General features: G+C 72.7%; 51 protein-coding genes and 1 riboswitch (2 of these 52 running past the window's edge). Of the genes, 25 read left to right on the forward strand and 26 right to left on the reverse strand.

Annotation, left to right across the window (positions count from 1 at the left end; all coding sequences use genetic code 11):
• From ACZ67Q_RS12150 to ACZ67Q_RS12175, 6 genes are all read right to left on the reverse strand, one after another.
• Positions 1–544, reverse strand: the 5' end (the start) of a protein-coding gene (locus tag ACZ67Q_RS12150) for a putative cobaltochelatase (protein WP_471179949.1). It extends 1469 nt beyond the left edge of the window; only the first 544 of its 2013 coding nucleotides appear in the window; the start codon lies at positions 542–544; the stop codon falls past the left edge of the window.
• On the reverse strand, positions 541–4194 hold the full coding sequence (gene cobN, locus ACZ67Q_RS12155) for a cobaltochelatase subunit CobN (protein ID WP_471179952.1): 3654 nt from the start codon (positions 4192–4194) through the stop codon (positions 541–543). Before cobN ends, ACZ67Q_RS12150 begins: the two co-directional genes overlap by 4 nt.
• The gene (locus ACZ67Q_RS12160; protein ID WP_471179954.1) at positions 4191–5699 is read right to left on the reverse strand and encodes a cobyric acid synthase; all 1509 of its coding nucleotides are present in this window, start codon (positions 5697–5699) and stop codon (positions 4191–4193) included. Before ACZ67Q_RS12160 ends, cobN begins: the two co-directional genes overlap by 4 nt.
• Positions 5696–6637, reverse strand: coding sequence for a cobalamin biosynthesis protein (locus ACZ67Q_RS12165; RefSeq protein ID WP_471179956.1), 942 nt, complete (start codon positions 6635–6637; stop codon positions 5696–5698). The genes ACZ67Q_RS12160 and ACZ67Q_RS12165 overlap by 4 nt, the downstream gene beginning before the upstream one ends.
• Before the next feature lie 109 nt (positions 6638–6746).
• A riboswitch (cobalamin riboswitch) is annotated at positions 6747–6888 on the reverse strand.
• Between the two features lie 124 nt (positions 6889–7012).
• A complete protein-coding gene (locus tag ACZ67Q_RS12170; RefSeq protein WP_361636471.1) occupies positions 7013–7234 on the reverse strand; it encodes a hypothetical protein in 222 nt (73 codons plus the stop codon).
• Positions 7235–7268: 34 nt separating this feature from the next.
• Positions 7269–8528: an inorganic phosphate transporter gene (locus ACZ67Q_RS12175; protein ID WP_471179959.1), complete on the reverse strand. Its 1260-nt coding sequence runs from the start codon at positions 8526–8528 to the stop codon at positions 7269–7271.
• Between the two features lie 228 nt (positions 8529–8756).
• Here ACZ67Q_RS12175 and ACZ67Q_RS12180 point away from each other — a divergent pair, with 228 nt between their 5' ends.
• The 6 genes from ACZ67Q_RS12180 (at position 8757) to ACZ67Q_RS12205 (ending at position 16724) form a co-directional block, all read left to right on the forward strand.
• Positions 8757–9518, forward strand: coding sequence for a class II aldolase/adducin family protein (locus ACZ67Q_RS12180; protein WP_471179961.1), 762 nt, complete (start codon positions 8757–8759; stop codon positions 9516–9518).
• A gap of 92 nt (positions 9519–9610) precedes the next feature.
• Positions 9611–10744, forward strand: coding sequence for an alpha/beta hydrolase (locus ACZ67Q_RS12185; protein WP_471179964.1), 1134 nt, complete (start codon positions 9611–9613; stop codon positions 10742–10744).
• Positions 10745–12016: 1272 nt separating this feature from the next.
• A complete protein-coding gene (locus ACZ67Q_RS12190) occupies positions 12017–13324 on the forward strand; it encodes a hypothetical protein (RefSeq protein ID WP_471179966.1) in 1308 nt (435 codons plus the stop codon).
• Positions 13325–13606: 282 nt separating this feature from the next.
• Positions 13607–15205: an ABC-F family ATP-binding cassette domain-containing protein gene (locus tag ACZ67Q_RS12195; RefSeq protein ID WP_471179969.1), complete on the forward strand. Its 1599-nt coding sequence runs from the start codon at positions 13607–13609 to the stop codon at positions 15203–15205.
• Positions 15206–15539: 334 nt separating this feature from the next.
• Entirely contained in the window at positions 15540–15761 is a 222-nt protein-coding gene (locus ACZ67Q_RS12200; RefSeq protein WP_190220789.1) for a helix-turn-helix domain-containing protein, read from the forward strand.
• A 159-nt stretch (positions 15762–15920) separates the two neighbouring features.
• A complete protein-coding gene (locus ACZ67Q_RS12205) occupies positions 15921–16724 on the forward strand; it encodes an enoyl-CoA hydratase/isomerase family protein (RefSeq protein WP_471179972.1) in 804 nt (267 codons plus the stop codon).
• Between the two features lie 81 nt (positions 16725–16805).
• Here the strand turns inward: ACZ67Q_RS12205 and ACZ67Q_RS12210 are convergent, their stop codons facing one another.
• On the reverse strand, positions 16806–17555 hold the full coding sequence (locus tag ACZ67Q_RS12210; RefSeq protein WP_471179974.1) for a nucleopolyhedrovirus P10 family protein: 750 nt from the start codon (positions 17553–17555) through the stop codon (positions 16806–16808).
• A gap of 85 nt (positions 17556–17640) precedes the next feature.
• Between ACZ67Q_RS12210 and ACZ67Q_RS12215 the strand changes: the two genes are divergently transcribed.
• From ACZ67Q_RS12215 to amaP, 5 genes are read left to right on the forward strand one after another with little or no spacing between them, the layout of a single operon-like run.
• Complete coding sequence (locus ACZ67Q_RS12215) at positions 17641–18114, forward strand: Asp23/Gls24 family envelope stress response protein (RefSeq protein WP_471179977.1); 474 nt, start codon at positions 17641–17643, stop codon at positions 18112–18114.
• 49 nt (positions 18115–18163) lie between these two features.
• Positions 18164–18349, forward strand: a complete 186-nt coding sequence (locus ACZ67Q_RS12220; protein WP_471179979.1) for a hypothetical protein — start codon at positions 18164–18166, stop codon at positions 18347–18349.
• Positions 18346–18729, forward strand: a complete 384-nt coding sequence (locus ACZ67Q_RS12225) for an Asp23/Gls24 family envelope stress response protein (protein ID WP_471179982.1) — start codon at positions 18346–18348, stop codon at positions 18727–18729. Before ACZ67Q_RS12220 ends, ACZ67Q_RS12225 begins: the two co-directional genes overlap by 4 nt.
• Positions 18726–19349 carry a DUF6286 domain-containing protein gene (locus ACZ67Q_RS12230; RefSeq protein WP_471179984.1) on the forward strand — a complete coding sequence of 208 codons (624 nt, stop codon included), beginning with the start codon at positions 18726–18728 and terminating at the stop codon, positions 19347–19349. Before ACZ67Q_RS12225 ends, ACZ67Q_RS12230 begins: the two co-directional genes overlap by 4 nt.
• 6 nt (positions 19350–19355) lie before the next feature.
• Complete coding sequence (amaP, locus tag ACZ67Q_RS12235; RefSeq protein WP_471179986.1) at positions 19356–19934, forward strand: alkaline shock response membrane anchor protein AmaP; 579 nt, start codon at positions 19356–19358, stop codon at positions 19932–19934.
• An 18-nt stretch (positions 19935–19952) separates the two neighbouring features.
• Here the strand turns inward: amaP and ACZ67Q_RS12240 are convergent, their stop codons facing one another.
• From ACZ67Q_RS12240 to ACZ67Q_RS12260, 5 genes are all read right to left on the reverse strand, one after another.
• Complete coding sequence (locus ACZ67Q_RS12240) at positions 19953–20708, reverse strand: SDR family oxidoreductase (RefSeq protein WP_471179989.1); 756 nt, start codon at positions 20706–20708, stop codon at positions 19953–19955.
• A gap of 4 nt (positions 20709–20712) precedes the next feature.
• Positions 20713–22500: a glycoside hydrolase family 15 protein gene (locus tag ACZ67Q_RS12245; RefSeq protein ID WP_471179991.1), complete on the reverse strand. Its 1788-nt coding sequence runs from the start codon at positions 22498–22500 to the stop codon at positions 20713–20715.
• 69 nt (positions 22501–22569) lie between these two features.
• The gene (locus ACZ67Q_RS12250) at positions 22570–23367 is read right to left on the reverse strand and encodes an SURF1 family cytochrome oxidase biogenesis protein (protein ID WP_471179993.1); all 798 of its coding nucleotides are present in this window, start codon (positions 23365–23367) and stop codon (positions 22570–22572) included.
• Between the two features lie 127 nt (positions 23368–23494).
• Entirely contained in the window at positions 23495–23728 is a 234-nt protein-coding gene (locus ACZ67Q_RS12255; RefSeq protein WP_361637674.1) for a hypothetical protein, read from the reverse strand.
• Between the two features lie 80 nt (positions 23729–23808).
• The gene (locus ACZ67Q_RS12260; protein ID WP_471179996.1) at positions 23809–24807 is read right to left on the reverse strand and encodes a DEDDh family exonuclease; all 999 of its coding nucleotides are present in this window, start codon (positions 24805–24807) and stop codon (positions 23809–23811) included.
• A gap of 210 nt (positions 24808–25017) precedes the next feature.
• On the opposite strand from ACZ67Q_RS12260, the gene ACZ67Q_RS12265 reads away from it, so the two are divergent.
• Together ACZ67Q_RS12265 and ACZ67Q_RS12270 are read left to right on the forward strand one after the other, a co-directional pair.
• On the forward strand, positions 25018–25728 hold the full coding sequence (locus ACZ67Q_RS12265) for a VIT1/CCC1 transporter family protein (protein WP_471179999.1): 711 nt from the start codon (positions 25018–25020) through the stop codon (positions 25726–25728).
• Between the two features lie 192 nt (positions 25729–25920).
• On the forward strand, positions 25921–26970 hold the full coding sequence (locus ACZ67Q_RS12270) for a zinc-dependent alcohol dehydrogenase family protein (protein ID WP_471180001.1): 1050 nt from the start codon (positions 25921–25923) through the stop codon (positions 26968–26970).
• A gap of 87 nt (positions 26971–27057) precedes the next feature.
• Here the strand turns inward: ACZ67Q_RS12270 and ACZ67Q_RS12275 are convergent, their stop codons facing one another.
• From ACZ67Q_RS12275 to ACZ67Q_RS12290, 4 genes are all read right to left on the reverse strand, one after another.
• The gene (locus ACZ67Q_RS12275; protein ID WP_471180003.1) at positions 27058–28068 is read right to left on the reverse strand and encodes a CopD family protein; all 1011 of its coding nucleotides are present in this window, start codon (positions 28066–28068) and stop codon (positions 27058–27060) included.
• Between the two features lie 99 nt (positions 28069–28167).
• A complete protein-coding gene (locus ACZ67Q_RS12280; RefSeq protein ID WP_471180006.1) occupies positions 28168–29538 on the reverse strand; it encodes a CoA transferase in 1371 nt (456 codons plus the stop codon).
• Positions 29539–29610: 72 nt separating this feature from the next.
• Entirely contained in the window at positions 29611–31131 is a 1521-nt protein-coding gene (locus ACZ67Q_RS12285; RefSeq protein WP_471180008.1) for a S8 family serine peptidase, read from the reverse strand.
• 65 nt (positions 31132–31196) lie between these two features.
• Positions 31197–32723: a S8 family serine peptidase gene (locus tag ACZ67Q_RS12290; protein ID WP_471180010.1), complete on the reverse strand. Its 1527-nt coding sequence runs from the start codon at positions 32721–32723 to the stop codon at positions 31197–31199.
• Between the two features lie 247 nt (positions 32724–32970).
• On the opposite strand from ACZ67Q_RS12290, the gene ACZ67Q_RS12295 reads away from it, so the two are divergent.
• The 3 genes from ACZ67Q_RS12295 (at position 32971) to moaA (ending at position 36129) form a co-directional block, all read left to right on the forward strand.
• Positions 32971–33327: a DUF485 domain-containing protein gene (locus ACZ67Q_RS12295; protein WP_471180012.1), complete on the forward strand. Its 357-nt coding sequence runs from the start codon at positions 32971–32973 to the stop codon at positions 33325–33327.
• Positions 33324–34946 carry a solute symporter family protein gene (locus ACZ67Q_RS12300; protein ID WP_471180015.1) on the forward strand — a complete coding sequence of 541 codons (1623 nt, stop codon included), beginning with the start codon at positions 33324–33326 and terminating at the stop codon, positions 34944–34946. Before ACZ67Q_RS12295 ends, ACZ67Q_RS12300 begins: the two co-directional genes overlap by 4 nt.
• A 193-nt stretch (positions 34947–35139) precedes the next feature.
• Entirely contained in the window at positions 35140–36129 is a 990-nt protein-coding gene (moaA, locus tag ACZ67Q_RS12305) for a GTP 3',8-cyclase MoaA (protein ID WP_471180116.1), read from the forward strand.
• A gap of 25 nt (positions 36130–36154) precedes the next feature.
• Here moaA and ACZ67Q_RS12310 read toward each other — a convergent pair whose 3' ends face one another.
• Together ACZ67Q_RS12310 and ACZ67Q_RS12315 are read right to left on the reverse strand one after the other, a co-directional pair.
• Entirely contained in the window at positions 36155–36373 is a 219-nt protein-coding gene (locus ACZ67Q_RS12310) for a hypothetical protein (protein WP_471180017.1), read from the reverse strand.
• Positions 36374–36585: 212 nt separating this feature from the next.
• Entirely contained in the window at positions 36586–36987 is a 402-nt protein-coding gene (locus tag ACZ67Q_RS12315; protein ID WP_471180018.1) for a DUF3099 domain-containing protein, read from the reverse strand.
• Between the two features lie 213 nt (positions 36988–37200).
• On the opposite strand from ACZ67Q_RS12315, the gene ACZ67Q_RS12320 reads away from it, so the two are divergent.
• Positions 37201–37485, forward strand: coding sequence for a GlsB/YeaQ/YmgE family stress response membrane protein (locus ACZ67Q_RS12320; RefSeq protein ID WP_471180020.1), 285 nt, complete (start codon positions 37201–37203; stop codon positions 37483–37485).
• Positions 37486–37533: 48 nt separating this feature from the next.
• Here ACZ67Q_RS12320 and tyrS read toward each other — a convergent pair whose 3' ends face one another.
• The 3 genes from tyrS to ACZ67Q_RS12335 all read right to left on the reverse strand — a co-directional run bounded on the left by tyrS (position 37534) and on the right by ACZ67Q_RS12335 (position 41814).
• Positions 37534–38802, reverse strand: a complete 1269-nt coding sequence (gene tyrS / locus ACZ67Q_RS12325) for a tyrosine--tRNA ligase (protein ID WP_471180022.1) — start codon at positions 38800–38802, stop codon at positions 37534–37536.
• Positions 38803–38899: 97 nt separating this feature from the next.
• A complete protein-coding gene (locus tag ACZ67Q_RS12330; RefSeq protein WP_471180025.1) occupies positions 38900–40294 on the reverse strand; it encodes a metallopeptidase TldD-related protein in 1395 nt (464 codons plus the stop codon).
• A complete protein-coding gene (locus ACZ67Q_RS12335) occupies positions 40291–41814 on the reverse strand; it encodes a TldD/PmbA family protein (protein ID WP_471180027.1) in 1524 nt (507 codons plus the stop codon). The genes ACZ67Q_RS12330 and ACZ67Q_RS12335 overlap by 4 nt, the downstream gene beginning before the upstream one ends.
• Before the next feature lie 257 nt (positions 41815–42071).
• Between ACZ67Q_RS12335 and fabG the strand changes: the two genes are divergently transcribed.
• From fabG to ACZ67Q_RS12350, 3 genes are all read left to right on the forward strand, one after another.
• Positions 42072–42776, forward strand: coding sequence for a 3-oxoacyl-[acyl-carrier-protein] reductase (gene fabG / locus ACZ67Q_RS12340; RefSeq protein WP_361637643.1), 705 nt, complete (start codon positions 42072–42074; stop codon positions 42774–42776).
• Between the two features lie 5 nt (positions 42777–42781).
• Complete coding sequence (gene fabI, locus ACZ67Q_RS12345; protein WP_471180030.1) at positions 42782–43549, forward strand: enoyl-ACP reductase FabI; 768 nt, start codon at positions 42782–42784, stop codon at positions 43547–43549.
• Positions 43550–43712: 163 nt separating this feature from the next.
• Entirely contained in the window at positions 43713–44054 is a 342-nt protein-coding gene (locus ACZ67Q_RS12350) for a hypothetical protein (protein ID WP_471180032.1), read from the forward strand.
• A 135-nt stretch (positions 44055–44189) separates the two neighbouring features.
• Here the strand turns inward: ACZ67Q_RS12350 and ACZ67Q_RS12355 are convergent, their stop codons facing one another.
• Positions 44190–44879, reverse strand: coding sequence for a FadR/GntR family transcriptional regulator (locus tag ACZ67Q_RS12355; protein WP_471180035.1), 690 nt, complete (start codon positions 44877–44879; stop codon positions 44190–44192).
• An 82-nt stretch (positions 44880–44961) separates the two neighbouring features.
• Between ACZ67Q_RS12355 and ACZ67Q_RS12360 the strand changes: the two genes are divergently transcribed.
• The 4 genes from ACZ67Q_RS12360 (at position 44962) to ACZ67Q_RS12375 (ending at position 47567) form a co-directional block, all read left to right on the forward strand.
• Positions 44962–46272 carry a CynX/NimT family MFS transporter gene (locus ACZ67Q_RS12360; RefSeq protein ID WP_471180037.1) on the forward strand — a complete coding sequence of 437 codons (1311 nt, stop codon included), beginning with the start codon at positions 44962–44964 and terminating at the stop codon, positions 46270–46272.
• A 194-nt stretch (positions 46273–46466) separates the two neighbouring features.
• Positions 46467–46583 carry an SGM_5486 family transporter-associated protein gene (locus ACZ67Q_RS12365; RefSeq protein WP_363267678.1) on the forward strand — a complete coding sequence of 39 codons (117 nt, stop codon included), beginning with the start codon at positions 46467–46469 and terminating at the stop codon, positions 46581–46583.
• Positions 46584–46771: 188 nt separating this feature from the next.
• A complete protein-coding gene (locus ACZ67Q_RS12370; protein ID WP_471180041.1) occupies positions 46772–46978 on the forward strand; it encodes a hypothetical protein in 207 nt (68 codons plus the stop codon).
• Positions 46979–47048: 70 nt separating this feature from the next.
• Positions 47049–47567, forward strand: a complete 519-nt coding sequence (locus ACZ67Q_RS12375) for a SixA phosphatase family protein (RefSeq protein WP_471180042.1) — start codon at positions 47049–47051, stop codon at positions 47565–47567.
• A gap of 229 nt (positions 47568–47796) precedes the next feature.
• Here the strand turns inward: ACZ67Q_RS12375 and serB are convergent, their stop codons facing one another.
• Both serB and ACZ67Q_RS12385 read right to left on the reverse strand, forming a co-directional pair.
• Positions 47797–49038 carry a phosphoserine phosphatase SerB gene (gene serB, locus ACZ67Q_RS12380; protein WP_471180045.1) on the reverse strand — a complete coding sequence of 414 codons (1242 nt, stop codon included), beginning with the start codon at positions 49036–49038 and terminating at the stop codon, positions 47797–47799.
• Between the two features lie 222 nt (positions 49039–49260).
• Positions 49261–51375, reverse strand: coding sequence for a streptophobe family protein (locus tag ACZ67Q_RS12385; RefSeq protein WP_471180047.1), 2115 nt, complete (start codon positions 51373–51375; stop codon positions 49261–49263).
• Positions 51376–51614: 239 nt separating this feature from the next.
• Here ACZ67Q_RS12385 and ACZ67Q_RS12390 point away from each other — a divergent pair, with 239 nt between their 5' ends.
• Positions 51615–54161, forward strand: coding sequence for an ABC transporter ATP-binding protein/permease (locus ACZ67Q_RS12390; protein ID WP_471180050.1), 2547 nt, complete (start codon positions 51615–51617; stop codon positions 54159–54161).
• 123 nt (positions 54162–54284) lie between these two features.
• Here ACZ67Q_RS12390 and ACZ67Q_RS12395 read toward each other — a convergent pair whose 3' ends face one another.
• Both ACZ67Q_RS12395 and ACZ67Q_RS12400 read right to left on the reverse strand, forming a co-directional pair.
• A complete protein-coding gene (locus ACZ67Q_RS12395; RefSeq protein WP_471180053.1) occupies positions 54285–55049 on the reverse strand; it encodes a transglycosylase SLT domain-containing protein in 765 nt (254 codons plus the stop codon).
• 314 nt (positions 55050–55363) lie between these two features.
• Positions 55364–56183, reverse strand: the 3' portion of a protein-coding gene (locus tag ACZ67Q_RS12400; RefSeq protein WP_471180056.1) for an S-adenosylmethionine:tRNA ribosyltransferase-isomerase. It continues 251 nt past the right edge of the window; only the last 820 of its 1071 coding nucleotides appear in the window; the start codon falls outside the window, past its right edge; it ends in the stop codon at positions 55364–55366.

Below are 56183 nucleotides of genomic sequence, written 5' to 3' on the forward strand. Positions count from 1 at the left end.
GGTTCATGGTGCCGACCAGCAGGAACTTCGAGGCGTGGCGCACGGAGACGCCCTCGCGCTCCACGTAGGAGGCGCCCATCGCCGCCGCGTCGAGCAGCAGGTCGACCAGGTGGTCGTGGAGCAGGTTGACCTCGTCGACGTACAGGATGCCGCGGTGCGCGTCGGCGAGCAGGCCCGGCTCGAACGCCTTGACGCCCTCGGCGAGCGCACGCTCGATGTCGAGCGCGCCGACGAGCCGGTCCTCGGAGGCGCCGACGGGCAGTTCGACCATGCGGGCGGGCCGTGCGACGCCCGCCCCCGGCTCGTGCGGGCCGTCGGGGCAGGACGGGTCCGGGGCCACCGGGTCGCAGGAGAAGCGGCAGCCGGCGACGACGTCGACCTCCGGCAGCAGCGCCGACAGCGCGCGCACGGCGGTCGACTTCGCGGTGCCCTTCTCGCCGCGCACCAGCACCCCGCCGACCGCCGGCGAGACGGCGTTCAGCAGCAGCGCGAGCCGCAGGTCGTCCTGGCCGACCACGGCCGTGAAGGGAAAGGGGGTGGTCACTTCTCGTCGCCCTCCAAGTCGCCTTCCAGCTCCAGATAGGTGGCGCGCAGCCGCTCCAGGGTGTCCGCGTCCGGCTCCGCCCACAGGCCGCGCTCGGCGGCCTCCAGCAGTCGTTCCGTGATGCCCCGCAGCGCCCACGGGTTGGACTTCTTCATGAAGTCCCGGTTCTCCGGGTCGAAGACGTACTCGGCGCTGAGCTTCTCGTACATCCAGTCGTCGACCACGCCCGCCGTGGCGTCGTAGCCGAACAGGTAGTCCACCGTCGCCGCCATCTCGAAGGCGCCCTTGTAGCCGTGCCGGCGCATGGCCGCCATCCAGCGCGGATTGACCACCCGCGCGCGGAAGACGCGGTGGGTCTCCTCGCCCAGCGTGCGGGTCTTCACCTGGTCAGGCGTGGCCGAATCGCCCACGTACGCCTCGGGGTTGGCGCCGGTGAGGTGCCGGACCATGGCGACCATGCCGCCGTGGTACTGGAAGTAGTCGTCGGCGTCGACCAGGTCGTGCTCACGGGTGTCGACGTTCTTCGCGGCGACCGCGATCCTCTTGAACGCGGTCTCCATGTCCCCGCGCGCCGCCCGCCCGTCGAGCCCGCGCCCGTAGGCGTAGCCGCCCCACACCGCGTACACCTCGGCGAGGTCGGCGTCCGAGCGCCAGTTGCGGGCGTCGATCAGCGGCAGCAGACCCGCGCCGTACGCGCCCGGCTTGGAACCGAAGATGCGGGCCGTGGCCCGGCGCCGGTCGCCGTGCTCGGCGGTGTCGGCGTCGGCGTGCGCCTTGACGTAGTTGCGCTCGGCGGGCTCGTCCAGCTCCGCCACCGTGCGGACCGCGTCGTCGATCAGTCCCACGACGTGCGGGAACGCGTCCCGGAAGAAGCCGGAGATACGGACCGTGACGTCGATGCGCGGCCGGCCCAGTTCCTCCAGGGGCACCACTTCGAAGCCGGTCACGCGGCGCGAGGCGTCGTCCCAGACGGGACGGCAGCCCAGCAGCGCCAGGATCTCGGCGATGTCGTCGCCCTGCGTGCGCATCGCCGACGTGCCCCACACCGTGAGGCCGACCGACTTCGGGTACTCGCCCGTGTCCTGGAGATAGCGGGCCACGAGCGAGTCGGCGAGCGACTGCCCGACCTCCCAGCTCAGCCGCGACGGGATCGCCTTGGGGTCGACCGAGTAGAAGTTCCGGCCGGTCGGCAGGACGTTGACCAGACCGCGGGTCGGCGAGCCGGACGGCCCCGCGGGGACGTAACCGCCGTCGAGCGCCTTGAGGATGTGCCCGATCTCGTCGGTCGTACGGGCGAGGCGCGGCACGACTTCCGTGCACGCGAACTCCAGCACGGCGACCGCGTCGGACAGTTCGGCGCCGAGGACGTCCCTGAGGAGACCACGGCTCTGCGAGGCGTCCCAGCCGCGCTCCTCCATGCCCTCCGCGATCCGCCGGCACAACTGCTCCAGCAGGTCGATCGCGTCGGATGCGGTGCGCGCCGGACCCTCCACCAGGTCCGTCAGCTCCACCGGCACCTTCACCGGGGCACCCGGCTCGCCCAGCAGCTCCTTCTCGGCCAGCCCGAAGTGCGCCGCCAGCGAGGCCCGCAGACCCGGCAGGGCGTTCGCCTGCCCGCCCCACACCTGCGAGGCGCGCAGCACGGCCAGCACCAGGTTGACGCGCGGCTCGGCGACCGGCCCGCCGCCCAGGATGTGCAGACCGTCGCGGATCTGCACGTCCTTGATCTCGCACAGATAGCCGTCGATGTGCATGACGAACTCGTCGAACGTCTCGTCGTCCGGCTGCTCGTCCACATGCAGGTCGTGGTGCAGCTCGGCCGCCTTCACCAGCGTCCAGATCTGGGCGCGGACGGCCGGCGCCTTCGCCGGGTCCAGGTCGGACACCAGCGCGTACTCGTCGAGCAGCTGCTCCAGCTTCGCCAGGTCGCCGTACGTGTCGGCGCGGGCCATCGGCGGTACGAGGTGGTCGACGACCGTGGCGTGCCCGCGCCGCTTGGCCTGGGTGCCCTCGCCGGGGTCGTTGACGATGAACGGGTAGATCAGCGGCAGGTCACCGAGGACGGCGTCGGGTGCGCACCCGCCGGACAGGCCGAGGCCCTTGCCCGGCAGCCACTCCATCGTGCCGTGCTTGCCCATGTGCACGATCGCGTCCGCGCCGAAGCTGTTGTCCAGCCAGCGGTAGGCCGCCATGTAGTGGTGGGACGGCGGCATGTCGGGGTCGTGGTAGATCGCGACCGGGTTCTCGCCGAAGCCGCGCGGCGGCTGGATCATCACGACGACGTTCCCGAACTGCAGGGACGCCAGCACGATGTCGTCGCCGTCGACGTACAGGGAGCCCGGCGGCTCGCCCCACGCCTGAAGCATGGCGTTCCTGAGCTCCGGGTCCAGCTTGTCGAACCACGCCCGGTAGTCCGCCAGCGGCACCCGCGCGGGCGCGGAGGCCAGCTGTTCCTCGGTCAGCCACTCGACGTCGTGGCCGCCGGCCTCGATCAGCCGGTGGATCAGCTCGTCACCGCCGGAGGGGTACTCGGTCAGCGCGTACCCGGCGTCCCTGAGCGCGTCCAGCACCCGCACCGCCGACGCGGGCGTGTCCAGGCCGACGGCGTTGCCGACGCGGGAGTGCTTGGTCGGGTAGGCGGTGAAGACCAGCGCGATCTTCTTCTCGGCGTTCGGCTTGTGCTTCAGCCGGGCGTGCCGCACGGCGATCCCGGCGACGCGCGCGGCCCGCTCCGGGTCGGCGACGTAGACCGGGACCTCGTCCGGGCCCTGCTCCTTGAAGGAGAACGGCACGGTGATCAGCCGGCCGTCGAACTCCGGGATCGCGACCTGCATCGCCGCGTCCATGGGGGACAGGGCCGCGTCCGACTCCTCCCAGGCGCTCTTCGACGAGGTCAGGCAGAGCCCTTGCAGCACCGGGACGTTCAGCTCGGCGAGCGCGCCGATGTCCCAGGCCTCCTCGTCGCCGCCCGCGGACGCCTGCGAGGCGTGCGTGCCGCCGGCCGCGAGCACGGTGGCGACCAGCGCGTCGGCCCGCGTGAGGAGTTCGTACAGCCCGGCGTCCGCGCCGCGCAGGGAACCGCAGTACACGGGCAGCGCGTTGGCGCCCTGCGCCTCGATCGCCTCGCACAGGGTGTCGACGAAGGCGGTGTTGCCGCTCAGTTCGTGGGCGCGGTAGAAGAGCACGCCCACGGTCGGACGCCCGTCCTCCAGCGGGTACGAGCCGTGGACACCGTACTCCGGCATCTTGCGCGGCTCCTCGAAGCCCTCACCGGTCAGCAGCACGGTGTCCGACAGGAACCGCGACAGCTCCAGCAGGTTCTCGGGGCCGCCCTCGACCAGGTACCGCAGCGCCTCGGCGACCACGCCGGCCGGCACGCTCGACTCGGCCATCAGCTCGGCGTCGGGGACGGCCTCGCCGCCCAGCAGCACCGTCGGGACGCCGGACGCCTTCAGCGCGGCGAGCCCGTCCTCCCAGGCCCGTTTGCCGCCCAGCAGCCGTACGACGGCCAGGTCCGCGCCGTCGAGCAGGCCCGGCAGTTCGGCGGCGACGTCGACGCGGGTGGGGTTGCCGATCCGGTAGTCCGCGCCGGAGGCCCGGGCCGCCAGCAGATCCGTGTCGGCGGTCGACAACAACAACACTGTGCTCATGCGGGCGCTCCCGGTGGAATGAAAGGCAGTCCTTGCGGCGCGCCGGACTCGATGAGCCGCCACAGCGCGTCCGTGTCCGCGTGCTGTTCGATGAGGTCGCCGAGCCGGTCGAGCTGCTCCTCGCGCAGCGCGGCGAAGGAGGTGTCCGGCGCGGGCACGAAGCGGCGGCCCGCGGCGGCGGCCACCTCGCGCAGGAAGGCGCGGCGGAAGCCGTCCGACTCCAGCGAGCCGTGCCAGTGGGTGCCCCACGTCTCGCCGACGCGGCAGCCGTCGAGGAAGGGCTCCCCGCCCGTCACGGAGGCGACCCCGTGGTGGATCTCGTACCCCTCGACCCGTTCGCCGAGGGCTTCCCCGACCGGCCGGGTGAGGGTCTTCTCGCGGGCGAACCGCACCCGCACGGGCAGGATGCCGAGCCCGTCGACCTGTCCCGCACGCGACTCGACCTCGTCCTCGATGTGCTCGCCGAGCACCTGGAAGCCGCCGCAGATGCCGAGGACCGGGCGGCCTTCGGCGGTCCTGCGCACGAGGGCGTCGGCAAGTCCCCGCTCCCGCAGCCACTGAAGAGCCCGCACGGTCCCGCGCGTGCCCGGGATCACCACGAGGTCCGCGTCGGCCAGCTCCTCCGGACGGTCCACGAACCGCACGACCACGCCCGGTTCGGCGGCCAGCGCGTCCACGTCGGTGAAGTTGGACATCAGCGGGATCGCGCAGACGGCGACCCGCAGCACGTCCTCGCCGACGGGCGGGGAGACGGCCGACTCGCGGACGGTGCCGCGCAGGGACACCCGCAGGCCGTCCTCCTCGTCGATGCCGAGCCCGTGCCGGAAGGGCAGGACGCCGTAGGCGGGCCGCCCGGTCAGGCCGTGCAGCATGTCCAGGCCCGGCTCCAGCAGGGAGACGTCACCGCGGAACTTGTTCACCAGGAACCCGGCGACCAGTTCCTGGTCCTCGGGCGAGAGCAGGGCGACGGTGCCGAAGAAGGACGCGAAGACACCCCCGCGGTCGATGTCGCCGACGACGAGCACGGGCAGCCGCGCACCCCGCGCGATGCCCATGTTCACGATGTCGGTCCGGCGCAGATTGATCTCGGCCGGCGAGCCCGCCCCCTCGCAGATCACCGCGTCATACGTGCCCCGCAACTCGGCCAGGCACTCCAGGACCGTGCCGAGCAGCTGCTGCTGGCGTCCGCCGTGGTAGCCGCGGGCGCTCAGCTCACCCACCGGCTTGCCCAGCAGCACCACCTGGCTGCTCTGCTCGCCACCGGGCTTGAGCAGCACCGGGTTCATCAGCGCGGTCGGCTCGATCCGGCAGGCCTGGGCCTGCATGGCCTGCGCCCGCCCGATCTCGGCGCCCTCGCGGGTGACGAAAGAGTTGAGGGACATGTTCTGCGCCTTGAAGGGCGCCACCTTCACGCCCTGCCGCACCAGCCACCGGCAGATCCCTGCGGTCACGACGCTTTTTCCGGCGTCGGAGGTGGTGCCGGCGACGAGGAGACCGCCGTTCATCGATCACGCCCTTTCCCGATGAGGCGTGCGCCCGCGCACACGCCGAGCGCAAGCCAGCTCACGCGCCGGGACAGCCGTACCGCCCGGCGGATGTCGGGGGTGGTGACGGCGCGGCCCCGCGTGTTCAGCACGGGCCGGTGCTCCACCCGTCCGCCGTACGACAGGGTGCCGCCCAGCCGCACGCCGAGCGCGCCCGCGAAGGAGGCCTCCACAGGGCCCGCGTTGGGGCTCGGGTGCTTCGCCGCGTCCGTCCGCCAGGCCCGCACGGCACCGCGCCGGTCCGGGCCGGTGAGCACGGTGAGGACGGCGGTCAGCCGGGCCCCCGGCCAGCCGGCCACGTCGTCGAGGCGGGCGGAGGCCCAGCCGAAGCGCCGCAGCCGCGGTGACTTGTGACCGACCATCGCGTCCAGGGTGTTGACCGCCCGGAACCCGAGCAGCCCGGCCACCCCGCCCACGGCGCCCCACACCAGGGCGCCCACGACGGCGTCGGAGGTGTTCTCGGCGACCGACTCGACCACGGCCCGGGCGATCCCGTCGGCGTCCAGCGCCTGCGGGTCCCGGCCGCACAGATGGGGCAGCCGGGCCCGCGCCGCCTCGACATCCCCGGCTTCCAGTGCGCGCCCGATGGCGCGGGCCTCGCGCGCGAGCGAAGTCCCCCCGACCACGGACCAGGTGGCGGCGGCGGTCAGGGCGACGGAGGCGGCGGGGGAGCGGCGTACGGAGCGGGCGGCGACGGCCCCGAGGGCGACGGCGCCGCCGGCGCAGACGGCGGTGTGCAGGGCGCCCCAGCCGCGGTGGTCGCGCCACAGGGTGCGCTCGACGGCGCCCGCGGCCCGTCCGAACACGGCGACCGGGTGCCCGCGGCGCGGATCACCGAGGATGAGGTCGCCGAGGAGGCCGGCGGCGGCGCCGTACGCGAAGACGCGCTCGGCTCGCACGGGGCTCAGCCCGCCGTGGGGTCGGGCTGGGCGTCGCTGATGGGCCTGGTCCTCAACCGGCAGCCGCACATGGCGTCATGTCCTCACTCAGGGTGTCCGCGCCCTGGTTCGAAGGAGATCGGCGGTGAGAGTTCCTGGCTCCCGGGGTCGTTCAACCCCGGTGACAGTGGCGGGACCGCGCCGGACTTCCACCGGCTTCCTCTCCTGCCGCCGCAACTTGGCTCCGGCAGTCCACCACGGCTGTTCGAGGGCCGTCAACTTGCCCTTGACCTGGGGCGGAGGAGTGTGGGCAGGCCCACACGGAGGCGACCTGCCAGGTCACAGCGGAACGCGGGGTGCCGCTCGGGCACCCCGCGTCCTGTGTGGTGAAGCCGGTCAGGCGACGATCAGGCTGATGCCGTACGCCACCGCCGCCGCGCACGCCGCGAAGCAGGCGTACGCGCCGGTGACCGCGAGGGCGGCCGAGCCGCCCTGGGCCTGAGCCCGCTCGCGGCGGGACAGGCCCATGATGCCGAGGGTGAACAGGGCCACCAGACCCACGGTGACCACGAGGCTGACACCGAAGACGGAGCCGAGGGCCGACCAGTCGATCTTCATGCTGCTTCTCTTCCTTCGTACCCGGGAGCGGCGGTCAGACGGCCGGGGCCGGGTTCGCGGTGGCCGGCTGCTCCGCCGTCGCGGCGGCGGGGGCCGGGATGGTGGCCGTCAGGCCGTCCGTGACGGCGGGGCCGGCGGCCGGGGGCGGGGTCACGGCGGCGATCGCGGTGGTGACCACGCCGGCCGGCTCCTCCTCCACGGCGTTGACGTTGGTGTGGTCGACGACCTCGCGGCGGGAGATCTTCCAGATGCCGAAGCTGGCGGCCACAAGGAAGACGGCGACAGCCGCGGTGCCCCAGGCGCCGAAGCCGGTGACGTACTCGGCGAGCGCGCCGACCAGCGCGGCGGCCGGCAGGGTCAGGCCCCAGGCGATGAACATGCGGGTCGCGGTCGACCAGCGCACCACACCGCCCTTGCGGCCCAGGCCCGCGCCCATCACGGAGCCGGAGACGACGTGCGTGGTGGACAGCGAGAAGCCGAGGTGGGAGGAGGCCAGGATGGCGGTGGCCGCGCTGGTCTGGGCGGCGAAGCCCTGCTGCGGCTGCATGTCCGTCAGGCCCTTGCCCATGGTGCGGATGATGCGCCAGCCGCCGATGTAGGTGCCGAGCGCGATGGCCAGGCCGGCGGAGAGGATCACCCACGTGGGCGGGTCGGAGTCGGGCGCGATGGCGCCGCCGGCGACCAGGGCGAGGGTGATGATGCCCATCGTCTTCTGCGCGTCGTTGGTGCCGTGGGCGAGGGAGACCAGGCCCGCGGAGGCGATCTGGCCGGCCCGGAAGCCCTTCTCGGCCGCCTTGCCGTCGGCCTTCTTGCCGAGCGTGTACGACAGACGCGTCGCGACCATCGCGGCGACGCCGGCGACGACCGGGGCGGCGACCGCGGGCAGCAGCACCTTGGTGACGAGGACGTCGCCGTGGACCGCGCCGAAGCCGGCGGAGGCGACGGTGGCGCCGATCAGACCGCCCATGAGGGCGTGGGAGGAGCTGGAGGGCAGGCCCACGAGCCAGGTCAGCAGGTTCCAGAGGATCGCGCCGACCAGGGCGGCGAAGATGACCTCGGGACGGATGCCGCTCTCGTCGACGAGACCCTTGGAGATCGTGTTGGCGACCTCCACGGAGAGGAAGGCGCCCACGAGGTTGAGGGCGGCGGACATGGCCACGGCGATCTTGGGCCGCAGCGCGCCGGTCGAGATGGTGGTGGCCATCGCGTTGGCGGTGTCGTGGAAACCGTTCGTGAAATCGAACGCAAGCGCGGTTACCACCACGATCGCGAGGATCAGCGAGAAGCTTTCCATTTACCCAGGCATTCGTTCGAAGTCATTGGCGGGTTGAACGTAGGCAACCTGAGTGAACGGAAGGTGAACTGAGCCGGGCGTCCCGATGTCGGAAAGAGGGGGGCGCTGCTCCGTTCCGCCGTGCCGGCCCGGGCGGCACACGGGCCGGGGGCCCGGCACAGGGTCTTTGGGCCGTTCGCGGGCACCGGGAAAGAGATTTCGGTCACCCGGGACTGGCAGGATCGCGGCATGACGGAGCAGCGGCGGGAGCGGCAGGACGGACGGGTGGCCGGCGAGGGGACGGACGGCGAGGGGGAGGCCCGCGCGGAGGAGAGCCGCGCGGGAGAGACCCGCGAGCGGGAGGCCGGTGAGCGGGAGGCCCGCGCCTGGGAGGAACTGGTCGCCACGGCGCGCCGGACCGTCGCGGACGGGCTGGTGGTCGGGACGTCGGGCAATGTCTCGGTACGCGTCGGTGACCTGGTCCTGGTCACTCCGTCGGGCGTGGCCTACGACCGGCTGCGCCCACAGGACCTGACGGCGGTCGACCTCGACGGCCGGCACCTGCGCGGCACCCTGGTGCCGACCAGCGAGCTGCCGATGCACCTCGCCGTCTACCGCACGACGGACGCCCGGGCCGTCGTGCACACGCACGCCGTCCACGCCACGGCGGTCTCGACTCTCGTGCCGCAGCTCCCGCTCGTCCACTACATGGCCGCGGCCCTCGGCGGCCCGGTCCGGGTCGCCCCTTACGCCACCTACGGCACGCAGCAGCTGGCCGAGAACATGCTGCGGGCCCTGACCGGCCGCACGGGCTGCCTCCTGCAGAACCACGGCACGATCACCTACGGCGCCACGCTCGACCAGGCCTACGACCGCACCGCCCAACTGGAGTGGATGTGCCGCCTGTGGCTCACGGCGTCCTCGGTGCCCGGCCTCGCCCCGAACCTGCTGACCGAGGAGCAGCTGGCGGAGGTGGGGGAGCGGCTGCGGGGTTATGGGCAGCGGGGGTGAGGGGGGCCGGGTGAGCGCCGTGCGGTGGGAGTGATCACCCCGCATGTCGCTTCCGGTGGCTTGGGACGGAGCACGCCGGGAAACTGGTTCCCGTGCGCACTGTCAAAGCGACGGCCGCTGCCGTCACCGCCGTGATGGGTGCCGGGGCCGCAGCCGTGGTCGCCGGCCGACTCGCCAGCGACGCCGCGCTCAAGGCGCCCCCGGGCCGGCCGCTGCCGACCGAGCCCCGGCTCACCGTCCACGCCACGGCCGCCGGCCGGATCGCGCTCACCCGCGATCTGGCCGCCCTGCGCCCCGGCACCTACGGACTCGCCGGCGACGGCAGCCACGCGGTCGTCGGCCAGGTCCTGGACTCCGCCGAGCACACCGCCGACACCGTCGTACGCCGCCTGGAGCGCGTCACGCACGGCACGCTGGAACCGGGCGACAAGGTGTGGCTCACCGCGAACCTCCACGTCGGCGACCCTCAGGCCGCCCTCGGTCTGGAAGTTGCCGACGTCGACGTGCCCGGGGAGCTCGGGTCCCTGCCCGCCTGGTTCGTACCCGCCGCCCGGGACACCTGGGTGATCGCCGTGCACGGCCTCGGCACCACCCGCGAGCTGCCCATGAACGTCATGGGCATGCTGAACCGGCAGCGCTTCCCGGTGCTGGCCCTCGCCTACCGCGGCGACCTGGGCGCGCCCCGTCCCCCGGACGGCCTGAACCACTTCGGCGAGACCGAGTGGCGCGACGTGGACGCCGCGATCCGCTACGCCGTCCGCTACGGCGCCCGCCGGGTCGTCCTCTACGGCTGGTCCACCGGCGCCACCATGGCGCTGCGCGCGGCTCAGCTCTCCGGGATGCGGGAGCACGTCTCCGGGCTGGTCCTCGACTCACCGGTGCTCAGCTGGCCGACCACGCTGCGCGCTCTCGCCGTGGCCCGGCGTACGCCGGGCGCGCTGCTGCCGCTCGCGGTGCGCGCGGCGCAGGGCCGGACCGGGCTGCAGGACGGCCCCGCCGACGGCACCATCGCGGCGGACGCCGACGGCCTCGCGGTGCCCACGCTGATCGTCCACGGCCCCGGCGACACGGTGGCCCCCTGGCGCTTCTCCCGCCGCTTCGCCGCCCGCCGCCCCGACCTCGTCGCCTTGCACACGGTGGCCCAGGCCCCGCACGGAGCGATGTGGAACGCCGACCCGGACTCCTACGAGGAAGCCCTCCGCCGCTTCCTGACCCCCCTGATGTGACCCCACCCCGCAGAAACTGAACGCGCACCGTCGCAGAGCGGCGTCCGACGGCGGGCCCTACGCCGCGCAGTCGCGCTGCACCCGCCACCGCGCTGCGCAGGGCCCGCCGCCGGACGCTGCCCTGCTGCGCAGGGCCCGCCGCCGGAGGCCGCCGCAGGGCCGCCCGGGTGCCGCCATCGTCAGCCTCGGTCGACGCTGCCCGGGCGTCGCGGCCGACGGTCTTGCGGTCGACGGAGGCGCGCACGCAGGGACCCGGCCGACCGCCGGACCGGGCACTGTGCGAGCGGGTCAGCCGGCTCCCCGGCGAGGCCGAGGCGGGCGGCCACGGGCGTGGGGGCGGTGCGGCGCTGACGCGACCGGACGAGGCGCGGGCGCGGTGCACGCCGCCGCGCTCCGCAGGGACTGCCGGCCGGGCCGCCGGACGCCACCGACGGCCGGCCCGGTGCTGCGGACAACCCTCCGGGCCTGTCGGCCGGGCCTCCGCCGGACGCCGCCGACTGCCGGCCCGGCGCTGCCGAGAGTCCTCCGGCCCTGTCGGCCGGGTCTCCGCCGGACGCCCCCGGTGCCACGTTCGTGCGCCGCCGCCGACAGCCTCGGTGCGAAGCCCCCAGGCGGCACCGCCTACGGCCTTCCGGTCGACGGAGTCGCCGCACGGCAGCGGGTCCGCCGCCGCACCGGCGCCGCACAGGCGGTCGGCCACCGGCGTCGGAGCGGTGCGCCGCCTGGGTGGGCGTCGTCGGGAGGGCGGTACCCGCCCCGGCGTTCGACTCGCAGGCGTCGTGCGGGCCGCCGCGCCGAAGGGGGCCGCGGCGGGGTTGCCGGAGCAGGCGCGCCGTGCCGTCGTTGCCGGCGCCGGGACGGTGGGTCGCCGGGACGCCGGGACGCCGGGACGCCGGGACGGGTGGGTCGTCGGGGTCGAGCGGTGCCGCGGGGACGCGCCTCACGGTGTCGCTCCGGTCGCGGGGCGGTCGGGCCTGTTCCGTTTCAGGGGTCCGTTCAAGGGCGTACGACTGGCCTGATCACGTCTGCTTTCGCTGTCCTGAGCGGGTCCGTCGTGCCGCCCCGTCGCCCGCCGTGGCATTCCGTTTGGGTTTTCGGACCGTCAACCGGAAGACTGCACCCGTGACGTCCCGTATCCCGCGCGACTCCAGGCTTCGACTCGTCCGACCCCGACCCCTGGCCGCCGCCCCCAGAGCCGTGAACCAGCGGCGCCCGCGCCGTCGGGCGCCCCGCCCGCCCGAGGGCACCCCGGCGCCCGCGGAGCTGGCCGGAATGGCTCGTTCCGGCCTGGCCGCCGCCGCCCGCGTCGCCCGCTGGGCCGACGCCGCGCTCGGCCCCGGCCGGGCCGGCGCCACCGCCGACGGCAAGGCCACCCTCTCCGACACGACCGCCGAACGTGCCGCACACGAACTGGGCCTGACCGTGGACCAGGTCCGGGCCGACTGGGACATCGCCCGCCTCGCCGGCCTCGTCGAGGTCCACGGCGACAGCGCCCGCCCCGGCTGGCGGCTGCGCGCCTGGGACCGCGACGACAGCGCCGTCCTGCGGGGCTGGGTCGCCCTGTTCGACGCCTGGTCGCTCGCCCACCCCGAACCCGGGGACCTCGAGCCCGCGGCCGTCGCCGAGGTCGTTTCGGCCATGCCGCAGGTCCTCTCCTTCCTCCAGCTCTCCGCCGGCCCCGTCCCCGTGGAACAGCTCCTCGACCTGCTCCGCCAGCGGGTCACCGAACTGCGCACCGAGCGCTGCGAGGTCCCCTACGCCCCCACCTCGGGCGCGCCGGAGGTGCCGCGCATCGGCGCGTCCGCCGCGGCCGCGGGTGCCGCCGCGTCCGCCGACGCCGCCGTACCGGTCGCCGAGGCCGAGCTCGCACCGCTGCTCGACTGGGCGCTGCGCGCCCTCGCCGCGGTCGGCGCCCTCACCTACGGCGACGGGCAGGCCACGCTCACCCCGCTCGGCAGCTGGGCGGTCTGGGTCAAGCTGGAGCAGATCTGCGTCGCCGCGCAGAGCCCCGCGGGCAACATCGAGCAGGCGGCCGAGGACATGCTGCGCGGCTGCGCCCAGCTGCGGCCGAACGCCGCCCGCGCCGAGTACCGCGCCTGGCTCGCCGCCCGCCCCGTCGGCAACGCCGTCGGCGAGCTGCTCGCCGCCGCCCGCGGCGACGACGCCCTGCTGCGCGGCCTGGCCTTCGAGGCGCTGCGCGTCGTCGGGGCTCCCGCCGAGCCCGACGTCCGCGCCGTGGTCGAGGAGCCGACGCTGCGGCCGTACGCACTGCTGTGGCTGGCCGAGCACGACGGTGTGGACCCCGAGGACGCCCACGAGGTGCTCACCCGCGAGGAGGCCACCTGGCTGTGGGTCGACACGGCCGCCGCCGTCGCCGACCACGGCGAGGCCCCGATGCTGGTCCGGCACCTGGAGTCGGCCCTGCAGCCCACGGTGCCGGCCCTGCTCGACGAGGTCCGCGCCGTCGGCCACCCGCGCACCGTGCAGGTCCTGGTCGCCCTGGCCGCCGCCCACCCCGACCCGGCCCTGGCCAAGGCCGTGCGCCGCGCGGCCTTCCAGGTGCACACCGGGGGCAGCTGACCGCACCGGGGGCGCACGAACCGCAACGGACGTACGCCCCCACCACGGCCCCGCCCCCACCGTGCGTCGTCTCCACCACCGGGCCCCGACCCGGGGGCGTCCCCACCCCGGCCCGCCCCGCCTCGGGTCGTTCTCCTCGCGCCCCGCCCGCTCCGTGGGCCGGAAAACCAGTTGCATGGGGCCGTTAGACTGGTCCCCATGGCCATTCTCCTCGCGCATTAGACGGCGGGACCGTCCACCAGCCTTCCACCGTCAATCCCCACCGCCCAGGAGTCTGACCCCGTGATCTCCGCCTCCGGTATCGAGCTGCGCGCCGGTGCCCGCATCCTCCTCGAGAACGCCACCTTCCGCGTCACGAAGGGCGACCGCATCGGGCTCGTCGGCCGCAACGGCGCCGGCAAGACCACGCTCACCAAGGTCCTCGCCGGCGAGGGCATGCCCGCCTCCGGCACCGTCGCCCGCTCCGGTGAGGTCGGCTACCTCCCGCAGGACCCGCGCACCGGCGACCTCGACGTCCTCGCCCGTGACCGCATCCTCTCCGCGCGCGGCCTCGACGTGCTGATCCGCAAGATGCGCGACAACGAACAGCGGATCGCGAACGGGCAGGGCGCCACCCGCGAGAAGGCCCTCAAGCAGTACGAGCGGCAGGAGACGGAGTTCCTCACCAAGGGCGGTTATGCCGCCGAGGCCGAGGCCGCGACCATCGCCGCCGCGCTGAACCTGCCCGACCGGGTGCTCGGCCAGCCGCTGCACACCCTCTCCGGCGGTCAGCGCCGCCGTATCGAGCTGGCCCGGATCCTGTTCTCGGACGCGGACACGCTGCTCCTGGACGAGCCCACGAACCACCTCGACGCGGACTCGATCATCTGGCTCCGGGACTACCTGAAGACCTACCGCGGCGGCTTCATCGTCATCAGCCACGACGTGGACCTGGTCGAGACGGTCGTGAACAAGGTGTTCTACCTGGACGCCAACCGCTCCACGATCGACGTCTACAACATGGGCTGGAAGCTCTACCAGCAGCAGCGCGAGGCCGACGAGAAGCGCCGCAAGCGCGAGCGGGCCAACGCCGAGAAGAAGGCCGCCGCCCTGCATTCCCAGGCCGACAAGATGCGCGCCAAGGCCACCAAGACGGTCGCCGCGCAGAACATGGCCCGCCGCGCCGACAAGCTGCTCTCCGGACTGGAGGCGGTCCGCCAGTCCGACAAGGTCGCCAAGCTCCGTTTCCCGGAGCCCGCGCCCTGCGGCAAGACCCCGCTGATGGCCGAGGGCCTGTCGAAGTCGTACGGCTCCCTGGAGATCTTCACCGACGTCGACCTCGCCATCGACAAGGGCTCCCGGGTCGTCATCCTCGGGCTCAACGGTGCCGGCAAGACCACCCTGCTGCGTCTGCTGGGCGGCGTGGAGCAGCCCGACACCGGCAAGGTCGTCCCCGGCCACGGCCTCAAGCTCGGCTACTACGCGCAGGAGCACGAGACGCTCGACCCGGACCGCACGGTCCTGGAGAACATGCGCTCCGCCGCCCCCGACATGGACCTCGTCGAGGTCCGCAAGGTGCTCGGCTCGTTCCTGTTCTCCGGCGACGACGTCGACAAGCCGGCCGGCGTGCTCTCCGGCGGTGAGAAGACCCGTCTGGCCCTGGCCACCCTGGTGGTCTCCTCGGCGAACGTCCTTCTGCTGGACGAGCCCACCAACAACCTCGACCCCGCCAGCCGCGAGGAGATCCTCGGGGCGCTGCGCACCTACAAGGGTGCCGTCGTCCTGGTCACCCACGACGAGGGAGCGGTGGAGGCGCTGCAGCCGGAGCGGATCATCCTGCTCCCCGACGGTGTCGAGGACCTGTGGGGCGCGGACTACGCGGATCTCGTCGCCCTGGCTTGATCGAATGAATGATCCACCGGTATGGATCATTCGGCCGAGCCGTGATCCATCATCTGTGTGAGATCTCCTCGTATCGAGGTGTGCCATACACGTATCTGACGGCCGGTTCCTCCCTGTGCGGAGGGCCGGCCGTTCTGCATGTCTGACCTGCGGATTCGCCGACGGGCCGGTTCGATCCTGCGAACGGCGAGGCGCGGAATTAAGGCTTCCGATTGTGTGGACGCGCTCCTGTCGTCACAACGGTGTCGCACGGACCTTGCCGAATGGGTGGCCAACCCGCGCCGGAGGGGTGATCATGAGGAGACCAGAGCGCACTTCCCATGAGGAGGCACGGGTGGCCGAGACTCTGAAGAAGGGCAGCCGGGTGACCGGCGCCGCGCGCGACAAGCTCGCGGCAGACCTGAAGAAGAAGTACGACGCCGGTGCGAGCATCCGGGCGTTGGCCGAGGAGACCGGCCGCTCGTATGGCTTTGTGCACCGCATGCTCAGTGAGTCGGGCGTCACGCTCCGCGGACGCGGCGGGGCTACCCGGGGCAAGAAGGCCCAGACGGCCTGATCCCCGGGCGGCCCCAGGACTCCGATGGTGGCCACCCGGTCGGTCGACCGGCCGGGCGGGTGGTTACTGTGCAGTCACTTACGGATGGCCCGCACGGGCATCCGGCCGACGGATGCCCACGTGGGCATCCCCAGTGACCGCACGCATCGGAGGCGCCCCATGGCCACGCCCGGCCCGGAACTCGTTCCCCTGCTCGACCAGGACGGCGTACGGCTCACCGTCGACGGCGCGATCGCGACGGTGACGCTGACCAATCCGGCCAAGCGCAATGCGCAGAGCCCCGCCATGTGGCGGACGCTCGCCCAGGCCGGCCGGCGGCTGCCGGGCGCGGTTCGGGTGGTCGTGCTGCGCGGTGAGGGGCAGTCCTTCTCCGCGGGGCTCGACCGGCAGATGTTCACGCCCGAGGGGATCGAGGGCGAGCCGTCGTTCATCGACCTGGCCCGCAGCAGCGACGCCGACCTGGACGCGTCCATCGCCGCGTTCCAGGAGGCGTTCACCTGGTGGCGGCGCAACGACATCGTGTCGATCGCCGCCGTGCAGGGCCATGCCATCGGGGCGGGCTTCCAGCTCGCACTCGCCTGCGACCTGCGGGTCGTCGCGGACGACGTGCAGTTCGCCATGCGCGAGACCAGCCTCGGGCTGGTCCCCGACCTGACGGGCACGCATCCGCTCGTCGGACTGGTCGGCTACGCCCGGGCGCTGGAGATCTGCGCGACCGGGCGCTTCGTCCTGGCCGAGGAAGCGGTGGCCTCCGGCCTGGCCAGCCTCGCCGTGCCCGCCGACCAGCTCGAGGGCGCGGTCAAGGACCTGGCCGCCGCCCTGCTCGCCGCGCCGCGTGACGCCGTCATCGAGACCAAGGCCCTGCTGCGCGGCGCCGCCGACCGCACCTACGACGAACAGCGCGCGGCCGAACGCCAGGCCCAGGCACGCCGCCTGCGCGACCTGGCCGGCCTGGGCGAGTGACCACGAAAGGCCACTCACCCGATCAGCCGACCGTACGGGAAATCACCCCGGTCGGCTGAACCGGCGCCGTCGCGGGGTGCCTCAGATGATCGCCGTGACCAGTACCGCCACCGTCGGACGGTCCGGCAGCGCCTGGGACACTGCCGCGCGGACGGCCCGGGCCACGTCCACGGGCCGGTGACCGGTGTGTACGGCGATCTCCACGCGCGCGTGGCGGTGCGGCAGCGCCGCGCCGTCCTGCGCGCGTTCCTCCAGACGCACCGGACGGCCCAGCCCGCCCAGCGAACCGGTGAGCCCCGCCACGCCCGGCACCGCGAGGGCCGCCGCAGCCACGAGCGCCACATCGGCGCCCTCCGTGTCGCTGCCCGCGCCGCCTCCGTAGCCGCCGGACGTGTCCACGGGCGCCGGGCCCGTGTCCTGCCCGGGCTCCATGGTCTCGTCCAGCAGGGCGATCACCCGCAGGTCCACCTCCGCGACGGTGAGCCCCAGCCCCTCCCGCGCGGCCGTCGCCAGCGCCGTCCGCAGTCGCTGCGCGGTCTCCGGCAGTGGTTCCGCCGCCGTCGCCGAGAACTCCGCCGTCACCCGCAGGGGCCCCGGCGGCAACGCACTCGGCGGCGGGGGTACGACGGGCTCGGCCACGTCCGCCGGATCGGCGAGCCCGACGCGCACCGCGCCCAGCAGCACATCCGGCAGGCTCACCACGGCCCCCGCCAGAAACGCCCGCGCGGCGGACTCCGCCAGCCACGCCCCATCACGCGCCTCGCCGAGCGGCAGCAGTCTGCCGAGGCCCAGCCGCCGCCGTACGTCCCGCGTCCAGTGCTCCGCTGTCATTCCTCCAGCCTGCCGCATCACGGGCGCGCGATCGCGTAACCGCACTTACGGTGGTCGAAGGACGACGATGTGGAAGGAAACGGCGATGAGCGACATGACGGCCGGAAGCCGGACGAGCACGTCCGAAATCCACAAGGATCCGCAGACCACCCGTCGCGGTGGCGGCGACCCGGGCAGCCGCGGCAAGACGACGATCGCCGACGGTGTGGTCGAGAAGATCGCAGGTCTCGCGGCCCGCGACGTCCCGGGCGTGCACGCGATGGGCAGCGGTCTGTCCCGCACCCTCGGCGCCGTGCGCGATCGCGTACCCGGCGGCACCAAGTCCGTGACCCGGGGTGTGAAGTCCGAGGTCGGAGAGGTGCAGACCGCGCTGGATCTGGAGATCGTCGTCGAGTACGGCGTGTCGATCTCGGAGGTCTCGCGTGATGTGCGGGAAAACGTCATCACGGCTGTGGAGCGGATGACGGGCCTGGAGGTGGTCGAGGTCAACGTCGCCGTCAGCGATGTGAAGCTCCCCGAGGAGGAGGACGAGGAGCCGGAGCAGCCCCGTATCCAGTGACGGCACTCGAGCGGGCCGTCGAGCAGGCTGACGAGCTGAGGAGCACAGCATGAGCATGGCCGTGGCCGGCATGATCGCCGGCATGGCACTGGGCTTCGCCGGATACTTCGGCGGCTTCGGCGCCTTCGTGCTGGTGGCGGCACTGGGCGCCATTGGTTTCGTGGTCGGCCGGTTGGCGGAGGGAGACCTCGACATCGGCGACTTCTCCCGCGCGCGCAGTGACCGGCGGCGGTGACGCCCGTGACCAGTGGGGCCGGTGAGCTCCGCAGACCCCGGGGCGCCGTGCTGCCCCGCGAGCGCGGCGCGACACGGATCGCCGACCGGGTGGTGGCGAAGGTCGCCGCACAGGCGGCGCGCGAGGCGATCGGGACGCTGCCCGAGGACGCCGCGACTCCGCACGCCACGGTGGTCGTCCACCACAACACCGCGCGTCTGCGCGTCCACCTCGAACTCGACTACCCCACCGACATCGGTGCCCGCTGCCGAGAGGTGCGTCGCCATGTCGCCGAGCGGGTGGGCGCGTTGGTGGGCATGGAGGTTCCGGAGGTCGCCGTGCACGTCGAACGGCTGCACCTGACGCCGGCGCACGGCGCGCCGCAGGGGAGGACGTCATGAGTGAACCCGAGGGGGCCACCCAGCGGCTGCCCGTGCTGGAGAAGGCCGAGCCCGCCCCCGAGGAGGGCGGTCACCCTCCCGCGCGGCGCTTCTGGTCGGCCCGCCGCATCCCGGCCGGCATCGTCGCCGCGCTGCTCCTGGGCGGCTTCGGTCTCCTGCTGTACGACATCAGCGCCGTCCGGGCCGGCCATCCGGCGATGCGCTGGCGCCGGGTCCTCGCCCGGCAGCTCGCCACCCGGCCGTTGGACGACATCTGGGTGCGGGTCGGCGCGGGCGTCGCCGCCGCCCTCGGGCTGTGGCTGATCGTGCTGGCCCTCACCCCCGGACTGCGGGCCCTGCTGCCGATGCGCCGCACGCACGCCGACGTGCGGGCCGCGCTGACCCGGGACGCGGCCGCGCTGGTGCTGCGCGACCGTGCGATGGAGGTGGCGGGTGTGCAGTCGGCGCGGGTCCGGGTGCACCGCAGGAAAGCGGACGTCCGCGCGATGGCGCACTTCCGTGAACTCGACGACGTACACGCCGACCTGGACGCGGTGCTCGGCGACGCGGTGCGCGGACTGGGCCTGGCCCGGCCGCCCCGCCTCGCCGTGCGCGTCCGGCGGCCCGGACGCAAGGGGTGACCTTCGATGCTCACCACCGTCAACCGGGTGCTGCTCGCGCTGGCCGGGCTCGTGCTCGTGGCGCTGGGCGGTGCGGTCCTCGCCGTGGGGCTGGGCGCGCCGGCGCCTTCCTGGTGGATCCACGCCGACCGGCACGACGTGCTGCTGAGCGACGCCGAGCGCACCCACTGGCGGGGCACCGACTGGTGGTGGCCGGCGGTCATCGCCGCGCTCGCCGTCCTGCTCCTGCTGGCCCTGTGGTGGCTGACCGCGGTGCTGCGGCGCCGCCGGCTCGCCGAGGTCCTCGTCGACACCGGCGACGGAGAGGGCGCGCGGCTGCGCGGCCGCGCCCTGGAGCGGGTCCTCACCGGCGACGCGGGCACGCTGGACGGTGTCGCTCGCGCGCAGGCGCACCTCACGGGCCACCGCACGTCGCCCTCGGCGCGCATCCGGGTCCACCTGGAACCGCACGTGGACCCGGAGACGGCCCTGCATCACCTCACCGCCCAGACCCTCGCCCACGCCCGCGAGACGGCAGGCCTGTCCTCCCTGCCCGCGGAAGTACGGCTACGGGGCGTCAGACACGGCGCGGAGAGGGTCGGCTGAGCCGGCGGGCCCGTCGGTTCAGAACCCGTGCCGTGTGCCGCCGTCCACGGGCAGCATCACGCCCGTGACGTAGGAGGCCGCCGGGGAGATCAGGAACGCCGCCGCGCGGCCGAACTCCGCGGGGGCGCCGTAGCGGCGCAGCGGGATGCGCGACTCGCTCGCCGCCCGCGTCGCCTCCGGGTCGGCCGACAGGGCGTCCAGCTCCCGCACCCGGTCGGTGTCGATACGGCCCGGCAGCAGCCCCACGACCCGGATGCCGCGCGGCCCCAGCTCGTCCGCGAGGGACTTGGCGAACCCGGCGAGGCCCGGCCGCAGTCCGTTGGAGATGGTAAGGCCGGGGATCGGCTCGTGCACCGACCCGGACAGCACGAAGCCGATGACACCGCCCGGCTCCAGCTCGGCCGCCGCCGTCCGCGCCAGCCGTACCGCGCCGAGGAACACGGAGTCGAACGCCGCCCGCCACTGCTCGTCGGTGTTGTCGGCGACGAAGCCGGGCGGCGGCCCCCCGACGCTGACGACGACGCCGTGGAAGCCGCCGAAGTGCTCGCGGGCGGCGGCGACGAGCCGCTCGGGCGCGTCCGCCTCGGCGTTGTCCACGGCCACCCCCACCGCGTTCGCGCCCAGTTCGGCGGCCGCTTCCGCTACCCGCTTCTCGTCCCGTCCGCTGATGACGACCTTCGCACCGTCGGCGACCAGCTCCCGCGCGGTGGCGTTGCCCAGCCCGCGCGTGGCTCCGGTGACGACGTACACCCGGTCCTTGAGTCCAAGATCCATGGCCCTATCCTGCCTCCTGCCCGCCGAAGAGGGCGAGGGCGGTGTTGACCAGGCCGATGTGGCTGAACGCCTGCGGGAAGTTGCCCAACTGCCGGCGGCCGGCCGGGTCGTACTCCTCGGACAGCAGCCCCACGTCGTTCGCCACGCCCACCAGACGTTCGAACAGCTCCCGCGCCTCCTTCGTACGGCCGCTCGCGTGCAGGGCGTCCGCCAGCCAGAACGAGCACGCCAGGAACGTGCCCTCGTCGCCGGGCAGCCCGTCCACCGTGGTCCCGTCGGTGGAGTAGCGGCGCACGAAGCCGTGGTGGCCGAGCTCCTCGCGGATCGCCTCGATCGTGCCGAGCACCCGCGGATCGTCCGGCGGCAGGAAACCCACGCGCGGGATGAGCAGCAGCGCGGCGTCCAGTTCCCTGGAGCCGTAGTACTGGGTGAAGGTGTTGCGCTGCTTGTCGAAGCCCTTCTCGCACACCTCGCGGTGCACCTCGTCGCGCATCGCCCGCCAGCCGTCGAGGTCGCCGTCGAGATCCTGGTGTGCCTCCAGCGTGCGCACCGCCCGGTCGGCGGCGACCCACACCATCACCTTGGAGTGCACGAACTGCTTGCGGCCGCCGCGCACCTCCCAGAGCCCCTCGTCGGGGCGGTGCCACTGGTCGCGCAGCCAGTCCAGCAGGGAGCGCTGGATCGCCCACATGTGCGGCTTGGTGGACAGCCCCGCGCGGCGGGCCAGCCAGAGGGAGTCCATCACCTCGCCGTACACGTCGAGCTGCAGCTGCCTGACCGCGTCGTTGCCGATGCGTACGGGGGTGGAGCCGGCGAAGCCGGACAGCCACGGCAGCTCCACCTCCGGCAGCCGCCGTTCGCCAGCCAGCCCGTACATGATCTGCAGGTCGGCCGGGTCGCCCGCGACCGCGCGCAGCAGCCAGTTGCGCCACTCCTCCGCCTCGTGCCGGTAGCCCGCCGTCAGCAGCGCGCCCAGGGTGAGGGTGGAGTCGCGCAGCCAGCTGTAGCGGTAGTCCCAGTTGCGCACGCCGCCGATCTCCTCCGGCAGCGACGTCGTCGGCGCGGCGACGATGCCGCCGGTGGGGACGTAGGTGAGCGCCTTGAGGGTGATCAGCGAGCGGACCACGGCATCGCGGTACGGGCCGTCGTAGCGGCACCGGGCCACCCAGCCGCGCCAGTCCCGCACACTGCTGCGCAGCGCCTCGTACGGGTCGATCTGCCGGGGGCGCGGCTCGTGCGAGGGGTGCCAGGTCAGCACGAACGCCACCGACTCGCCCTTGCCGACGGTGAACTCCGAGTGGGTCCCGAAGTCCTCGCCCCAGGTCCGCACCGAGGGCTCGCTGCGCAGCCACACCGAGTCCGGTCCGGCGACGGCGACCCGGTGGTCACGGGAGCGGCGCATCCACGGGACGATCGAGCCGTAGTCGAAGCGGATCCGCAGGGTGCTGCGCATGGTGACACGGCCGTCCAGGCCCTCCACGATGCGGACCAGGTCGGGCGCGCGGTCGCGCTGCGGCATCAGGTCGGTGACCCGCACGCGACCGTCGGGGGTGTCCCACTCGGTGTCGAGGACGAGGGTGTCGCGGCGGTAGGCGCGGCGGGTGCAGGGGCCGTCGACGCCCTGCGGAGCGAGGCGCCAGTGGCCGTTGTCCTCGTCGCCGAGGAGCCGGGCGAAGCACGCGCCGGAGTCGAAGCGGGGCAGACAGAGCCAGTCCACGGAGCCGTCACGGCCCACCAGGGCCGCGGTCTGCTCGTCGCCGATCAGGGCGTAGTCCTCGATGCGGTTGTGCACGCAGTTCCGGGTTCCCGCGCGGGGATCACGGCAATCAGCGGGTGCGCCGGGGGAGTGAGAGCCCGCAGCTCACACCGTCGCGGGGGTGCTCTCCTCGGCCGTCTCCCGCGCGGCCTGCTGCGTCCGGTCCCGGATCTCGCGGCGGGCCATGACCGCCCAGCCGACGGGGACACACGCGGCGAACAGCCACCACTGGATGGCGTAGGCATAGTTCAGCGCGGAGTCCTCCATGCCGGGCGTGCCGCCGATCAGCTCGGGGCTGCCGCCCTTGGGGTGCGGCGCGCTCAGCGCGAGGTAGCCGCCGACCACCTGCGCGCCCAGACGCCGCGCCTGCTGCTCGCTGTTGATCAGCATGATCTGCCGGTCCGGCAGTCCCTTGACTTCCTTGATGCCGCTGGCCGCGGTCGTCTCGTCGGGCATCAGCCGCCCGGTCACGGTGAGCTCGCCGCTCGGCGGGGGAGGGATCTTCGGGAACGCGGTCTGGGTCGGGCCGTCGGCAGGGATCCAGCCACGGTTGACGAGGACGATCTTGCCGTCCGTGAGGACGAAGGGGGTGAGGACGTGGAACCCGACCTCACCGGAGTCGTCGACCCGCCGCCGCACGACCACCTCGCGCTCCGCCTCGAAGCGGCCCGTGGCGGTCACGTTGCGGTAGCGCTGCTCGGTGGTGACGGTGTGCCCCGGGGAGGTCAGCCGCTCCACGGGCACCGGCTTGGAGTCGAGGGCGGCGGACACCAGCTGGTTGCGGGCGCTGCGCTCCTCGTAGCGGTGCATCTGCCAGAAACCCAGCCGGATCATCGTCGGGATCAGCGCGATCGCGACGACGGTGAGGATCACCCACTGGCGGGTCAACAGGAAGCGGTACACCCCACGACGGTACATCTCGGGCCGTGGGGTGCTCGCACAGGGGGTGTGCCGAGGGGGTGCTCCGGGAGGTGCTCCCGGGCCGGTTCAGACCCGGTCCGGGTGCTCCGGGAGGTGCTTCCGGCCCGGCTCAGACCCGGTCGACGATGCCCGCCTTCCCTTCCGCGCGGGCGCAGTGGGCGCCGCAGAACCAGTGGCCCTCGACCTCCACGCCCTGGCCGATGATCTGGACACGACAGTGTTCGCAGATGGGGGCCATGCGGTGGATCGCACAGGAGAAGCAGTCGAAGACGTGCACCGCGCCCTGGGCGTGGACCTCGAAGGTCATTCCGTAGTCATTGCCGCAAACTTCGCATCTCGCCATGGGGCTCAGGGTGAGCCGTCGGCCGGACGCGGGCGAGCGGGCGCCGGGCGAGTCGCGGCGCAATCACCCGTCCGTACGGGTCACCCGTCGGCCGGCTCCACATCCGCGAGCAGCTGGCCGAACGCCGCCTCGTCCACCACCGGCGTGCCGAACTGCCGGGCCTTGACCACCTTGGACGTGCCCGAATCGGGGTCGTTCGTGACCAGCAGGCTGGTCAGCCGGGAGAGGCTGGTCGCCACATGCAGCCCGGCCTCGACCGCCCGGTCCTCCAGCAGCTCGCGGTCGGTCGACGTGTCACCGGAAAAGGCGACCCGCATTCCCTGCTTGAGCCTTTTGCCCACTTCGTACCGACCCGGGTTGGGATAGGGGCATGCGGGCCTTTTGCGGGACGGACGCCAACTGCCGGAGCCGGAGCTGCCGTAGCCGTACGAGCCGCCCGGCTGCCGTCCGATCAGCGGCGCGGGACCGTCCCGCCACTCCGTCAGCGGCCGGCACTCCTGCAGCGGCAGCCGCGCCCCGCTCGCCGCCGCGGCCCTGAGGCTCGGCCGGAACGCCTCCGCCAGCACGCGCGCGTCATCCAGCGCGTGGTGGGCCCGCTGCTGGACGACACCGAAGTGGGCGGCCAGCGTCTCCAGCTTGTGGTTGGGCAGCGGCAGCCCCAACTCCTTGGACAGTGCGATGGTGCACAGCCGCTGCCGCACCGGGGCCTCGCTCTCGGCGCGCGCGTACTCCCGCGCGATCATCTGCCAGTCGAAGACCGCGTTGTGCGCCACCAGCACCCGGCCGGACAGCCGCGCCGCGAACTCCTCTGCGACCTCCCGGAACAGCGGCGCCCCTTCGAGGGTGTCGCTTGTCAGGCCGTGGATCCACACCGGCCCCGGGTCGCGCTCGGGGTTGACCAGCGTGTACCAGTGGTCCTGGACCTCGCCGCGCGCGTCCAGCCGGTAGACGGCCGCGGAGATGATGCGGTCGTCCCGGGCCAGGCCGGTGGTCTCCACGTCAACGACCGCGTATCCCTGGGGATACGCGGCCGGCCACTCGGTGGGGGAGGAGACTGCGGTCGCGAGGTCTTCGAGCATGGTCACTGAGGATACGGGCCGCCACTGACAGCACCGTCCGTCAGGTCCGCCCCCCGCCAGGCGGATTCGCGCCACCGGCGTGCCCGATACGTCCCTTCTTCGGCCGAAACGCCGCCGCTTCGGCCGTGTTCGCCTGCGCCGTGTTCGCCTCCCGCCACGGAACGGCGGGTCGGCGCTCGGGCCCTCGCCGCCCGGTGCCATGCTCCCGGTGTGACCGACTCCAACCATGACGAAGCCCACGGGGGCGCGCTCGGGGAGCGGCTGAACTGGCTGCGGGCGGCGGTGCTGGGCGCCAACGACGGCATCGTGTCGACCGCCGGTCTCGTCGTCGGCGTGGCCGGGGCCACCGACGACCGTGCGGCCCTGCTGACGGCCGGCCTGGCCGGGCTGCTCGCCGGGTCCATGTCGATGGCGGCCGGCGAGTACGTGTCGGTGTCCACCCAGCGCGACTCCGAGCTCGCCGCGCTCGCCCTGGAGAAACGGGAGTTGAGGGAGCAGCCGCAGGCGGAGCTGGAGGAGCTGGCCCAACTCCTCCAGGAGCGCGGGCTGTCGTACGAGGTGGCCCGGGAGGCGGCCGAGCAGCTGACGGAACGGGACGCGCTGCGCGCGCACGCGCGCGTGGAGCTCGGCATCGACCCCGACGCGCTGACCAACCCGTGGCACGCGGCCTGGGCGAGCTTCTTCGCGTTCACCGTGGGCGCGCTGCTGCCGCTGCTCGCCATCGTGCTCCCGCCCGCCGGCCGGCGGCTCGCGGTCACGGTCGTCTCCGTCCTGGCCGCCCTGGTGCTCACCGGGTGGAGCAGCGCCCGCCTCGGGGCGGCGCACCCTGGCCGGGCCGTGCTGCGGAACGTCGCGGGGGGCGCCCTGGCGATGGGCGTGACCTACGCGGCGGGGGCCCTGCTGGGGGCGGCCGGGGTCTGAGGGCTCACAGCGGCCGCGTCTGAGGGACAGGGTGATGGGTCCGACGGAGCGGGTGGCGGGCGGCGGGGCGAGCGCCGGCGCCCGGGGACGCCCGCCCTCCGAAGGGCGGCCGCCGAGGTCACTGGCGTACCGTGAAGTGCGCTCGCCACCCCTGAGCGCTGTTCACGACACCGCACGAGAAAGATCCTCGCCATGCGCGCCACCACGATCCACGCCCCGTACGACATGCGCGTGGAGGACGTGCCCGAGCCCGTGGTGCAGCTGCCCACCGACGCCGTGGTCCGGGTGCTGCGCGCCTGCATCTGCGGCAGCGACCTGTGGGCGTACCGCGGCGAGGCGGCCCGGCAGCCGGGTCAGCGCATCGGCCACGAGTTCCTCGGGGTCGTCGAGGAGACCGGCTCCGAGGTGACGACGGTCCGGCGCGGCGACCTGGTGGTCGCGCCCTTCATGTGGTCCGACGGCGTCTGCGACTACTGCCGCGAGGGCCTGACCACCTCCTGCGAGCACGGCGGCTTCTGGGGCTCGGTCGGCTACGACGGCGGCCAGGGCGAGGCCGTGCGCGTGCCCTACGCCGACGGCACCCTCGTGCAGCTCCCCAAGGACGCGGCGTCCGACGAGCACCTGCTGTCCGCCTTGCTGACCCTGTCCGACGTGCTCGGCACCGGCCACCACGCCGCCCTCGGCGCGGGCGCCCGCCCCGGAGCGACGGTCGCCGTCGTCGGTGACGGCGCGGTCGGCCTGTGCGCGGTGCTCGCGGCCAAGCGGCTCGGCGCCGAGCGGATCATCGCGCTCGGCCGGCACGAGGTGCGCACCGGCATCGCCCGCCGCTTCGGCGCCACCGACGTCGTCGCCGAACGCGGGGACGCGGCCGTCGAGGCCGTCCGCGAACTCACCCGCGGCCAGGGTGCGCACGCCGTCGTCGAGGCCGTCGGCACCGAGCAGTCCATGAAGACGGCCGTCCACATCACCCGCGACGGCGGCGCCATCGGCTTCGTCGGCGTGCCGCACGGCAGCGGCACCGGACTCGACCTCGGTGTGATGTTCGACCGGAACATCGCCCTGCGCGGCGGTGTCGCCCCGGTCCGCGCCTACATCCCCGAGCTGCTGCCCGACGTCCTTTCGGGGCGTATCGACCCCTCGCCGGTGTTCGACATGACGGTCGGCATCGAAGGCGTGCCCGACGGCTACAAGGCGATGGACGAGCGGACCGCCCTGAAGGTGCTCGTCACCAACGACCGGTGAAGCAACGACCGGCGATCCGCGGCGATCGGTGATCCGCGACGGCGGGCGATCCGCGTCGGCGGGCGATCCGCGACGACCAGTGAGCCGCTAGGACCAGCGGATCGGCAGTGGCAGCGCCGTCAGCAGGCCCGACACCGCGACCACGGCCCCCAGCGCGACGACCTCCGCCCGCGCGGGCGCGCACGCGCTGAGCGGGTCGGCGGCCCGACGCAGCCGCCTGCGCGCCACCAGGGCGAGCACGGCGACGACGGCGACGAGCAGCACCTTGGCCAGCAGGGTGCGCCCGTACGCCGTTGTCGTCAGCTGTTCCACGATCGTCTCCGGCGGCATGCGGCGCAGCGCACTGCACACCCCGGTCGCGGTGATCGCGGCGAGCAGGATGACGGCCACGCGCGCGTAGAGGCCCAGCAGGGCCGCCCCGGCGGCACCGCCGGCCCAGCGGCGCAGGGTACGCAGGGCCGACAGCAGACCGCCCGTCCACAGCGCCGCGCACGTCAGATGCACCACGGTGAGCGAGGAGCCGAGCAACGGGGTGTGCTCGGTCGTCGGATGGGCGCGCAGCGCCTCGGCGGCGACCACCGCGGCCAGCGGCCACACCTGTCTGCCGGGCCGCTCCGACTGCGCGCACAGGCCGGCCAGCAGGAAGGCGTTGACCTCCAGCAGTGCCAGCTTGCCGTCGCGGGACCGGTAGAGGCCGCCGACGTCGATCTGGTCCAGGCTGTGCGGGACCAGGTTGCCGGTGGCCACCACCGAGGCGAGCGCCAGCGCGGCGACGAAACCGGCGGCCGCGGCGTACGGCGCCCAGCTGCGCGGCCGTTCCCCCGCCGCGCCGGGCACCCGCCGGGCGAGCCGGGCGGCGAACAGCTCGCCCGCCGGCACGGCCAGCGCGGCGAACAGCACGGTGCGCAGCAGGCCGATGCCCGCGACACCGGGCGCGGCGGCCTCCCCGGTGTCGTGCAGCGCGGCCGACGGGCCGAGCAGCGGTATCAGCGCTCCGAGCGCCACGAGGACGAGAACGGCGACGGTCCGGGCCGTGCCGGTCCGCCGTCCGGCGCCGCCCGCGTCGGCGACCTCGGGGGTCGGTCGTGTCAAGGTCACCTCGAGATCTTCACCAGCCGCCCAGAACCGGGCAAGTCCATGGAAACAACTGGCTGTACGGCATTCCGCCGATCCGTACGTTTCCGGCCGCGGACCGGCTCACGTCCAGCGGGCGGGATCGGCGCCCCACGGGCCGGAGGGACGGGCCCAGTCGGCGGGACCGCCGGCGAACGACACGGCGGGCCGCGCGTGGCGCAGCCGGCCCAGCGCGCTGTCGGTCTCGGCGAGCCACGCCCCGGGCCCCTCGTACGTGTCGCGCGACCCGGCCGGCACGTCGGAGGTGCCGGCCGTGAGCCAGGCCGCCGTGCGCGCCAGCGCCAGCCGCACGCACCGGCTGCCGCCCTGGCGCGTCTGTTCCGTCACCGCCCGCAGCACCGCTGCCGCGAGCAGATACCCGGTGCCGTGGTCGAGGGCCTGGGCGGGCAGTGCGCCCGGCTCCTCGGCCGACCCCTCGGTGACCGCGATGCCGGTCGCGACCTGCACCAGACTGTCGAACCCGCGCCGTGCCGCCCATGGTCCCCGCGACCCCCACGCCGAGACCTGAGCCACCACGATCCCGGGCCGGCGTGCGGCGAGCGCCCGCGGTGACAGCCCGAACCGGTCGAGGGCGCCGGGCCGGTAGCCGGTGACGACGACGTCCGCACCCGCCAGCAGCTCTTCGAACGTCTCGCGGTCGGCCGCGAGGTCCAGCAGCGCCGACCGCTTGCCGAGGCCGGTGTCGGCGTGCTGGTCGGGCAGTTCGGGCAGCCAGGGGGCGTCGACGCGGAGCACGTCCGCGCCGAGCAGGGCGAGCGTGCGGGTGGCGACGGGTCCGGCGAGGACCCGGGTGAGGTCCAGGACGCGCAGCCCGGCGGCGGGCAACAGGGGCGTGCCGGTGAGCGGCGCGAGCACGCGCTCGGGGGAGGCGTCCAGCCGTTCCCGCTCGACAAGGGGGCGTGCCGCGACGGCGGCGGCCTGGGGGTGGCGGGCCCATTCCCCGGGGGTGCGCAGGGCGACGGCGAGGCCGCCTGCGGCGTACACGCTCTCCTCGACGTCGGCGGCGGACCGCCCGGCGAGCACGGCCCGGACGACGCTCACGTCCTCGGGGAGACCGCCCAGTGCGGCGAGCAGCCGGGCGCGGTGGTGCGGGTAGTTGGCGTGGGTGCGCACCCAGCCGTCGGCCGTGCGCCACAGCCGTGACAGCGGCGCGAACGAGACCGGTGCCCGTCCGTCGACGCGCAGCAGCCGCTCGCTGCCGAAGGCGGCGGCCACGGCGCCGTCGTCCACCCGCACGGCCGGCACGTCGGGGAGTCCGGCACGGCGCGCCGCCAGCTCGGCGGCGGCCAGCGCGCACGCCCCGACGCACGCGCGTGCCAGCTCCCGCACGGGAAGGCGCGCCGTCAGAGCGCCCTCCCGCACCACGGTGGACGTCCGCGCGAGGAGGGCGGGATCGCCGCCCAGCGCGGACCACGCGTACTCGATGTCAGTCATGACTGCACTATGCAGTATTGACTGAATCAATATCTGAACGGGATCAGCTTAATCCGCAGCCCGGGACGCGGACTACTTGGTCACCGCGTCCAGCGCGTCCGCCATGCCCCAGCCGTAGAAGCCGTTGCGGTTCTTCGTGCCCTCGCACACCGCGTCGACCTTGCCGTCGGCGTCGATGTCGTAGGGGTCCGTGCACGGCGTGGCGTCGGCCTCGGCGTACAGCAGGGCCTTGACCAGGGCCGGCGAGGCGTGCGGGTGTGTCGACTTGATCAACGCGGCCACACCGGCGACGTGCGGCGTCGCCATCGACGTACCGGCCATGTAGCCCCACTTGCCGCCGGGCAGCGTGCCCAGGATCAGGCCGCTGGTGGCCGGCGGGGCCGGGGTCTGGTAGCGGGTCGAGTCGCCGCCGGGGGCGGCTATGTCGATCACGCCCAGGCCGTAGTTGGAGAAGGACGACTTGAGCCCCTTCGCGCCCGTCGCCGCCACCGTCACCACGCCCGGCAGCTGGGTCGGGATGTCGAAGCACTTCGACGGGTCGATCACCCGGTCGCCCGGGGTGGAGTCGTTCGGCGAGACCGGATCGGTGATCTCGTCGGCGGCGAGGTCGTAGCTCTCGTTGCCCGCCGCGGCGATGTTCACCGCGCCCTTCTTCTCCGCGTACCGCGACGCGCGCGTGACGGCCTCCACCAGCGCCTTCTGGTCCGGATCGTCGGCGCAGTTGAAGTACCACGGGTCGGTGTAATAGCTGTTGTTCGTCACGTCGACGCCGTGCTCCGCCGCCCAGACGAAACCGCAGACGACCGCCTCCGTGTAGAAGAAGCCGTCCGGGTTGCCCACCTTGATGCCGGCGACCTTCACGCCCGGGGCGACGCCGGTCATGCCGACGCCGTTCTTCGCGGCGGCGATCTCCCCGGCCACGTGCGTGCCGTGCGGGCTCTCCGCCGCGCTCGGCCGCCACGCACCGTCGGCGGTGTCCGGCTTGCCCGACACGCAGTTGACGGACGCGGCCCGGTCGAAGTTGGGCGCGATGTCCGGGTGGGTGTCGTCGACGCCGGTGTCGATCACCGCGACGGTGACGTCCCGGCTGCCCAGCGTCTTCTCGTGCGCCTTGTCCGCCTTGATGGCCGGCAGATCCCACTGCAACGGCTCCAGCGGGTCCTGCCCGGCGGCGGCCTGCGCGGCGGCGACCTCCTGGTCGGTGAGCACCTTCGGTGCGCCCATGTCGCCCGTGGACTGGGCCGGCAGCGGCGCGGTACGCGTGGCGCCCGCCGACTGCACGCCCGGCACCTTGCGCACGGTCCTGGCGAAGTCGGCGTTCGAGGAGTGGACGACGATCACGCCGATCTGGTCGTACGACGTCACGACCGTGCCGCCGGCCTTGGCGATGGCCTGCTTCACATGCGCCAAGACGCCATGCCCCGGCGGGACGTTGACGACGTAGCTGAGCGCGGCCGAGTCGGCGGCCACGGGCGCCGGCTGCTGCGGCGCGGCCGAGGCGGTGACGTCGGGCAGGAACGCCAGAGCGGTGGCCAGGGCCATGCCGGCCGGGATCGCCACGAGGCGGCGGTGGCGCTGGTGGGACGCTGTCATGGTGTGCATGTCTCCAGTTCGTTCGCGGTACGAGCGGGCCGTGCGGAAGTGCCGGAGGGGACCGGTCACTTGACCGCGCGCAGCGCGTCGACGACGCCGAAGCCGTAGAAGCCGTTGACGCGCTTGCCACCGACGCAGGTCGCGTCCACCACGCCGTCGCCGTTACCGTCGTACGGTCCGGCCGGGCAACCCGGGTTGTCGGCCTGCGCCTTGAGCAGCGCCTGCAGCTGGGCCGGGGTCGCGTGCGGGTGCGCGGACTTCAGCAGCGCGGCCACGCCGGCCACGTGCGGGGAGGCCATCGAGGTGCCCTGGAGGAAGCCGTACTGGTTGCCCGGCATCGTCGACAGGATGCGGCCGTTCTTCGACGGGGTGTCCGGGATCTGGTACTTGTCACCGCCCGGCGCCGCCACGTCCACCACACCCAGGCCGTAGCTGGAGTAGTACGACTTGGTGCCCTTGACGCCGGTGGCGCTCACCGTGACCACACCCGGCAGCTGGGTCGGCACGTCGAAGCACTCGTGCGGGTTCACCGTCCGGGTCACCGGGGTCGCGTCGTCCGGGCTGGAGTCGTCCACCAGCGCGTCGGAGTCCAGGTCGTCGTTGGAGTTGCCCGCCGAGGCGACGTTGAGGGTGCCCCTGCGCTGGGCGTACAGCTGGGCCCTGTTGACCGCGTCGACAATGGCCCGCTGGTCGGGGTCGTCCATGCAGTTGTACAGCCACGGGTCCACGTAGTAGCTGTTGTTGGTGATCTCCACGCCGTGGTCGGCCGCGAACACGAACGCGCAGACCACGTTCTCCGGGTAGAACAGGCCGTCCTTCGGGTCGCTCACCTTGATTCCGGCGACCTTCACACCCGGCGCGACACCGGCCACCCCGATGCCGTTGCGGGCCGCGGCGATCTCACCGGCGACATGCGTGCCGTGGTAGTCCTCGGCCGGGTTGTACGGCCGCCAGGCGCCCTCACTGGTGTCCGGGACACCGCCCACGCAGTTGGCCGACTGGGACCGGGAGAAGTTCGGCGCCAGGTCGGGGTGGGTGTCGTCCACACCGGTGTCGATGACCGCGACGGTGACCTTCGGGCTGCCCGGGTCGGTCTTCGCCGCCTTGTCGGCGCCGATCGCGCGCAGATCCCACTGGTCGGCCTCCAGCGGCTCCTCGCCCGCCGCAGCGCCCTGGGTGACCTTCGCGGCCTCGGCCTTCGACAGGTACTGCACCGCGCCCTCTTCGGTGGTGCCCGCCGCGCTGAGCGGGGCCGTACGCGTGGCGCCCGCCGACTGCACGCCGCGCACCGTGCGTATCTCCTTGCCGAAGTCCGGGTTGGCGGAGTGCACGACGAAGACGCCTATGCGCGCGTACGTCGCCACGACGGTCCCGCCGTGCGCGGTGATCGCCTGCCGTACCGACTCGATCGTGCGGTGGTCGGTCCGCGTGTTGACGACGTACGCCAGCGTTCCGGCCGTGCTCGCCTGTGCGGTGGCCCCGGCGTGCGGCGCCGCCGACGCCACCGACGGCAGGAAGCCGAGCGAGGCGGTCAGCGACATCACGACGGGCACGGCCAGGGCGAGACGGCGTCTGGAGCGCAGATGAGCCATGGGGTCTCCACATCATCCGGAAAAGAAACCGGCCCGAGACACAGGTGGTCCTCGGGCAGGTACATGACGGGTGGTGCAGGCCGAAGCTATCCCGGCATCTCACCGGCCAGCAATGACCCATGAGCCGGTAAATGAAAGAAAAAGCGTCAAGTGAACCGGCCCGCGCGTGGCGTCGTGACGTTCAGTGGGGACTCCCCGCACTATCGGGATCCCCGGCCGCACACACCCGCGACGCGAGGAGAACCAGGTGGCTACCGAGACACCGCCCCCCTCCCGAACCTCCACCTCACTGCCCGCCCAGGAGGAGTTCGTCCAGATGCAGCAGAGCGCGGAGTTCGGGGAACTGCGCCGCTCCCACCGCTCCTTCGCCTTCCCGCTCACCGTCGCGTTCATCGTCTGGTACCTGCTGTACGTCCTGCTGTCCAACTACGCGGGCGCTTTCATGGGCACCCAGCTCGTCGGCAACATCAACGTCGCCCTCGCGCTCGGCCTCGCCCAGTTCCTCACCACGTTCCTCATCGCCTGGTGGTACGCCCGGCACGCCGCCGCCAAGCTCGACCCCAAGGCGGAGGCGATCAAGTCCCGGATGGAGGACCGGACATGAGCGCGGCAGCGATCACCCTGGCCGCCGGTGAGGCGAGCGAACACCGGACGCTGATCATCACCCTGTTCGCCGTCTTCGTCGCCGCGACCCTCGTCATCACCGTCTGGGCCGGCCGGCAGACCAAGGACGCCGCCGACTTCTACGCCGGCGGCCGGCAGTTCACGGGCTTCCAGAACGGCCTCGCCGTCTCCGGCGACTACATGTCCGCCGCGTCCTTCCTCGGCATCGCCGGCGCCATCGCCCTCTTCGGCTACGACGGCTTCCTGTACTCCATCGGCTTCCTGGTCGCCTGGCTGGTCGCCCTCCTCCTGGTCGCCGAGCCGCTGCGCAACTCCGGCCGCTACACCATGGGCGACGTGCTCGCCTACCGGATGCGCCAGCGCCCGGTGCGCACGGCGGCCGGTACGTCCACCATCGTCGTGTCGATCTTCTACCTGCTCGCGCAGATGGCCGGCGCCGGCGTCCTGGTGTCCCTGCTGCTCGGCATCACCAGCGACGGCGGCAAGATCGGCATCGTCGCCCTGGTCGGCGTCCTGATGATCGTCTACGTCACCATCGGCGGAATGAAGGGCACCACCTGGGTCCAGATGGTCAAGGCGGTCCTGCTCATCGCGGGCGCCCTGCTGCTGACCTTCCTGGTGCTGCTGAAGTTCGACTTCAACGTCTCCGACCTGCTCGGCTCCGCCGCCGACAACAGCGGCAAGGGCGCCGCCTTCCTGGAGCCCGGCCTGAAGTACGGCGCCACCGGCACCACCAAGCTGGACTTCCTCTCCCTCGGCATCGCCCTGGTGCTCGGCACCGCCGGCCTGCCGCACATCCTGATCCGCTTCTACACCGTCCCGACGGCCAAGGCCGCCCGCAAGTCCGTCATCTGGGCCATCGGCCTGATCGGCGCCTTCTACCTGATGACCCTCGCCCTCGGCTTCGGCGCCGCCGCGCTCATCAAGCCGGACGAGATCATCGCCTCCAACAAGGCCGGCAACACCGCCGCCCCGCTGCTCGCGCTGCACCTCGGCGGCACCGACTCCAGCTGGGGCGCCATCCTGCTGGCCTCCATCTCGGCGGTCGCCTTCGCCACCATCCTCGCCGTCGTCGCGGGCCTGACCCTGGCGTCCTCGTCGTCCTTCGCGCACGACATCTACGCCAACGTCATCAAGAAGGGCCGGGCCACCGAGAAGCAGGAACTGGGCGCCGCCCGCTGGGCCACCGTCGGCATCGGAGCGGTCTCCATCGTCCTCGGCGCCCTCGCCCGCGACCTCAACGTCGCCGGTCTGGTCGCCCTCGCCTTCGCGGTCGCCGCCTCCGCCAACCTGCCGACCATTTTCTACAGCCTGTTCTGGAAGCGGTTCACCACCGCCGGCGCCCTGTGGTCCATCTACGGCGGCCTGGTCACCGCGGTCGGCCTCGTGCTGTTCTCGCCGGTCGTCTCCGGCAAACCGTCGTCGATGTTCCCGGACGTGGACTTCCACTGGTTCCCGCTGGAGAACCCCGGCCTGATCTCGATCCCGGTCGGCTTCCTGCTGGGCGTCCTCGGCACCCTGCTGTCGAAGGAGCCCCCGGACACCGGCAAGTACGCCGAACTGGAGGTGCGCTCGCTGACCGGCACCGGAGCCCACTGAGCGGCCCCTGGCACATCCTCCGAGCGGCCGTGGCGTGGGTCCCTGGTAGGTACCTACGACACGGCCGCGTCTTACGTCGTGGGATCGGGCTGGTGTCCCTGTCAGTGCTGTCACGTAGGCTCACAGGTGACGAACCGGTGAGCTGGATACCCATGACGGGTACGACTGCTCCGTGACGAGGGAGGGGGCCCACGTGCTCATCGACACCTACGGCCGGGTGGCCACCGACCTGAGGGTCTCGCTGACCGACCGCTGCAACCTGCGGTGCACCTACTGCATGCCCGAAGAGGGCCTGCAGTGGCTGGCCAAGCCGGACCTGCTCACCGACGACGAGATCGTCCGGCTGATCGGCATCGCCGTCAGCTCCCTCGGCATCACCGAGGTCCGCTTCACCGGCGGCGAGCCCCTGCTGCGCCCCGGCCTGGTCGGCATCGTCGAGCGCGTCGCCGCCCTCTCCCCGCGCCCGCAGATGTCCCTGACCACCAACGGCATCGGCCTCAAGCGCACCGCCGCCGCCCTGAAGGCGGCCGGCCTGGACCGGGTCAACGTCTCCCTGGACACCCTGCGCCCCGACGTCTTCAAGGCCCTCACCCGCCGCGACCGTCACAAGGACGTCCTGGAAGGCCTCGACGCCGCCCGCGACGCCGGACTGACCCCCGTCAAGGTCAACACGGTGCTGATGCCGGGCCTCAACGGCGACGAGGCCCCCGACCTCCTCGCCTGGGCCATCGAGCACGACTACGAACTGCGGTTCATCGAGCAGATGCCGCTCGACGCCCAGCACGGCTGGAAGCGCGACGGCATGATCACCGCCGGAGACATCCTGACCTCGCTGCGCACCCGCTTCGAGCTGACCGCCGAGGGCCAGGAGAAGCGCGGATCGGCCCCGGCCGAGCGCTGGGTCGTCGACGGCGGCCCGCACGTGGTGGGCGTCATCGCCTCCGTCACGCGCCCCTTCTGCGCCGCCTGCGACCGCACCCGCCTCACGGCCGACGGCCAGGTCCGCACCTGCCTGTTCGCCACGGAGGAGACGGATCTGCGCGCCGCCCTGCGCTCGGGCGCCCCCGACGAGGAGATAGCCCGCATCTGGCGCCTGGCGATGTGGGGCAAGAAGGCGGGAGCGGGCCTGGACGACCCGAGCTTCATCCAGCCGGACCGCCCGATGTCGGCGATCGGGGGCTAGCCCCGGCCGGGGCGCACGACGGGGCTCAGGCGCCCTCGGGCGCCTGCCACTCCTCGAAGCTCACGACGTCCTTGAGGAAACCGCGCACCCCGAGGAACTGGGAAAGATGCTCCCGGTGCTCCTCGCACGCCAGCCACGTCTTGCGCCGCTCCGGCGTGTGGATCTTCGGGTTGTTCCACGCCAGCACCCACACGGCGTCGGCGCGGCAGCCCTTGGCGGAACAGATCGGGGTCTCGTCACTCACAGCTTCGTCTCACAGAAACAGGCGCACAAAAGGCGACGCCGAGCAGCCACGGGGGGAGCTGCCCGGCGTCGGTCCGTCGCTCCGACGGGGGATGCGGAGCGCGTACGCAGTATGTCACGACCCACAGGCCGCGGGGCAGCGGAACAACAGGATTGATCTGAGCATTTCTTGAGCTTCGCGCACAGGCCGCGCACAACCGGCGCGCACCGCACTCACACCTGCGGCTCGGGCGGCTCCTTGACGGCCCGCTCGGCCCGTTCCGCTCCCGGTTCCGCGAAGCCCCCGTCGAACCGCTCGTCCTCCCGCGGGGGCGCGATCATCGTCCGGACCGGCGTCGTCAGAAACGTCGAGGGCAGCCCCGGCGCGTTCTCCCGCCCCGCGTTGGCGACCACCACCGCGATGTAGGGCAGCACCGCGCCCAGGACCAGCGCCGCGATCGCGACGTAACGCTCCACGTTCCACAGGGAGACCGCGAGGATCACCGACAAGGTGCGGATCGTCATCGAGATGACATACCGGCGCTGCCGACCGCGCACGTCCTCCTGCAGGCCCGTGCGCGCCCCCGTGATCCGGAACACCTGGGTGTTGCCGCTGTCGTGCTGCAGCTTCCGCATCGAATTCCACCACCCGCCCGCTCGGACTCCCCCGGACATCCCGGACACGTCCACGGTACGCCGCCCCTGCGTCGCCCACGAGACCGGGTCCCCACCCCGTCGGGCACGCGCGACCTGCGCCGTAGCGCGTACGGCGGTACCCGGCATGCGCCGTACGGCGTACGGCCCGAGACTCGTCGTAATGCTCACGTCGAGCGGGACGAGGAGGCAGCCATGGGCTGGTTGTGGGCGATCATCGTCGGATTCGTGCTGGGGCTGATCGCAAAGGCGATCATCCCGGGCAAGCAGCACAGTCCCCTGTGGCTGACGACCATCTTCGGCATGCTCGGCGCCATCGTCGGCAACGCCGTGGCGCGCGCCGCGGGTGTCGAGGCCACCTCGGGCATCGACTGGATGCGCCATCTGTTCCAGCTGGTCGCCGCGATCATCATCGTGGCCGTCGGCGACATGGCGTACATGGCCATGTGGGGGAACCGCAAGCAGCGTCAGCGGGCCTGAACGAGCCGGGCCCCGCACCCTCGAGGGATGCGGGGCCCGGCACCGCGCTCACGCTCCGGTGACCTCGACGGCCGCCAGGTTCTTCTTGCCGCGCCGCAGCACCAGCCAGCGCCCGTGGAGCAGGTCCTCCGTGGCGGGGACCGCGTCCTCGGCGGTGACCTTCACGTTGTTCACGTAGGCGCCGCCCTCCTTCACCGTGCGCCGGCCGGCCGACTTGCTGGGCACGAGGCCGACCTCGGCGAACAGGTCGACCACCGAGGCCGGCTCGGTGACCCGCACATGCGGCACCTCGGACAGCGCCGCGGCCAGCGTGGGCTCGTCGAGGTCGGCGAGCTCGCCCTGGCCGAACAGCGCCTTGGACGCGGCGATCACTGCGGCCGTCTGGTCGGCGCCGTGCACCAGCGTCGTCAGCTCCTCGGCCAGCGCACGCTGCGCCGCACGGGCCTGCGGACGCTCCTCGGTCTGCTTCTCCAGCTCCTCGAGCTCCTCGCGGGACTTGAAGGACAGGATGCGCATGTACCGCGAGATGTCCCGGTCGTCCACGTTCAGCCAGAACTGGTAGAACGCGTACGGCGTCGTCATCTCCGGGTCCAGCCAGACGGCGCCGCCCTCGGTCTTGCCGAACTTGGTGCCGTCCGCCTTGGTCATCAGCGGCGTCGCCAGCGCGTGCGCCGTGGCGTCCGGCTCCAGCCGGTGGATCAGGTCCAGGCCGGCCGTGAGGTTGCCCCACTGGTCGCTGCCACCCTGCTGGAGCGTGCAGCCGTAGCGCCGGTAGAGCTGCAGGAAGTCCATGCCCTGCAGGATCTGGTAGCTGAACTCGGTGTAGCTGATGCCCTGGTCGGACTCCAGGCGCCGGGCCACGGAGTCCTTCGTCAGCATCTTGTTGACGCGGAAGTGCTTGCCGATGTCCCGCAGGAACTCGATCGCGGACAGGCCCGCGGTCCAGTCCAGGTTGTTCACCATGATCGCGGCGTTCTCGCCCTCGAAGGACAGGAACGGCTCGATCTGGCGGCGCAGCTTGTCCACCCAGCCGGCGACCGTCTCCGGGTCGTTCAGCGTGCGCTCGGCGGTCGGGCGCGGGTCACCGATCAGGCCCGTCGCGCCGCCGACCAGCGCCAGCGGCCGGTGGCCGGCCTGCTGGAGCCGGCGCACGGTGAGCACCTGCACCAGGTGCCCCACGTGCAGCGACGGCGCGGTCGGGTCGAAGCCGCAATAGAACGTGACGGGACCGTCCGCGAGAGCCTTGCGCAATGCGTCCTCGTCGGTGGACAGGGCGAACAGCCCACGCCACTTCAGCTCGTCGACGATGTCCGTCACGGTGGTATGTCTCCTAGAACGAAGGAAAAACGGAGAAAACAGTGCGGGCTTCCCCGAAGGAAGGCGTCCCCCCAGTCTATGGGGGGCCACCGACACCTCAGACGCCCTGGCTGACCGAGCTCATGTTGAAGTCCGGCACCCGCAGGGCAGGCATCGCAGCCCTAGTGAACCAGTCGCTCCACTCCCGCGGCAGCGTCTTTTCCGTACGCCCGGCCTCCGTGGCCCGCCCGAGCAGGCCCACCGGCGACTCGTTGAACCGGAAGTTGTTCACCTCGCCGGCCACCTCGCCGTTCTCCACCAGGTAGACGCCGTCCCGGGTCAGACCGGTCAGCAGCAGCGTCGCCGGGTCGACCTCGCGGATGTACCACAGGCAGGTCAGCAGCAGCCCGCGCTCGGTACCCGCGACCATCTCCTCCAGGGAGCGGTCCGCACCGCCGTCCAGGATCAGGTTGTCCGCGCCCGGCGCGACCGGCAGCCCGGTCAGGCCGGCGCTGTACCGGCTGGTGGTCAGATGCCTCAGCTCACCCCGGCTGATCCACTCGGTGTCCTCCACCGGCAGACCGTTGTCGAACACCGACTGGTCCCCGCCCGAGGAGTGCGCGATCACGAACGGCGCCGACTCCAGGCCGGGCGCGTGCGGGTCGCTGCGCAGGGTCAGCGGCAGGTCGGTGAGCCGCTCGCCCACGCGCGTGCCGCCGCCCGGCTTGGAGAACACCGTCCGGCCCTCGGCCGCGTCCCGCGCCGACGCCGACCACAGCTGGTAGATCAGCAGGTCCGCCACGGCGGTCGGCGGCAGCAGCGTCTCGTACCGCCCGGCGGGCAGCTCCACGCGCCGCTCCGCCCAGCCCAGGCGCACGGCCAGCTCGGCGTCCAGCGCCGTAGGGTCGACGTCCTTGAAGTCCCGCGTGGCGCGGCCCGCCCACGCCGAGCGGGTGCGGTCGGGCGACTTGGCGTTCAGCTCCAGCGTGCCGGTCGGCTGGTCGTGCCGCAGCCGCAGCCCCGTCGAGGTGCCCAGGTACGTCGAGACCAGCTCGTGGTTGGCGAAGCCGTACAGCTCCCGTCCGCCCGCACGCGCGCGTGCGAACGCCTCGCCCAGTGCCGGGGCGAAGTCCCCGAAGACGGCCGAGGAGGTCTCCGCGGGCGGCTCGGCGAAATCGGCGGACTCCGGCACCCCGGCCACCAGCGGCTGCGCGTCCTCGGCGGGCCCGGCGCCGCGCGCGGCGGCCTCGGCGGCCCGCACCAGCGGCTCCAGCTCGTCGGCGGTCACCGCGGACCGGGAGACCACTCCGGACGCCGTGCCCTCCTTGCCGTCGACGGTCGCGATCACGGTGAGGGTGCGCCCGCGCGTGACGCCGTTGGTGGTGAGCGCGTTCCCGGCCCAGCGCAGGTTCGCGGTGGACCGCTCGTCGGCGATCACCACACAGCCGTCGGCCCGGGACAGCTGAAGGGCCCGCTCGACGATCTCGTGCGGCTTGTTCGTCGCGGCGCTCATCGACCGGCCTCCTGCGTGGTGTTCAGAATGTTGACGCCCTTGAACAGGGCCGACGGGCAGCCGTGGGAGACGGCGGCGACCTGCCCCGGCTGGGCCTTGCCGCAGTTGAACGCACCACCGAGGACGTACGTCTGCGGGCCGCCGACGGCCGCCATGGAGCCCCAGAAGTCCGTGGTCGTGGCCTGGTAGGCCACGTCCCGCAGCTGCCCGGTGATCCGCCCGTTGTCGATCCTGAAGAACCGCTGACCGGTGAACTGGAAGTTGTACCGCTGCATGTCGATCGACCACGACCGGTCCCCGACGACGTAGATCCCGCGGTCCACCGACCCGATGAGATCCTCCGTCGACATCCCCGCCGGGTCCGGCTGGAGCGACACGTTGGCCATGCGCTGCACCGGCACATGCGCGGGGGAGTCGGCGTAGGCGCACCCGTTTGACCGCTCGAAGCCGGTGAGCTTCGCGATCCGCCGGTCCAGCTGGTAGCCCACCAGCGTCCCGTCCTTCACCAGGTCCCAGGACTGCGCCGCGACGCCCTCGTCGTCGTAGCCGATCGTGGCGAGCCCGTGCTCGGCGGTGCGGTCGCCGGTGACGTTCATCAGCTCCGAGCCGTACCGCAACGTGCCGAGCTGGTCGAACGTGGCGAAGGAGGTGCCGGCGTAGGCGGCCTCGTAGCCGAGCGCGCGGTCCAGCTCGGTGGCGTGCCCGATGGACTCGTGGATGGTCAGCCACAGGTTCGACGGGTCGACGACCAGGTCGTACAGCCCCGGCTCGACGCTCGGCGCGCGCATCTTCTCCGCGAGCAGCTCCGGGATCTCGGCGAGCTCCCGGTCCCAGTCCCAGCCGGTGCCGGTCAGATACTCCCAGCCGCGCCCGGCGGGCGGCGCGAGGGTGCGCATGGACTCGAACTCGCCGCTGGAGTCGTCCACCGAGACGGCCGTGAGCACGGGGTGCAGCCGCACCCGCTGCTGGGTGGTCACGGTGCCCGCGGTGTCGGCGTAGAACTTGTTCTCGTGGACGGTGAGCAGCGAGGCGTCGACGTGGTCGACCCCGTCCGCGTCCAGCAGCCGCCGGCTCCACTCCGTCAGCTGCCCGGCCTTCTCCTCGTCCGGCACCGAGAACGGATCGATCTCATAAGCCGAGATCCACGTCTTGTCGGCGTGCACGGGCTCACCGGCCAGCTCCACCCGCTCGTCGGATCCCGCGGCCTTGATGACCTGTGCGGACAGTTTGGCCATGGCCACCGCCTGGGAGGCGACCCTGGCGGCGGCGTCCATCGTCAGGTCCACGCCCGAGGCGAACCCCCACGTCCCGCCGTGCACGACCCGCACCGCGTACCCGAGGTCGGTGGTGTCCGACGACCCGGCCGGCCTGGCGTCGCGCAGGCGCCAGGACGCGTTGCGCACCCGCTCGAGCCGGAAGTCGGCGTGCTCCGCCCCGAGCGCACGCGCGCGTGCGAGCGCGGCGTCGGCGAGGGCGCGTAGGGGGAGTGCCGTGAAGGCTTCGTCGATCGTATGAGGCACCGAGGTCTCTCCTGTCGTCGTGACCTGTCGTCGTGACCTGTGGTTGACCCGATCATGTCGCGCCCGCCCGGCCGCGGACCACACGTTTGCGGCTGACGTGCGTCGCTTTCTGTAGGGACCCCACAGTCAGTTCCGTATGCCGCTGTCGGTGCCCGAATGTCCGCGCGCCCGGGCGGACCGATAGGTTTTCCGGGAAGCCGCCTGTCATTCCAGCTGTCCGGGCGGGTGTGTCCGACCGTAATCGAAAGGGTGATCCGTTGAGCCGCTCGGTTCTCGTCACCGGAGGCAACCGGGGCATCGGCCTCGCCATCGCCCGCGCGTTCGCCGACGCCGGCGACAAGGTCGCCATCACGTACCGCTCGGGGGAGCCGCCGGCCGGCTTCCTCGCCGTCAAGTGCGACATCACCGACCCCGAGCAGGTGGAGCAGGCCTACAAGGAGATCGAGGCCGAGCACGGTCCGGTCGAGGTGCTCATCGCCAACGCCGGTGTCACCAAGGACCAGCTCCTGATGCGCATGTCCGAGGAGGACTTCACCTCGGTCATCGACACCAACCTCACCGGCACCTTCCGGGTCGTCAAGCGCGCCAACCGCGGCATGCTGCGCGCCAAGAAGGGCCGGGTCGTCCTGATCTCGTCCGTCGTCGGGCTGCTCGGCTCCGCGGGGCAGGCCAACTACGCCGCCTCCAAGGCCGCCCTCGTCGGCTTCGCGCGCTCCCTCGCCCGTGAGCTGGGCTCGCGCAACATCACCTTCAACGTCGTCGCGCCCGGTTTCGTCGACACCGACATGACCAAGACGCTCACCGACGAGCAGCGCAAGAACATCGTGGCGCAGGTGCCGCTGGGCCGCTACGCGCAGCCGGACGAGATCGCCGCGACGGTGCGGTTCCTCGCCTCGGACGACGCCTCGTACATCACTGGAGCCGTCATTCCCGTTGACGGCGGACTGGGAATGGGTCACTGATCACCATGAGCGGAATTCTCGAGGGCAAGCGCGTCCTGATCACCGGTGTGCTGATGGAGTCCTCCATCGCCTTCCACGCCGCCAAGCTGGCCCAGGAGCAGGGCGCCGAGATCATCCTGACCGCGTTCCCGCGGCCCACGCTGACCGAGCGCATCGCCAAGAAGCTGCCCAAGCCCACCAAGGTCATCGAGCTCGACGTCACCAACGACGAGCACCTCGGCCGGCTCGCCGACCTGGTCGGCGAGGAGCTGGGCGGCCTCGACGGCGTCGTGCACTCCATCGGCTTCGCGCCGCAGGACGCGCTCGGCGGCAACTTCCTGAACACGCCGTTCGAGTCCGTCGCCACCGCGATGCACGTCTCGGCGTACTCCCTGAAGTCGCTGACCATGGCCTGCCTGCCGCTGATGCAGAACGGCGGCTCGGTCGTCGGTCTCACCTTCGACGCCCAGTTCGCCTGGCCGCAGTACGACTGGATGGGCCCGGCCAAGGCCGCCCTGGAGGCCACCAGCCGCTACCTCGCCCGCGATCTGGGCAAGCAGAACATCCGCTGCAACCTCATCTCCGCGGGCCCGCTCGGCTCCATGGCCGCCAAGTCCATCCCTGGCTTCAGCGACCTGGCCGCCGTGTGGGACACCCGCTCCCCGCTGGAGTGGGACCTGAAGGACCCGGACCCGGCCGGCCGCGGCATCGTCGCCCTGCTGAGCGACTGGTTCCCGAAGACCACCGGCGAGATCGTCCACGTGGACGGCGGTCTGCACGCCATCGGCGCCTGATCGCCGCCGACCCGGTCACGACCGGCCGTGAAGGGCCCGCACCCCCTGGGTGCGGGCCCTTTCCGCATCACCCGTTCGGCTCACCGGCCGGGCGGACAGCGGCGCTCACCACGCACGCTGGAAGGGCACCGCCCCGCAGCCGTACGGCCGAGGAGGTCTGCTTGTGCGCCTGTTCCGCAGCCTCGCCCCAGTGACCGTCGCCGCCGCTGTCGTCCTCTGCCTGCCGTACGAAGCGCTGCCCCACGCGCGTGCGGCGCGCCCCGCCGCCGAGCAGCCCTTCGGCGCCGAGTGCCGCACGACCGTCCACGGCTCCGAGGTCGTCGCCTGGTGCCACAACCCCTATGTGGGCACCGATCGCGTCGCTCTGCACATCGAGTGCGCCCGATGGTGGGACCTCGACACCGACTCCGCCCCGGCCCAGGTCGGCCCGGCCACGACCGTACGGCTGACCGGGCGCTGCTGGAAGGAGGTCGAGGCGGTGTGGATCAGCCACGACAAGGGGTGAGCCGTGTGGATCGGTCAGGGGGAGGGCCGAGCCGTGTGGATCGGTCAGGGGAAGGCGTGAGCCGCGCGGATCAGCCACGAGAAGGGCTGGGCCCCCTGCCCGCGATCAGCCACGAGAAGGGCAGGGCCGCTTCGATCAGCGGCCAGGCGGCGTGAACCGGCCCGGGCGGCACAGGAACGGGTAGCTCGCGGCCTCCACGGCGGCAGTCTCGGCGTCGCCGGCGCGCAGCGCGTCGAGCAGCCGCCGGTGGTCCATGTGCGTCTCCGGGGTCAGCTGCCCGCCGACGTCCTCGCGCAGCCAGTCCCGCAGCACCTCGCCCAGGTCGGCGTAGAGCGCCTTCAGCACGTCGTTGTGGGACGCAGAGACCACCGCGAGGTGGAAGGTGGCGTCCGCCGTCACGAACGCCTCCGCGTCCCCCGACTCCCACGCCTCCTCGCGCCGCAGCAGCAGCGCGTCCAGCTGCTTGAGGTCCTTCTCCGTGCGCCGGTGAGCCGCGAGCCGGGCCGCGCTCGACTCCAGCGTGGAGCGCAGCTCGGCGACGTGCTGTGGATCGGCGTCGGCGAACCGGCGGTGCATCACACCGGCCAGCTCACTGGTGGCGACCACATAGGTGCCGGAGCCCTGGCGGATGTCCAGCAGGCCGTTGTGCGCGAGGGCGCGCACGGCCTCACGGACGGTGTTGCGGGCAACCCCCAGCTGTTCGACCAGCTCGGGTTCGGTCGGGATGCGCGAACCGACCGGCCACTCGCCGGAGGTGATCTGGTTGCGCAGCTCGGCGATGACCTGCTCGGACAGCACCGAACGTCGGGGATGGCTCAGGGGCATGGGACACCTTCGCACGCGCGCGGCCGGGGCCGGCCGCCCGGGAATGGACAACCAATCATCCCATGATTCTATGATGGGCGGCATGGCCAGCGAGGAAACCCGGACGATGACGACCCCGACCCAGCCCGAAGCGAGCAAGAAGACCGGCGGTGCCGCCCCGCGCACGTGGGCGACGCGCCTGGTCGTGATCGGCATCATGCTGTCCGCGCTCAACCTCCGCCCCGCCATCACCAGCCTCGGCGCCCTCCTGGAGGAGGTCCGCGACGGGCTCGGGATGAGCGGCAGCGTGGCGGGCCTGCTCACCTCCGTGCCGTCGCTGTGCTTCGCCGTGTTCGGCGTGACCGCCCCCCGGCTCGCCCGCCGCTTCGGCCCCGCCGCCGTCGTGTGCGCGGGCATGGCCGCCATAGCCGTCGGCCTGGTGGTACGGCCGTACGCCGGGAGCACGGGCGGCTTCCTCGCGGCCAGCGCCCTCGCCCTGATGGGCATCGCCGTCAGCAACGTGCTCATGCCGGTCATCGTCAAGCACTGGTTCCCCGATCGGGTGGGTTCCATGACCGGCCTGTACTCGATGTTCCTCGCCTGCGGCACCTCGATCGCGGCCGCCACCACCGTGCCGATGACCCGCGCCCTGGGCGGCAACTGGCAGTCCGGCCTCGTGGTGTGGGCCGGCCTGGCCGCCGCGGCCGTGGTGCCCTGGCTGCCGATCCTGCGCGAGCGCGGCACCGGCGATCCCGCCGCCTCGCGGCGGAGCACGGCCGCCGCATCACGGCAGAGCAGCCCGGCCGAGGAGTCCGCGCCCGTGCTGCGCATCACGCGCAGCCGCACCGCCTGGGCGCTCGCCGTCTTCTTCGGCCTCCAGGCCACCGCCGCCTACATCACGATGGGCTGGATGGCGCAGATCTTCCGTGACTCGGGTGTCTCGGCGGGCACCGCCGGCGTGCTCCTCGCCGTCACCATGGCGATGGGCGTGCCGCTCGCCTTCGTCATCCCGCGGCTGGCCACCCGGCTGCCCCAGCAGGGGCCCATCGTGCTCGCCCTCGGCGCCTGCGGCCTCGCCGGATACGCGGGTCTGTACTTCGCGCCCGCCGCCGGCGCCTGGGCCTGGGCCCTCCTGCTCGGCATCTCCAACTGCTCCTTCCCGCTCGCGCTGACCATGGTCGGCATGCGCGCGAAGACGGGCGCGGGTGTGGCTCAGCTGTCGGCGTTCGCCCAGAGCACCGGCTACCTGATCTCGATCCCCGGTCCGCTGCTGGTCGGCGTGCTGTACCAGAGCAGCGGCGGCTGGGGCCTGCCGATCGCCCTGATGGCCGCCCTGATGGTGCCGCAGATGGTCGTGGGCTTCCTCGCCGGGCGCGACCGCACGGTGGAGGACGAGGCGGCCTCCGCGAGCTGACGGCGCCCGCGAGGGGGCGTCCGCGAGTGGGACGGCGTCGGGCGGGGGCCGCGTCCGGTCAGGGGACTGCGTCCGGCGGGTGACGGTGTCCGGCGGGTGAAGGTGTCCGTCAGGTGGCGGCGTCCGGTGGGTGCGGGGGGCTTCGGCCGGACCCCGGAGTCGGGCGTTCCGGGCCGGGGTGGGACACTGACGCCATGCCCGTGCTCGAGCCGAACCCCCAGAACGGCCAGAAGAAGATGCTCATCGTCTTCGGCTCGTTCCTCGCCATCTTCGTGATCATCGCCATCATCGCGACGATCGCCTCCCCGTGAACCCCTTCTGAGCCCCGCCCCGGCCGACGGTGGGGCTGTCCCCACCATCCCCTAGGGGGTGAGGGTCAGGGTCGAGTGGGTGGATCACCGGATGGGCCGCGGCCCGAGGATTCCGTAGCGTCGAGACGTGGCCGCCGAACGGCGGATCACGACCGTTCACGGCACGCTCGACGACCGCGGAGGCTCCCATGTCGGCCCGTTCGCACACCCCGCCCCACCCGGCGACCACGGGCGGCGTCCAGACCCGGCTGCCCTGGTGGGCCCTCGCTCTGCCCGCCCTCGCCTTCGTCACCCTGTTCGTGCTGGTACTGAACCCCACGGACGCGTCGGCGGCCACCGGCGAGCCGGCGATCACCCAGCTGTTCCAGCACCTTCAGGCGCTCCTCGCGCGCTAGGCGTGTCCCAGGGGGGAAGGCCGGTCAACTCCCTGCGCCCCGTGGCCTGTTTCATGCGAAGCTGGGACGCATGAGCGTCGCAGAACCCCGCAGGATCGTCCTCTTCCGGCATGCGAAAGCCGACTGGCCACAGGTGCCCGACCACGAGCGGCCGCTCGCCGAACGGGGCCGCAAGGACGCCGTCGAAGCCGGACTCAGGCTGGCCGACACCGGCATCCCCTTCGACCTGACCCTGTGCTCCACCTCGACCCGCACCCGCGAGACCTGGAAGCTCGCCGCCCACGAGTTCCCGCACCGGCCGAAAACGGTCTACGAGGAGCGGATCTACGAGGCCTCCCCGGGTGAACTGATCGCCCTGCTCAACGAGACCCCTGACGACGTGCGCAGTCTGCTGCTCATCGGCCACAACCCGGGCGTCCAGGGTCTCGCCGAGGTCCTGGCAGGCGCGGCCGAGGACGACGCCCGCGCGAGCATGAGCCGACGCGGCTTCCCGGCCGCCGCCTTCGCCGTCCTCACCTTCGACGCCCCCTGGAAGTCCCTCGAGCCGGGCCTTGCCACGCTGGTCGACTACTGGGCGCCCGCCGACTGACCCCCGCCCGCGCAGCGGCCCCGTCCGCCTACGCACAGGGCCCACGCACAGAGGGCCTACGCACAGGGGCCCGGCACCGTCGCGGTGCCGGGCCCCTGTCATGTCCGTCGCTCTGCGTGCACGCGCCCTGGCTGTCGGTCGCACCACGCGTCGCTCACACCTACGTCACCCGGGCGTCCGTCGCGCTACGCGGCGCTCAGCGCGTACGTCGCCCTGGGCGTCCGTCGTCCTACTCCCCGGCGACCGTGTCCGCCGCCTCGACCTCTTCGCGGGTGATCCCCAGCAGATACAGCACCGTGTCGAGGAACGGCACGTTCACCGCGGTGTGCGCGGCCTCCCGTACCACCGGCTTGGCGTTGAAGGCCACCCCGAGCCCGGCCGCGTTCAGCATGTCCAGGTCGTTGGCGCCGTCGCCGATCGCCACCGTCTGCGACAGCGGTACGCCCGCCTCCGCGGCGAACCGGCGCAGCAGCCGTGCCTTGCCCGCCCGGTCGACGATCTCGCCGGTGACCCGGCCGGTCAGCTTGCCGTCGACGATCTCCAGCGTGTTGGCCTGGGCGAAGTCGAGGCCGAGGCGCTCCTTGAGGTCGTCGGTCACCTGGGTGAAGCCGCCGGAGACCACGCCGACCTGGTAGCCGAGTCGTTTCAGCGTGCGGATCAGGGTGCGTGCGCCCGGTGTCAGCCGCACCTCGCTGCGCACCTTGTCCACCACGGACGCGTCCAGGCCCTCGAGCAGGGCCACGCGCGCGTGCAGCGACTGTTCGAAGTCCAGTTCCCCGCGCATCGCGGCCGCGGTCACCTCGGCGACCTTGTCCTCGCAGCCGGCGTGCGCGGCGAAGAGCTCGATGACCTCGTCCTGGATCAGGGTGGAGTCCACGTCCATCACCACGAGCCGCTGCGCCCTGCGGTGCAGCCCCGCCGCTACGACCGCGACATCGACACCGAGTGCCGCCGCGTCCGTCACCAGGGCGGTCCGCAGCGGCTCGGTCGCCACGCCGGACACCGCGAACTCCACCGCGGTGACGGGGTACTTGGCCAGGCGGAAGATACGGTCGATGTTGCCACCCGCCTTGGTGATCTTCGCGGCGATGGCGGCGGTGGCCTCGGCGGTGAGCGGGTGGCCCAGCACCGTGACCAGGGAGCGGCCGAGCCCGCGCGGACGGTTGTCGCCGCGGCCGGAGATGATCTCGGCCTGCATCTTCATCGACTCGGCCCAGCTGTGCACGGTCGCCCGCAGGTCGCCCTCCAGGCCCGGCGAGGGCTGGGTCACGAGCGCGCACAGCACGATACGGCCACGGGTGACGACCTGCTCGATGTCGACCACGTCGACGGAGTAGGCGGCGAGGGTGTCGAAGAGTCCCGCCGTGATGCCCGGCCGGTCCTTGCCGAAGATCTTGACGAGGAGGGTGGGGACGTCCGAGGACTCGGGGGTCTCGGGAGTCCCGGGGGTCGAGGTCTGCGAAGCGCTCATGGTGTTCCCACCGTATCCGGCACCGAGTGCCTTGCGCCCTCGAGGTCCGCCTGGCGGACACGGAACACTCGACGACACTCGGGTGACGCCGGGTCGACGGGGAGGCGTCCGACCCGGGCCGACCGGGTCCCCCGCCAGGGCGGTGCACAGGGGCGCGCAGGGGGGCGTACGCGGGCGCGTCCGCCGCTGACATGCCGCCCCGCACCAACCGGGTCCCGTGGCTCAGCGCGGCCTCTTGGGCCCGCGCGGCGGGGGAGCGGGCGGTGGCGGCGGCGGAGGCGGCACGTCGTCGGGCCAGGACGGCGACCGCCGGCCCTTCCGCGGCGGCGCGAGCGGACCGACGACGGTGGGGGCCCCGTACACGTCGGCCCCCGGTCCCGCCCGTTCCGGCTCCTCACGCGCCGGCCCCTCACCCTCCGGCCCTCCGCGCTCCGGCTCCTCACGTCCCGGCTCCGCCCGCTCCGGCCCCTCACGCCCCGGCCCCTCACCCTCCGGCCCTCCGCGCTCCGGCCCCTCACGCCCCGGCTCCGCAGCCGGCCGTGAGTCCTCCGGTTCCGGTGGCGTCTCCGCGACCCGGAGATAGGGGTTCGTGTCCGGGTTCGGCGGCCGGTACGAGGTCCTCGGGGCATACGGCCCCGACGGCTCGGCCGGGGCGTACGGCTCCGGGGCCGCACCCGGCCGGCCCACTTCCGGTGTCCGCCCCTGCACCTCCGGCCGCCACGACCGCCCCCGCGCCTCCGGCCCCCACGGCTCCCCAGGGCCGCCCGACCCCGCCCCCGGCGCCGCTGCACCCTCCTGCCCGTCCACCCCGTCCGGCCATCTGACCCCCGCCCCCGGCATCCCCGCCCACCCCGGCCGGTCGACCCCGCCCGCCCACCCGGCGCCCGCCCCCTGCGCCCCGTCGGCCTCCACCGCCTCGTCCGCCCCGTCCGCCTCCGACGCTCCGGCGGACTCCCACCGCACCGCCCGCGCCCCGGCCTTCCCCGCCGCGTACGCCACCAACCCCCCGGCAGCCCCCGCCCCCGCGCCCCACACAACCCCCAGCAGCAAGGCGAAGCCCCACCGCTCGTGCAGCGCGATCCCGGCGCCGAAGGCGTCGAAGCCGAGGACGGACAGCGACGCGTCGGCCGACAGCCCCGCCAGCCACCCGAGCAGTACCAGTGCCGGTGCGGTCACGGCGGCCAGCCCCGCCGCGCACCGCCCGGCGAAAGCCGTGGCCCCCAGCTCCGCGCCGCCCACCGGCAGCCGTACCCCCGTCAGAACCCCCGCGAGCAGCATCAGCGACGCCGCGCCCAGCGCCAGCAGCCACACCCGGCCGTCCAGATCGGCCAGCCGGGTGAGCGTCAGCGGCCGGTCGGCACCGGAGCCGAGGAGGTCGTCCACCGGGTGCGGCAGGACACGGGTCAGGATTCCGGTCGCCCGGCCGTCCCACGGCACGAACAGGCCGAGGGGGACGCCGAGCCAGACCCCGTTGGGCGCGCCGAGCAGCGCCGCGCCCGCGATCCGCCGCGGATGGGCGTCGCCGATCGCCGCGTACGCCGCCGCAGCGAGCCCGGCGGCCACCGCCACCAGCAACACCGTCACGAGCGCGGAAGCGGCCGGCCGTATCACCCGGTGGGCGGCTTCCCAGCCGCGCGGCAGGGGAGTGCGCCGCGAGGCCAGCAGGGCGACGAGCAGCACGCCGGCCGCCCAGCCGAGCCCGCCGAGCAGCGTCGGCGCCGCGTCGACCGTGAACCCCACGGACGCCTTGGCGCCGACCAGGTCACCGATCCGGTCCGGCAGCGACCCGCTGATGTCCCCGACGTCACCGAGCCCAGGGATGGCCGGCCCGCCGTCACCGCCCGGCAGCCGGTCCAGTCCGAGCGCGTTCCCGTCGATCGTCACCACGTCCTGCCCGGCCCAGGCCGGCAGGCCCATCAGGCCGGTGAACAGGGCGAGCACCGTGCCCACGCGCGCGAGGAGTTCGGCCGGTGCGACGACAACCCCGGCCGTCCGCAGGGACCGTAGGAAGAACCATGACAGCAGCAGGGCGCCGACCAGGCTCACCCCCAGTGGCGTGATCTCGATGGCGGTGTGGGCCTCGGCGCCCTGGAGTCCGAAGGCGGACACGTTCCCGGACGGGCTGACCGCCCCACCCGCCCCGAGCGCCACCACCGCCGCGGTCATCGGCCCCAACGAGCCCGCCGCATCGGCCCCGAGGAGATGCAGACCGAGCGCGGCCGTGCCCGCCATCCCGGCGAGTGCCCAGCTCACGGCGGCGATCGAGGACAACAGGACGTCGGCCCACGGCACTTCGGCGCCGGACCGCGCGTCCTCGGTCTTCGCAGCTGAGCCCATGGCAGACCCCCCGATCCGCGCCGCGGCTTGCGCCGTTCTTGTCCCCCTCGCGGGGGATTACCACTCTCCGGCCCGGTTTCCACCCCGTCAACGGAAACGGCCGAGACGCTCGGGAGCGCTCTTCACAAGGCCCGACTTTCGGTCAGGGGGCCGCTACTGAAATAGTTCCCCCCGATGTTCGACATCCCTAGACTCCCTGCGACGGGGGTAACTCGGGGGACAACTCAGTGGGGCATGGAGTGCCGGAACTCGTACTGGAATCAAACGGACGTACCTGGACGCTCGATCCATCCAGGTCATACACCCTCGGACGCGATCCGCAGGGCGACATCGTCTTCGACGACGCCAGGGTCTCCTGGCGCCACGCCACGGTCAGTTTCAACGGCCGTAGTTGGGCGATCGAGGACCACGGCAGCACCAACGGCACGTTCGTGCAGGGCCAGCGGATCCATCATCTGGAACTCGCCGCCGGCACGGCGGTGAACCTGGGCAACGCCACCGACGGCCCGCTGCTGAAGCTGTCCGGCGCAGGCGCCGCGGTGGCCCAGCCCCAGCAGCCGTACGCCGCGCAGGCCGCCAACCCGGGCTGGGGGCAGCCGCAGACGCCGCAGGCGGACTGGCAGCAGACGCCCCAGCCGCAGACCGCACAGCCGCAGGCCCCGCAGGCCGAGTGGCAACAGCAGTCCGCCCCGGGCATCCCGCAGCAGCAGGGCCCGGCGCAGCACACGCCCGGCGGTGGCGCGGGGGCACCGCCGGTCTACGGCGACCGCAGCCCGACCACCTTCCACCAGTTCTCCCTCGGCCGCGTGATGCGCATCGGCCGTGCTCTGGAGAACGAGCTGGTGGTCTCCGACCTGCAGGTCTCCCGGCACCACGCCGAGTTCCACGCCACGCCCGACGGGCGCATGGAGATCCGCGACCTCGGCTCGCACAACGGCACGTACGTCAACGGCCAGCCGATCCCCAAGGGCGGCTCGCAGCTGCTCGGGCCCACCGACATCGTCGGCGTCGGCCACTCGACGTTCCGGATCGTCGGCGACCGGCTCGAGGAGTTCGTGGACACCGGTGAGGTGTCCTTCTCCGCCCGCCACCTGACCGTCACGGTCGACGGCGGCAAGCAGATCCTCAAGGACGTCTCCTTCGGCGTCCCCGAGAAGTCGCTGATCGCGGTCATCGGCCCGTCGGGTTCCGGCAAGTCCACGCTGCTCAAGGCGCTGACCGGCTACCGGCCCGCCGACCAGGGCGAGGTCCTGTACGACAACCGCAACCTCTACAAGCAGTTCGCCGAGCTGCGCCAGCGCATCGGTCTGGTCCCGCAGGACGACATCCTGCACAAGGAGCTGACCGTCAAGAAGGCGCTGAAGTACGCGGCCAAGCTGCGCTTCCCGGCCGACACCACGGGCGCCGAGCGCGACGCCCGGATCGACGAGGTGCTGCGCGAGCTCAAGCTCGACATCCACAAGGACAAGAAGGTCACGTCGCTGTCCGGTGGTCAGCGCAAGCGTGTCTCGGTCGCCCTGGAACTGCTGACCAAGCCGTCGCTGATCTTCCTCGACGAGCCGACCTCGGGTCTCGACCCGGGCATGGACCGCGACGTGATGCAGCTGCTGCGCGGCCTCGCCGACGACGGCCGCACGGTCCTCGTCGTCACCCACTCGGTGGCGGAGCTGGCACTGTGTGACAAGCTCCTGGTGATGGCGCCGGGCGGCTCGGTCGCCTACTTCGGCCCGCCGGAGGAGGCGCTGAACTTCTTCGGCTACGACACCTGGGCCGACGTCTTCTCCGCCTTCGAGAACTACCGCGACTACGACTGGGCGGGCCGCTGGAAGGGCTCCCAGCACTACCAGATGTACGCCGCGGACATCGACGCCGTCGCGCCGCAGGCCGTACAGCTTCCGCCGATGCAGGCGATGAAGCCGCCGAAGCCGCAGGGCTGGTTGTCGCAGTGGGTCACGCTGGTGCGCCGCTACGTCTCGGTGATCGTCTCCGACAAGGGCTTCCTCGCCCTGATGGTGATCCTGCCGGCCGTCCTCGGCGCGGTGAGCCTGCTCATCGACCACGACCGCGGCCTGCTGCCGAACCCGGTCAACCCGCAGACCGGCCGGATCATTCCCAACGGCACCGCGACCACGGTCCTGCTGATCCTCGCGGTCGGCGCGTGCTTCGCCGGCGCCGCCAACTCCGTCCGTGAGCTGATCAAGGAACGGGTGATCTACGAGCGGGAGCGCGCGACCGGCCTGTCCCGGTCGGCGTATCTGATGTCGAAGGTCTTCGTGCTCGGCCTGATCACGGTGGGCCAGGGCCTGCTGGTCGGTGTGATCGGCTTCGCCAGCCGGGAGATCCCCTCCGAGGGCCTGGTCCTCGGCGGCGCCACGCTGGTCGAGCTGTCCCTGCCGATCATGGCGCTGGGCTTCACCTCGATGATGTTCGGCCTGATCATCTCCTCGCTGGTGAAGACCGCCGAGAAGACGATGCCGCTGCTGGTGATGTTCGCGATCATCCAGGTGGTCTTCACCGGCTGTCTGTTCAGCCTGCACGGCTCGATCGGCGTCAACGAGTTCTCGTACCTGATGCCGTCGCGCTGGGCGGTGGCCGCCGCCGGTGCCACGCTGGACTTCAACAAGATCAGCCCGCCGGAGAAGGCCGGCGAGACCGACCCACTGTGGGACCACACGGTCGGCGCCTGGGGCCTGGACATGGTCGCGCTGATCGCGCTCGGCGTGGTCTGCGGCTTCTTCGTGGCGCGCTTCCTGCGCCGCCACGAGCCCGAGGTCATGCGCAAGTAGGGCGCCCGGACAACCCCGAAGGGCGGCACCCCGTCAGTTGGGTGCCGCCCTTCGGCGTCTGTGCTCGCGAAAACCGTGTCTTCGCGGATACGTCGCGGGTGCGAGAAGAGGTCCGCGCCGACCTCAGTACGCGCTGTTGACGTTGTCCATCGAGCCGTAGCGGTCGGCCGCGTAGTTGCAGGCGGCGGTGATGTTGGCGACCGGGTCGTAGATGTTCCAGGACGTGCCGGGGACGTGGTACGCCTTGAAGGTCGGCGGGATCACCTGCAGCAGGCCCTTGGACGGGATGCCGTTGATGGCGTTGATGTCCCAGTCGTTGATGGCCATCGGGTTGCCGGAGGACTCCCGCATGATGTTGCGGTGGATGCCGGAGTAGCTGGCCGGGATGTGGTGCTTCTTCAGGATGTCGAGCGACTCACGGATCCAGCCGTCGAGGTTGTTCGGGTAGCTCTTGACCACGTGCGGCTTGAGGGCCGGGCGCTTGGCGGCGCGGCTCGCGGCCTCCTTGGCCTTGCGGACGGCAGCGGCCTTCTTGGCGGCCTCGGCCTTCTTGACGGCAGCGGCCTTCTTCGCGGCGGCGGCCTTCGCGACGGCGGCCTTCTGAGCGGCTTCGGCCTTCTTCTGCGCGGCGATCTGCTGCGCCTTGAGGTCGGCCGTGGCGAGCTGGTCGGTGATGCTCGCCTTGACATCCTTGATCTGCTCGGTGCTGTAGGCGACCTTGGCGGGCGCGGCGGCCTCGCTGGTGACCGTGGTCTTGCCCTCGGCGCTGCTGGGCACCGCGGACATGGCGATCGCGGCGGCACCGAGGACGCCGACACCGGCGGCCGCGATCTTCTGGTGCTTGGTCAGCGAGCGACTATAGAGACGGGAGGAGAAATTCTTGGGCATGCGTAACGGACCTCTTCGAATAGCGCGGAGGTCGCTCACGTCCGGCGGGGGACTACGGGCACTTCCCGCACGAACGCCGCGGACCTGGAGCCCGCGGCGCTGAGCGACGAAGCAATTCTTAGCGGCCGCAAAATTCGCTGGCAAAGGTGTGACGTACGAAGCCAGGTAGTGGATCAGGTAATGCCAAAACGGGACAGACAGGACTGTCTGCCCCGTTCATGTGGGGTGCTTGTCCTCCTAATCCCCTTCGTACGTGACCTGGACCCTATGCGCGGGCTCACACCGGCGGAGCACCGGTCTCACCGGCAGTTGCGTCAGCAATGCGCAGCGTGAGGGCCGTCCTCCGGCAGGATGAGGTGCAGGTCGCCGAACTCGTGCCAGAGATACAGACCGCGCAGCGCCTCCTCATACGCACGGGCCACCGCCGCCCGGCCCGCGACGGCCTCGAGCATCAGAAGGTGCGAGGCCTGCGGCTCGTGCAGCCCGGTCAGCAGCCCGCCCACGACGCGCACCCCGCACGCGGGCGTCACCACCAGATCCGTCCACCCCGCACGCGCGCGTACGGCCCCGTCGGCGCCCATCGCAGACTCCACGGCCCGCACCGCGGTCGTCCCGACGGCGATCACCCGGCCGCCTCCCGCCCTGACGGCGTTGATCAGCCGCGCCGACGCCCGCGGCACCGCGAACCGCTCCGGATACGGCGGCTCGTGCGCCTCGGCCGAGGCCACCCCCGTGTGCAGCGTCACCGGCGCGAACTGCACCCCACGGCTCACCAGCTCCGCCACCAGCCGCGCCGTGAAGGGCCGCGCCGCGCTCGGCATCTCCGCACTGCCCGTGCCGTCCGCCGTCGGCAGCGCGAACACCGTCTGGTGGGCGGACAGCGGCTGGTCCCGCTCCGTGTACGCGTACCGGATGGGCCGCCCGCGCTCCCGCATCAGCCGGAGTACGTCACCCTCCGCCACCCGCGCCCACCACAACCGTGCGGCGCGCTCGCTCACCGGCTGCTCCAGGACCAGCCGGGCGCCACCGGGCAGACCTATGGACGCACCCGCGGGCGCCCCCGCACGCGCGCGTGTGGTGCCCCGGCCGTCCGGCTCCCGCAGCTCCACCGCCCACCGGCCGTCGTCCCCGCGG

The organism is Streptomyces sp. NPDC036813 (assembly GCF_055609245.1).

Excerpts from the sequence above, each read along its gene's own strand:
- cobN (WP_471179952.1), bottom strand. The coding sequence starts at position 4,194 with ATGAGCACAGTGTTGTTGTTGTCGACCGCCGACACGGATCTGCTGGCG.
- ACZ67Q_RS12160 (WP_471179954.1), bottom strand. The coding sequence starts at position 5,699 with ATGAACGGCGGTCTCCTCGTCGCCGGCACCACCTCCGACGCCGGAAAA.
- ACZ67Q_RS12170 (WP_361636471.1), bottom strand. The coding sequence starts at position 7,234 with ATGAAGATCGACTGGTCGGCCCTCGGCTCCGTCTTCGGTGTCAGCCTC.
- ACZ67Q_RS12175 (WP_471179959.1), bottom strand. The coding sequence starts at position 8,528 with ATGGAAAGCTTCTCGCTGATCCTCGCGATCGTGGTGGTAACCGCGCTT.
- ACZ67Q_RS12180 (WP_471179961.1), top strand. The coding sequence starts at position 8,757 with ATGACGGAGCAGCGGCGGGAGCGGCAGGACGGACGGGTGGCCGGCGAG.
- ACZ67Q_RS12190 (WP_471179966.1), top strand. The coding sequence starts at position 12,017 with ATGGCTCGTTCCGGCCTGGCCGCCGCCGCCCGCGTCGCCCGCTGGGCC.
- ACZ67Q_RS12205 (WP_471179972.1), top strand. The coding sequence starts at position 15,921 with ATGGCCACGCCCGGCCCGGAACTCGTTCCCCTGCTCGACCAGGACGGC.
- ACZ67Q_RS12210 (WP_471179974.1), bottom strand. The coding sequence starts at position 17,555 with ATGACAGCGGAGCACTGGACGCGGGACGTACGGCGGCGGCTGGGCCTC.
- ACZ67Q_RS12215 (WP_471179977.1), top strand. The coding sequence starts at position 17,641 with ATGAGCGACATGACGGCCGGAAGCCGGACGAGCACGTCCGAAATCCAC.
- ACZ67Q_RS12220 (WP_471179979.1), top strand. The coding sequence starts at position 18,164 with ATGAGCATGGCCGTGGCCGGCATGATCGCCGGCATGGCACTGGGCTTC.
- ACZ67Q_RS12230 (WP_471179984.1), top strand. The coding sequence starts at position 18,726 with ATGAGTGAACCCGAGGGGGCCACCCAGCGGCTGCCCGTGCTGGAGAAG.
- amaP (WP_471179986.1), top strand. The coding sequence starts at position 19,356 with ATGCTCACCACCGTCAACCGGGTGCTGCTCGCGCTGGCCGGGCTCGTG.
- ACZ67Q_RS12240 (WP_471179989.1), bottom strand. The coding sequence starts at position 20,708 with ATGGATCTTGGACTCAAGGACCGGGTGTACGTCGTCACCGGAGCCACG.
- ACZ67Q_RS12255 (WP_361637674.1), bottom strand. The coding sequence starts at position 23,728 with ATGGCGAGATGCGAAGTTTGCGGCAATGACTACGGAATGACCTTCGAG.
- ACZ67Q_RS12260 (WP_471179996.1), bottom strand. The coding sequence starts at position 24,807 with ATGCTCGAAGACCTCGCGACCGCAGTCTCCTCCCCCACCGAGTGGCCG.
- ACZ67Q_RS12270 (WP_471180001.1), top strand. The coding sequence starts at position 25,921 with ATGCGCGCCACCACGATCCACGCCCCGTACGACATGCGCGTGGAGGAC.
- ACZ67Q_RS12280 (WP_471180006.1), bottom strand. The coding sequence starts at position 29,538 with ATGACTGACATCGAGTACGCGTGGTCCGCGCTGGGCGGCGATCCCGCC.
- ACZ67Q_RS12285 (WP_471180008.1), bottom strand. The coding sequence starts at position 31,131 with ATGACAGCGTCCCACCAGCGCCACCGCCGCCTCGTGGCGATCCCGGCC.
- ACZ67Q_RS12290 (WP_471180010.1), bottom strand. The coding sequence starts at position 32,723 with ATGGCTCATCTGCGCTCCAGACGCCGTCTCGCCCTGGCCGTGCCCGTC.
- ACZ67Q_RS12300 (WP_471180015.1), top strand. The coding sequence starts at position 33,324 with ATGAGCGCGGCAGCGATCACCCTGGCCGCCGGTGAGGCGAGCGAACAC.
- ACZ67Q_RS12315 (WP_471180018.1), bottom strand. The coding sequence starts at position 36,987 with ATGCGGAAGCTGCAGCACGACAGCGGCAACACCCAGGTGTTCCGGATC.
- ACZ67Q_RS12320 (WP_471180020.1), top strand. The coding sequence starts at position 37,201 with ATGGGCTGGTTGTGGGCGATCATCGTCGGATTCGTGCTGGGGCTGATC.
- ACZ67Q_RS12330 (WP_471180025.1), bottom strand. The coding sequence starts at position 40,294 with ATGAGCGCCGCGACGAACAAGCCGCACGAGATCGTCGAGCGGGCCCTT.
- fabI (WP_471180030.1), top strand. The coding sequence starts at position 42,782 with ATGAGCGGAATTCTCGAGGGCAAGCGCGTCCTGATCACCGGTGTGCTG.
- ACZ67Q_RS12355 (WP_471180035.1), bottom strand. The coding sequence starts at position 44,879 with ATGCCCCTGAGCCATCCCCGACGTTCGGTGCTGTCCGAGCAGGTCATC.
- ACZ67Q_RS12360 (WP_471180037.1), top strand. The coding sequence starts at position 44,962 with ATGGCCAGCGAGGAAACCCGGACGATGACGACCCCGACCCAGCCCGAA.
- ACZ67Q_RS12365 (WP_363267678.1), top strand. The coding sequence starts at position 46,467 with ATGCCCGTGCTCGAGCCGAACCCCCAGAACGGCCAGAAGAAGATGCTC.
- ACZ67Q_RS12370 (WP_471180041.1), top strand. The coding sequence starts at position 46,772 with ATGTCGGCCCGTTCGCACACCCCGCCCCACCCGGCGACCACGGGCGGC.
- ACZ67Q_RS12375 (WP_471180042.1), top strand. The coding sequence starts at position 47,049 with ATGAGCGTCGCAGAACCCCGCAGGATCGTCCTCTTCCGGCATGCGAAA.
- serB (WP_471180045.1), bottom strand. The coding sequence starts at position 49,038 with ATGAGCGCTTCGCAGACCTCGACCCCCGGGACTCCCGAGACCCCCGAG.
- ACZ67Q_RS12385 (WP_471180047.1), bottom strand. The coding sequence starts at position 51,375 with ATGGGCTCAGCTGCGAAGACCGAGGACGCGCGGTCCGGCGCCGAAGTG.
- ACZ67Q_RS12395 (WP_471180053.1), bottom strand. The coding sequence starts at position 55,049 with ATGCCCAAGAATTTCTCCTCCCGTCTCTATAGTCGCTCGCTGACCAAG.